The sequence below is a fragment of the Streptomyces sp. SD31 genome, from assembly GCF_052068475.1.
Classification (GTDB): domain Bacteria; phylum Actinomycetota; class Actinomycetes; order Streptomycetales; family Streptomycetaceae; genus Streptomyces.
Genome location: NZ_JBQHCX010000021.1, coordinates 114,873 through 169,214 on the forward strand (window position 1 = coordinate 114,873; position 54,342 = coordinate 169,214).

General features: G+C 71.5%; 55 protein-coding genes and 2 pseudogenes (2 of these 57 running past the window's edge). 22 read left to right on the top strand and 35 right to left on the bottom strand.

Annotated elements, in window-relative coordinates; translation table 11 throughout:
* Together ACTMVF_RS36190 and ACTMVF_RS36195 are read left to right on the top strand one after the other, a co-directional pair.
* Nucleotides 1-102: the 3' portion of a DUF4232 domain-containing protein gene (locus tag ACTMVF_RS36190; protein ID WP_441275301.1), read on the top strand. 558 nt of this gene lie to the left of the window's left edge; 102 of the gene's 660 nt are visible here — the last part of the coding sequence; its start codon lies off the left edge, out of view; it ends in the stop codon at nt 100-102.
* Between the two features lie 90 nt (nt 103-192).
* Entirely contained in the window at nt 193-1,449 is a 1,257-nt protein-coding gene (locus ACTMVF_RS36195) for an arsenic transporter (protein ID WP_441275394.1), read from the top strand.
* A 35-nt stretch (nt 1,450-1,484) separates the two neighbouring features.
* Here ACTMVF_RS36195 and ACTMVF_RS36200 read toward each other — a convergent pair whose 3' ends face one another.
* The gene (locus tag ACTMVF_RS36200) at nt 1,485-3,554 is read right to left on the bottom strand and encodes a ricin-type beta-trefoil lectin domain protein (protein ID WP_441275302.1); all 2,070 of its coding nucleotides are present in this window, start codon (nt 3,552-3,554) and stop codon (nt 1,485-1,487) included.
* Nucleotides 3,555-3,951: 397 nt separating this feature from the next.
* Complete coding sequence (locus ACTMVF_RS36205; protein ID WP_441275303.1) at nt 3,952-4,872, bottom strand: helix-turn-helix domain-containing protein; 921 nt, start codon at nt 4,870-4,872, stop codon at nt 3,952-3,954.
* A gap of 64 nt (nt 4,873-4,936) precedes the next feature.
* On the opposite strand from ACTMVF_RS36205, the gene ACTMVF_RS36210 reads away from it, so the two are divergent.
* Nucleotides 4,937-5,758, top strand: a complete 822-nt coding sequence (locus tag ACTMVF_RS36210; protein ID WP_441275304.1) for a phytanoyl-CoA dioxygenase family protein — start codon at nt 4,937-4,939, stop codon at nt 5,756-5,758.
* A gap of 15 nt (nt 5,759-5,773) precedes the next feature.
* Here the strand turns inward: ACTMVF_RS36210 and ACTMVF_RS36215 are convergent, their stop codons facing one another.
* From ACTMVF_RS36215 to ACTMVF_RS36225, 3 genes are all read right to left on the bottom strand, one after another.
* Nucleotides 5,774-6,742: an aldo/keto reductase gene (locus ACTMVF_RS36215; protein ID WP_441275305.1), complete on the bottom strand. Its 969-nt coding sequence runs from the start codon at nt 6,740-6,742 to the stop codon at nt 5,774-5,776.
* Nucleotides 6,743-6,815: 73 nt separating this feature from the next.
* A complete protein-coding gene (locus ACTMVF_RS36220; protein WP_441275306.1) occupies nt 6,816-7,349 on the bottom strand; it encodes a flavoprotein in 534 nt (177 codons plus the stop codon).
* 34 nt (nt 7,350-7,383) lie between these two features.
* A complete protein-coding gene (locus ACTMVF_RS36225) occupies nt 7,384-7,842 on the bottom strand; it encodes a nuclear transport factor 2 family protein (protein WP_441275307.1) in 459 nt (152 codons plus the stop codon).
* A gap of 108 nt (nt 7,843-7,950) precedes the next feature.
* Here ACTMVF_RS36225 and ACTMVF_RS36230 point away from each other — a divergent pair, with 108 nt between their 5' ends.
* Nucleotides 7,951-8,502, top strand: coding sequence for a TetR/AcrR family transcriptional regulator (locus ACTMVF_RS36230; RefSeq protein ID WP_441275308.1), 552 nt, complete (start codon nt 7,951-7,953; stop codon nt 8,500-8,502).
* 258 nt (nt 8,503-8,760) lie between these two features.
* The gene (locus ACTMVF_RS36235) at nt 8,761-9,030 is read left to right on the top strand and encodes a hypothetical protein (protein WP_441275309.1); all 270 of its coding nucleotides are present in this window, start codon (nt 8,761-8,763) and stop codon (nt 9,028-9,030) included.
* On the opposite strand, the gene ACTMVF_RS36240 is transcribed toward ACTMVF_RS36235, so the two are convergent.
* Together ACTMVF_RS36240 and ACTMVF_RS36245 are read right to left on the bottom strand one after the other, a co-directional pair.
* Complete coding sequence (locus ACTMVF_RS36240) at nt 9,005-9,205, bottom strand: ferredoxin (RefSeq protein WP_403330872.1); 201 nt, start codon at nt 9,203-9,205, stop codon at nt 9,005-9,007. The genes ACTMVF_RS36235 and ACTMVF_RS36240 overlap by 26 nt on opposite strands.
* 42 nt (nt 9,206-9,247) lie before the next feature.
* Nucleotides 9,248-10,456, bottom strand: coding sequence for a cytochrome P450 (locus ACTMVF_RS36245; protein ID WP_441275395.1), 1,209 nt, complete (start codon nt 10,454-10,456; stop codon nt 9,248-9,250).
* A gap of 417 nt (nt 10,457-10,873) precedes the next feature.
* Here ACTMVF_RS36245 and ACTMVF_RS36250 point away from each other — a divergent pair, with 417 nt between their 5' ends.
* Complete coding sequence (locus ACTMVF_RS36250) at nt 10,874-11,503, top strand: LysE family transporter (RefSeq protein ID WP_441275310.1); 630 nt, start codon at nt 10,874-10,876, stop codon at nt 11,501-11,503.
* An 82-nt stretch (nt 11,504-11,585) separates the two neighbouring features.
* Nucleotides 11,586-12,035 carry a nitroreductase family deazaflavin-dependent oxidoreductase gene (locus tag ACTMVF_RS36255; RefSeq protein ID WP_441275311.1) on the top strand — a complete coding sequence of 150 codons (450 nt, stop codon included), beginning with the start codon at nt 11,586-11,588 and terminating at the stop codon, nt 12,033-12,035.
* Nucleotides 12,036-12,641: 606 nt separating this feature from the next.
* On the opposite strand, the gene ACTMVF_RS36260 is transcribed toward ACTMVF_RS36255, so the two are convergent.
* The gene (locus ACTMVF_RS36260) at nt 12,642-13,613 is read right to left on the bottom strand and encodes a cation diffusion facilitator family transporter (protein WP_441275312.1); all 972 of its coding nucleotides are present in this window, start codon (nt 13,611-13,613) and stop codon (nt 12,642-12,644) included.
* Between the two features lie 188 nt (nt 13,614-13,801).
* Between ACTMVF_RS36260 and ACTMVF_RS36265 the strand changes: the two genes are divergently transcribed.
* Nucleotides 13,802-14,815: a glutathione S-transferase family protein gene (locus tag ACTMVF_RS36265; RefSeq protein ID WP_441275313.1), complete on the top strand. Its 1,014-nt coding sequence runs from the start codon at nt 13,802-13,804 to the stop codon at nt 14,813-14,815.
* 30 nt (nt 14,816-14,845) lie between these two features.
* Nucleotides 14,846-15,157, top strand: coding sequence for a DUF4235 domain-containing protein (locus tag ACTMVF_RS36270; RefSeq protein ID WP_441275314.1), 312 nt, complete (start codon nt 14,846-14,848; stop codon nt 15,155-15,157).
* A gap of 174 nt (nt 15,158-15,331) precedes the next feature.
* On the opposite strand, the gene ACTMVF_RS36275 is transcribed toward ACTMVF_RS36270, so the two are convergent.
* From ACTMVF_RS36275 to ACTMVF_RS36285, 3 genes are all read right to left on the bottom strand, one after another.
* The gene (locus ACTMVF_RS36275; protein WP_441275315.1) at nt 15,332-15,724 is read right to left on the bottom strand and encodes a VOC family protein; all 393 of its coding nucleotides are present in this window, start codon (nt 15,722-15,724) and stop codon (nt 15,332-15,334) included.
* Between the two features lie 79 nt (nt 15,725-15,803).
* Nucleotides 15,804-16,268, bottom strand: coding sequence for a pyridoxamine 5'-phosphate oxidase family protein (locus ACTMVF_RS36280; RefSeq protein WP_441275316.1), 465 nt, complete (start codon nt 16,266-16,268; stop codon nt 15,804-15,806).
* Nucleotides 16,269-16,332: 64 nt separating this feature from the next.
* The gene (locus tag ACTMVF_RS36285) at nt 16,333-17,052 is read right to left on the bottom strand and encodes a TetR/AcrR family transcriptional regulator (protein WP_441275317.1); all 720 of its coding nucleotides are present in this window, start codon (nt 17,050-17,052) and stop codon (nt 16,333-16,335) included.
* A 137-nt stretch (nt 17,053-17,189) separates the two neighbouring features.
* On the opposite strand from ACTMVF_RS36285, the gene ACTMVF_RS36290 reads away from it, so the two are divergent.
* The 3 genes from ACTMVF_RS36290 (at nt 17,190) to ACTMVF_RS36300 (ending at nt 22,729) form a co-directional block, all read left to right on the top strand.
* Nucleotides 17,190-18,692 (top strand): APC family permease, encoded by a 1,503-nt coding sequence (locus ACTMVF_RS36290; protein ID WP_441275318.1) that lies wholly within the window; start codon nt 17,190-17,192, stop codon nt 18,690-18,692.
* A 55-nt stretch (nt 18,693-18,747) separates the two neighbouring features.
* On the top strand, nt 18,748-20,382 hold the full coding sequence (locus ACTMVF_RS36295; protein WP_441275319.1) for an amidohydrolase: 1,635 nt from the start codon (nt 18,748-18,750) through the stop codon (nt 20,380-20,382).
* Nucleotides 20,383-21,046: 664 nt separating this feature from the next.
* Nucleotides 21,047-22,729 carry a hypothetical protein gene (locus ACTMVF_RS36300; protein ID WP_441275320.1) on the top strand — a complete coding sequence of 561 codons (1,683 nt, stop codon included), beginning with the start codon at nt 21,047-21,049 and terminating at the stop codon, nt 22,727-22,729.
* Nucleotides 22,730-22,803: 74 nt separating this feature from the next.
* Here ACTMVF_RS36300 and ACTMVF_RS36305 read toward each other — a convergent pair whose 3' ends face one another.
* From ACTMVF_RS36305 to ACTMVF_RS36335, 7 genes are all read right to left on the bottom strand, one after another.
* Nucleotides 22,804-24,054 carry a cytochrome P450 gene (locus tag ACTMVF_RS36305; protein WP_441275321.1) on the bottom strand — a complete coding sequence of 417 codons (1,251 nt, stop codon included), beginning with the start codon at nt 24,052-24,054 and terminating at the stop codon, nt 22,804-22,806.
* Complete coding sequence (locus ACTMVF_RS36310) at nt 24,051-24,656, bottom strand: GTP-binding protein (protein WP_441275322.1); 606 nt, start codon at nt 24,654-24,656, stop codon at nt 24,051-24,053. The genes ACTMVF_RS36305 and ACTMVF_RS36310 overlap by 4 nt, the downstream gene beginning before the upstream one ends.
* Nucleotides 24,637-25,008 carry a DUF742 domain-containing protein gene (locus ACTMVF_RS36315; protein WP_128435830.1) on the bottom strand — a complete coding sequence of 124 codons (372 nt, stop codon included), beginning with the start codon at nt 25,006-25,008 and terminating at the stop codon, nt 24,637-24,639. Before ACTMVF_RS36315 ends, ACTMVF_RS36310 begins: the two co-directional genes overlap by 20 nt.
* Nucleotides 25,005-25,415, bottom strand: coding sequence for a roadblock/LC7 domain-containing protein (locus tag ACTMVF_RS36320; protein WP_441275323.1), 411 nt, complete (start codon nt 25,413-25,415; stop codon nt 25,005-25,007). The genes ACTMVF_RS36315 and ACTMVF_RS36320 overlap by 4 nt, the downstream gene beginning before the upstream one ends.
* A 5-nt stretch (nt 25,416-25,420) precedes the next feature.
* Entirely contained in the window at nt 25,421-27,142 is a 1,722-nt protein-coding gene (locus ACTMVF_RS36325) for an ATP-binding protein (RefSeq protein WP_441275324.1), read from the bottom strand.
* Nucleotides 27,143-27,407: 265 nt separating this feature from the next.
* Nucleotides 27,408-28,253, bottom strand: a complete 846-nt coding sequence (locus tag ACTMVF_RS36330; RefSeq protein WP_441275325.1) for a hypothetical protein — start codon at nt 28,251-28,253, stop codon at nt 27,408-27,410.
* Nucleotides 28,254-28,320: 67 nt separating this feature from the next.
* Nucleotides 28,321-29,295 (bottom strand): GlxA family transcriptional regulator, encoded by a 975-nt coding sequence (locus ACTMVF_RS36335; protein ID WP_441275326.1) that lies wholly within the window; start codon nt 29,293-29,295, stop codon nt 28,321-28,323.
* Nucleotides 29,296-29,366: 71 nt separating this feature from the next.
* Between ACTMVF_RS36335 and ACTMVF_RS36340 the strand changes: the two are divergent.
* Nucleotides 29,367-30,319 (top strand): annotated as a pseudogene (locus ACTMVF_RS36340) (NADP-dependent oxidoreductase).
* A gap of 1 nt (nt 30,320) precedes the next feature.
* Here the strand turns inward: ACTMVF_RS36340 and ACTMVF_RS36345 are convergent.
* Both ACTMVF_RS36345 and ACTMVF_RS36350 read right to left on the bottom strand, forming a co-directional pair.
* Nucleotides 30,321-31,427: an NAD(P)-dependent alcohol dehydrogenase gene (locus ACTMVF_RS36345; protein ID WP_441275327.1), complete on the bottom strand. Its 1,107-nt coding sequence runs from the start codon at nt 31,425-31,427 to the stop codon at nt 30,321-30,323.
* A gap of 25 nt (nt 31,428-31,452) precedes the next feature.
* Complete coding sequence (locus ACTMVF_RS36350; RefSeq protein WP_441275328.1) at nt 31,453-32,904, bottom strand: aldehyde dehydrogenase family protein; 1,452 nt, start codon at nt 32,902-32,904, stop codon at nt 31,453-31,455.
* A gap of 103 nt (nt 32,905-33,007) precedes the next feature.
* Here ACTMVF_RS36350 and ACTMVF_RS36355 point away from each other — a divergent pair, with 103 nt between their 5' ends.
* Together ACTMVF_RS36355 and ACTMVF_RS36360 are read left to right on the top strand one after the other, a co-directional pair.
* Nucleotides 33,008-33,445 (top strand): MarR family winged helix-turn-helix transcriptional regulator, encoded by a 438-nt coding sequence (locus ACTMVF_RS36355; protein ID WP_441275329.1) that lies wholly within the window; start codon nt 33,008-33,010, stop codon nt 33,443-33,445.
* A gap of 152 nt (nt 33,446-33,597) precedes the next feature.
* On the top strand, nt 33,598-33,963 hold the full coding sequence (locus ACTMVF_RS36360; protein WP_441275330.1) for an anti-sigma factor antagonist: 366 nt from the start codon (nt 33,598-33,600) through the stop codon (nt 33,961-33,963).
* Here ACTMVF_RS36360 and ACTMVF_RS36365 read toward each other — a convergent pair.
* The 3 genes and pseudogenes from ACTMVF_RS36365 to ACTMVF_RS36375 all read right to left on the bottom strand — a co-directional run.
* Nucleotides 33,956-34,606, bottom strand: a pseudogene (locus ACTMVF_RS36365) (EF-Tu/IF-2/RF-3 family GTPase); the annotation flags it as partial. The gene ACTMVF_RS36360 and the pseudogene ACTMVF_RS36365 overlap by 8 nt on opposite strands.
* 90 nt (nt 34,607-34,696) lie before the next feature.
* Nucleotides 34,697-35,650, bottom strand: a complete 954-nt coding sequence (locus ACTMVF_RS36370) for a ribose-phosphate diphosphokinase (protein ID WP_441275331.1) — start codon at nt 35,648-35,650, stop codon at nt 34,697-34,699.
* A 101-nt stretch (nt 35,651-35,751) separates the two neighbouring features.
* Entirely contained in the window at nt 35,752-36,942 is a 1,191-nt protein-coding gene (locus ACTMVF_RS36375; protein WP_441275332.1) for a cytochrome P450, read from the bottom strand.
* Between the two features lie 143 nt (nt 36,943-37,085).
* On the opposite strand from ACTMVF_RS36375, the gene ACTMVF_RS36380 reads away from it, so the two are divergent.
* Entirely contained in the window at nt 37,086-37,748 is a 663-nt protein-coding gene (locus tag ACTMVF_RS36380; protein WP_441275333.1) for a DUF4230 domain-containing protein, read from the top strand.
* Nucleotides 37,749-37,786: 38 nt separating this feature from the next.
* Here the strand turns inward: ACTMVF_RS36380 and ACTMVF_RS36385 are convergent, their stop codons facing one another.
* Genes ACTMVF_RS36385 through ACTMVF_RS36410 form a run of 6 tightly spaced genes read right to left on the bottom strand, consistent with a single transcriptional unit; the run spans nt 37,787 to nt 41,517 of the window.
* Entirely contained in the window at nt 37,787-39,547 is a 1,761-nt protein-coding gene (locus ACTMVF_RS36385) for a complex I subunit 5 family protein (protein ID WP_441275334.1), read from the bottom strand.
* Nucleotides 39,547-39,894: a sodium:proton antiporter gene (locus ACTMVF_RS36390; protein WP_441275396.1), complete on the bottom strand. Its 348-nt coding sequence runs from the start codon at nt 39,892-39,894 to the stop codon at nt 39,547-39,549. Before ACTMVF_RS36390 ends, ACTMVF_RS36385 begins: the two co-directional genes overlap by 1 nt.
* 10 nt (nt 39,895-39,904) lie before the next feature.
* Entirely contained in the window at nt 39,905-40,645 is a 741-nt protein-coding gene (locus ACTMVF_RS36395) for an MnhB domain-containing protein (RefSeq protein ID WP_441275335.1), read from the bottom strand.
* A complete protein-coding gene (locus ACTMVF_RS36400; protein ID WP_441275336.1) occupies nt 40,642-40,893 on the bottom strand; it encodes a hydrogenase subunit MbhD domain-containing protein in 252 nt (83 codons plus the stop codon). Before ACTMVF_RS36400 ends, ACTMVF_RS36395 begins: the two co-directional genes overlap by 4 nt.
* Entirely contained in the window at nt 40,886-41,338 is a 453-nt protein-coding gene (locus ACTMVF_RS36405) for a monovalent cation/H+ antiporter complex subunit F (protein WP_441275337.1), read from the bottom strand. Before ACTMVF_RS36405 ends, ACTMVF_RS36400 begins: the two co-directional genes overlap by 8 nt.
* Entirely contained in the window at nt 41,335-41,517 is a 183-nt protein-coding gene (locus ACTMVF_RS36410; protein ID WP_441275338.1) for a hypothetical protein, read from the bottom strand. Before ACTMVF_RS36410 ends, ACTMVF_RS36405 begins: the two co-directional genes overlap by 4 nt.
* A gap of 258 nt (nt 41,518-41,775) precedes the next feature.
* Between ACTMVF_RS36410 and ACTMVF_RS36415 the strand changes: the two genes are divergently transcribed.
* Entirely contained in the window at nt 41,776-42,414 is a 639-nt protein-coding gene (locus ACTMVF_RS36415; RefSeq protein ID WP_441275339.1) for a VanZ family protein, read from the top strand.
* Nucleotides 42,415-42,420: 6 nt separating this feature from the next.
* Here the strand turns inward: ACTMVF_RS36415 and ACTMVF_RS36420 are convergent, their stop codons facing one another.
* Nucleotides 42,421-43,197: a sulfite exporter TauE/SafE family protein gene (locus tag ACTMVF_RS36420; RefSeq protein ID WP_441275340.1), complete on the bottom strand. Its 777-nt coding sequence runs from the start codon at nt 43,195-43,197 to the stop codon at nt 42,421-42,423.
* A gap of 219 nt (nt 43,198-43,416) precedes the next feature.
* Here ACTMVF_RS36420 and ACTMVF_RS36425 point away from each other — a divergent pair, with 219 nt between their 5' ends.
* Complete coding sequence (locus ACTMVF_RS36425; RefSeq protein WP_441275341.1) at nt 43,417-44,646, top strand: ricin-type beta-trefoil lectin domain protein; 1,230 nt, start codon at nt 43,417-43,419, stop codon at nt 44,644-44,646.
* Nucleotides 44,647-44,655: 9 nt separating this feature from the next.
* On the opposite strand, the gene ACTMVF_RS36430 is transcribed toward ACTMVF_RS36425, so the two are convergent.
* Nucleotides 44,656-44,892, bottom strand: a complete 237-nt coding sequence (locus ACTMVF_RS36430) for a hypothetical protein (protein WP_441275342.1) — start codon at nt 44,890-44,892, stop codon at nt 44,656-44,658.
* Between the two features lie 114 nt (nt 44,893-45,006).
* Here ACTMVF_RS36430 and ACTMVF_RS36435 point away from each other — a divergent pair, with 114 nt between their 5' ends.
* The 4 genes from ACTMVF_RS36435 to ACTMVF_RS36450 all read left to right on the top strand — a co-directional run bounded on the left by ACTMVF_RS36435 (nt 45,007) and on the right by ACTMVF_RS36450 (nt 49,362).
* The gene (locus tag ACTMVF_RS36435) at nt 45,007-46,053 is read left to right on the top strand and encodes a PHP domain-containing protein (RefSeq protein ID WP_441275343.1); all 1,047 of its coding nucleotides are present in this window, start codon (nt 45,007-45,009) and stop codon (nt 46,051-46,053) included.
* A gap of 57 nt (nt 46,054-46,110) precedes the next feature.
* On the top strand, nt 46,111-46,800 hold the full coding sequence (locus ACTMVF_RS36440; protein WP_441275397.1) for an HAD family hydrolase: 690 nt from the start codon (nt 46,111-46,113) through the stop codon (nt 46,798-46,800).
* 89 nt (nt 46,801-46,889) lie between these two features.
* Entirely contained in the window at nt 46,890-48,029 is a 1,140-nt protein-coding gene (locus ACTMVF_RS36445; protein WP_441275344.1) for an FUSC family protein, read from the top strand.
* A gap of 304 nt (nt 48,030-48,333) precedes the next feature.
* Nucleotides 48,334-49,362: an SDR family oxidoreductase gene (locus ACTMVF_RS36450; RefSeq protein WP_441275345.1), complete on the top strand. Its 1,029-nt coding sequence runs from the start codon at nt 48,334-48,336 to the stop codon at nt 49,360-49,362.
* A 27-nt stretch (nt 49,363-49,389) separates the two neighbouring features.
* Here ACTMVF_RS36450 and ACTMVF_RS36455 read toward each other — a convergent pair whose 3' ends face one another.
* From ACTMVF_RS36455 to ACTMVF_RS36470, 4 genes are all read right to left on the bottom strand, one after another.
* Nucleotides 49,390-49,629, bottom strand: a complete 240-nt coding sequence (locus ACTMVF_RS36455) for a hypothetical protein (protein WP_441275346.1) — start codon at nt 49,627-49,629, stop codon at nt 49,390-49,392.
* A 71-nt stretch (nt 49,630-49,700) separates the two neighbouring features.
* Complete coding sequence (locus ACTMVF_RS36460; RefSeq protein ID WP_441275347.1) at nt 49,701-50,990, bottom strand: ROK family protein; 1,290 nt, start codon at nt 50,988-50,990, stop codon at nt 49,701-49,703.
* 28 nt (nt 50,991-51,018) lie between these two features.
* Complete coding sequence (locus ACTMVF_RS36465) at nt 51,019-52,005, bottom strand: phosphotransferase family protein (RefSeq protein ID WP_441275348.1); 987 nt, start codon at nt 52,003-52,005, stop codon at nt 51,019-51,021.
* A 23-nt stretch (nt 52,006-52,028) separates the two neighbouring features.
* Nucleotides 52,029-54,342, bottom strand: partial view of a cytochrome P450 gene (locus tag ACTMVF_RS36470; RefSeq protein WP_441275349.1) — the 3' portion only. The gene runs 851 nt beyond the window's last position; the window shows 2,314 of its 3,165 coding nt (coding positions 852-3,165); the start codon falls outside the window, past its right edge; it ends in the stop codon at nt 52,029-52,031.

A 54,342-nucleotide genomic window follows, 5' to 3' on the forward strand; every position in this document is an offset into this window, starting at 1 on the left:
CGGGACTCGATCGAGGTGGCGTGGACGGCCGGTGAGGTGCCCGTGGCCGGAAACGAGTCCTCGGTCTTCGTGACCGTGGTCCAGCCGGGCACCGGCGGCTGATCCGTCCCGGCCGGGGGCGCTTGCAGGACTCTTACCGCAGCCTGTTTTCATGTGCGGGCACGTTTTCGATCACGTCTTGAAGGACCCGCTCTGAACGCCCCGCTCGCCGAAGTACTGTCCGTTGCCCTGCTCGTCGCCGTACTGCTCGGGGCCGTTCTGCGCCCCTTCGGCCTTCCGGAGGCCGCTGTCGCGGTACCGGCCGCGGGGGTGGCGATCGCGACCGGGGTGATCTCGCCGGCGCATGCGTGGGCGGAGGTGGAGCGGCTCGGGCCGGTGGTCGGTTTCCTTGCCGCGGTGCTGGTCCTCGCCCACTTCTGCGATGTCGAGGGGCTCTTCCGGGCGTGCGGGGCGTGGATGGCCCGCTGGGCGGCGGGGTCTCCCGGACGGCTGCTGACCGCGGTGTTCGCGCTGGGCTCGGCGATCACGGCCGTGCTCAGCCTGGACGCCACGGTGGTGCTGTTGACGCCGGTCGTGCTGGCCACCGCCGCCCGGGCCGGCGTCCGCGCCGCGCCCCACGTCTACGCCTGCGCGCACCTGTCGAACACGGCCTCGCTGCTGCTGCCGGTGTCCAACCTGACGAACCTGCTGGCGTTCGAGGCGAGCGGGCTGAGCTTCACCCGGTTCGCGGCGTTGATGACGCTGCCCTGGCTGGCCGCGATCGGCGCCGAGTACCTGGTCTTCCGGCGCTGGTTCGCCGACGAGCTGAGGGCGCCGGTCCATGCGCCCGACGCCGGGAAGGCGCCCGAGCTGCCGCTGTTCGCGCTGGTCACCGTGGGCTGCACGCTGGCCGGGTTCGTCGTGGCCTCGGCGGTGGGCGTCGAGCCGGCGTGGGTGGCGCTCGCGGGGGCACTGGTGCTGGCCGGGCGGGCGATCGTGCAGCGCCGCGCCTCCCCGCTGACGGTGGTGCGGGCCGCCTCACCGGCGTTCCTGGCGTTCGTGCTCGCGCTGGGCGTCGTCGTGCGCGCCGTGGTCGACCACGGGCTGGCCGACGCGCTGCGGCAGGTGCTGCCGGAGGGCTCGGGCCTGGCCGCGCTGCTCGGGATCGCGGCACTGGCGGCCGTGCTGGCGAACCTGATCAACAACCTGCCCGCCGTGCTGGTCCTGCTGCCGCTGACCGCTCCGGCCGGGCCCGGCGCGGTGCTCGCGGTGCTGCTCGGGGTGAACATCGGCCCGAACCTGACGTACGCCGGCTCGCTGGCCACCCTGCTGTGGCGGCGCATCGCGCACCGGCACGGGCACGAGGTCGCCGTCGGCGAGTTCACCCGGCTCGGGCTGCTCGCGGTACCGGCCGCCCTTGTCCCGGCCGTGGTGGCGCTGTGGGCGTCGCTCCAGGTCGTCGGAGGCTGAGTCGCAGGAGACCGGCCGACCGAGCCGGGCGCCGATCAGCGACGGCCGCCACCGCCCTGGCCGTAACCGCCGGAACCGCCGTACCCGTAGCCGCCGCCGTAACCGCCGTACCCCCCGGACCCGCCGTACTGGCCGTCCGACGAGCAGTAGGAGGGGTAGTAGGAGCAGTACGGGTCGGTCGGGTAAGGGCTCGTGGGGGTCGGCTGCGCGGTCGACGGGGTGGCGGACGGCGTCGGGGTGGGCGTCGGGGTCTTCGACTGCTTGGGCGTGGGGGTGGGGGTCGGCGTGGGTCTGGGAGTCGTCGGCTGCAAAGCACCGACGTCCGTGGCCCAGTTGACCGCCTCCATCTGGAGCTCGGTCTCCGAGGTGTCGACCACCCAGTGCTGGGCGTCGCCCTCGTCGTCACGGGTCTTGAGGACCAGGGCTCCCGAGCCGTCGGTGGCGGCGGGGCTGAGGGCCAGTTCCTGGTTGAAGCGGGGCACCAGGGTGCCCTGGAGGGTGAAGTCGTAGCGGACGTTCTTGGTTTCGGAATCGGAGGCCCCCGTGCACGGGGCCAGCCGGACCGAGTAGCCGAGGTGGGAGTCGAGGCAGAGACCGGGGTCGGCGCCGCTGCGCAGCAGGCCGTCCGTCTCGTACGACCACTGCTGATCCGGCGCCGAGGAGCAGGTGGCGAGCTCTGTCTCCGCGTTCTTGACGGCCTTCCCGCCTACGATGCCGACGCAGAGCCCGGATCCGATGTTGTAGAGCCGGCCCCGCAGATCGCCCTTCGCGGCCTCGGCGGCGCCCGCCCAGGACGGGTTGCTGGTGGCGGAGCCCGCGTTCGAACCGGGCGCTTCGGAGGGGCGGTCATCCGCGGTCGGCGGGGAGCCCTCGCCGGATCCGACGACGGACCAGATGACGAGCGGGAGGACCACCAGGGCGCTGACGGTGGCGACGGCCGCGGTGAGGTTGCGGCGCCGGGCGGCACGGCGGGCGGCCTTGAGGGCCGCGCGTCCGGAGCAGCTGTGGGGGGTGCCGGGACCGGGAGCTGTGGTGGCGTCTGTCGGCGGGGCGGTCCGGCGTGCGGTCCGGCGCGCCCGTCGGGGACCTGTCTGCGCCGGCGAGGCGGCCTCGTCCGCAGCGGAGAAGGGCCGGCCCGTGGGCGCGGACGCCCCCGGCGCGGGTCCGGGAGCCTCGGTCCCCGAGGCGAAGCTCTCTGCCGTGGGCGCGGGACCCGCGTCCGCGGAGGCAGCTGCGGCAGGTGCGAAGGCGCCGCCCTCGGAGAAGAAGGACTCGCCCGCGATCGCCGCTGCCGGGGCCGGTTCGGCCTCCGCCGGATTCTCGGCCCGGCTCGCTCTCGCTTCCAGATAGGCTCTCGCGCCCCAGCCGAGCACCGCCTCGGCCAGTGCGACGCCGAGCCCGGCGTTGAAGAAGCACAGCTGGCCTGCGGTGTCGCTGCAGTGTCCGCAGCGGTCCAGGTGTGCGCGCAGGTCGGGGTCGACGTCGACGCCGCCGCGCCGGTAGGTCACGTCCAGCATCCGCAGATAGCGGCGGCACTCCTGTTCCGGGGCGAGTTCGCGGTGGACCTGAAGGCACTCCTCGCGCAGCCGCTCGTGGGCCCGGCGGAGTTCGACACGGGCGTCCTCCTCGTCGAGGCCGAGCAGTCCGGCGGGTATCGCCAGGGGTTCGGCCTCTACCTCGCTGTGCCACAGCAGGCAGCGGGCGGACTGGGGCAGCCGCTGGAACGCCCCGGACAGCAGTCGGCGATCGGCCGGGGGCAGCAGCCGGGCGGCGACGCGCTCCCCGCTGCCGGGTTCGGTGCGCAGCTCGGGGTGGAGCAGCTCCCGCCGGCGGTCGTCGTCCCATTCCGCCGCGATACGGCGCACGGTGACCAGCAGTTGGGGACGCCAGGCCGCCGTCGGTCCGGTCTGCCGCAGTGTCTCGCCGAAGAGCCGCGTGAATGCCGCGGTGGTGAGCATGCCGGCGGACCGGGCGTCCGCGGTGCACAGCCGTGCGTAGGCGAAGCCTGCTTCCCAGTGCCGGTCGAGGAGTTCACCGACGGGATGGAGGGCCGGTGTCGCCCCCGTCCACTTCTTCAGTTCGGCGCTCAGCTGAGCGTCGGTCACTTCGAAGAGGCGGGCGTCTTGAGGGGAATTCGACGGGCCTGCGTCATGCACGGCGGCATTCCTCCGGAGGGCATGCGGCTTTAAAGGTTCATACCAACGAGTATGCTCCGGGCGCGGCTCTTGTGAAGCATGGGGCGTGTGGGAGCGAGGCACACCTTTGCACAGGTCAGCGACAGGGAACAAGTGATTCCAGTTTTTTGTGCATTGCGTATGCGGGGATCAGGGTTTGACGATCGGTCAACACTCGATCGCGGCCATTACGGACCGTCAAGCGGGACAATCGGAAATGGTATTCACTCAGCGATCTCCGGGAACCCGCGAAAACCATTGAACGGCCGCGCACAGACGTTTTTGCCTGGTCATACGGACGCATACACCTTCACTCCGCCTTCACAAGTCATCCGCCAACCATTGGGCCCCTTGCCCGGTACGCGCCGGGCGGCACCCCGTACCGTTCCCGGAACACCCGGTTGAAGTGAAACGGGCTGGCGAACCCGGAAGCGGCCGCCACGCGTTCCACGGGCAGGCCGGTGCTCTCCAGCAGCCGGGCGGCGTGCTGCAGACGTGCCTCACGCAGGGCGCGCATCGGTGACTGTCCGAGTTGCCGGGTGAAGAGGTGGGCGAACCGGGAGGGCGAGAGCGCGACGTGCTCGGCGAGCGAGCGCACCGTGTGCGGGGCACCCGGATCGGCGGCGATCAGCGCCTCGGCCCGGCGTACCCGGTCGTCGACGCCGGGGTGGGACGGGGGCGTCCGCGCGGTGCCGGCGGTGAGCAGGACGACCTCTTCCAGTGAGCACAGGGCGAGTTCGCGGGCCGCGGTGCCGTGCGCCACCGCGACCGGCTCCTCCCCCGGCGCCATGACGGGCGGCGCGCCCGTCCCCGTCCAGCGGGCGTCGGCGAGCATCCGGCGAAAGGCCGCCTCGACGCGGCCGTGCACCGCATCCGGCGTCGGCGTGACGACGTACATCCCCTCGCCGGTGTCGTAGGGGCGCAGCCAGGACCGCCAGGAGGAGCGGGCCTGGCAGTGCACCCACCAGAACTCCCAGTGCGCAGCGCCCGGTTCGACTCCGTAGCCGTGCGGGACGCCCGGCGCGAGCACCACCAGGTCCCCCGCCCCGGCCCGCGCCTCGATGCTCCCGTGCCGCAGCCGGCCCCGGCCGCCGGTCGTCCAGGTGAACAGCCAGCTGTCCGCGCCGCGCGGCCGGTCGACGCCGTACCCCTGCGGCCGGTCGAAGCGCCCGACCACCACCAGGCCCGGCGGCGGGGCGGGATCGCCGACCGCGGCAGTCTCGGGCAATCCGTCAGCACTCACGGTCATCCTCCTGGGGCGGGTGTCGGCCTAGCGTGGCCGGGGCGAGGACACCTGACCGAGGAGTGGACACATGACAGCCACGGACATCGGCGCCGACGGCGCTCCCATCCTGCCCGAGACCGGGCTCCGCCAGTTCCGCGACGACGGCTTCACGGTCGCACGCGGGCTGTTCGGGCACGACGAGATCGGCCTGCTCTGCGACCGGTTCGCGGCGCTGCACGCGGCCGGGCCGGTGCCCGGGCACTTCGAGCCGCGACCGTCGGACGGCGACCCGTTGGGCGCGTATCCCAGGGTGATGCAGCCGCACGAGATCGACGAACTGTCGCTGCGGGTGCTCCTCGACGCTCGGCTGCGCGGTGTGCTGGAGGTGCTGCTCGGGGAGGAGGTGCTGGCCGCGCAGAGCATGTTCTACTTCAAGCCGCCCAGGGCCCGGGGGCAGGCGCTGCACCAGGACAACTTCTATCTGCGCGTCGAGCCGGGCACGTGTGTGGCGGCGTGGATCGCCTGCGATGTGATCGACCGGGACAACGGCGGCCTGGAAGTCGTCCCCGGCACCCACGCCATGGACCTGTTCTGCCCGGAGACGGCGGACGCCGACGTGTCGTTCGCGCGTGAGTACGTCCCGCCGCCGCCCGGCCTGGAGGCCGTACCCGTCGACATGGAGCCGGGAGACGTCCTGTTCTTCAACGGCAGCCTGGTGCACGGTTCGCAGCCCAACCGTACGGAGGATCGTTTTCGCCGGTCGTTCATCGGGCACTACGTGGGGCGTTCGGCCGAGCGGATCGGCGAGTACTACCGCACGCTGACGATGAGCGGCGACCGCGTGGCGCTGCCGCACAGCGAGGGCGCGGGGCCGTGCGGCACGGAGTTCGCACCGCACGGGCCGCACTGAACACGACCGTCAGGATCAGTGACCGATGATCGGATGCGGAGCATACGGCCGCTGGAGCTCCTCCAACTCCTTCTCGGTGAGCCGGAGTTCGACTGCGGCCGTCGCGTCCTCGATGTGGGACGGCTTGGCGGCGCCGATGATCGGGGACGCCACCGTGTCCTGGTGGAGCAGCCAGGCGAGGGCGATCTGGGCGCGGGGGACGCCGCGTTCGTTCGCGACGCGGGTGACGGCCTCGACGACGATCCGGTCGCTGTCGGCGTACAGCCCGCTGCCGAAGTTGTCGTTGGCGCTGCGTTCGGTGACCGTGCCCCAGTCCCGGGTGAGTCGGCCGCGCGCGAGCGGGCTCCAGGGGAGCACGCCGACGCCCTGGTCCGCACAGAGCGGCAGCATCTCGCGCTCCTCCTCGCGGTAGAGGAGGTTGTAGTGGTTCTGCATCGAGACGAACTTGGTCCAGCCGTGCCGCTCGGCGGTGTACTGCATCTTGGAGAACTGCCAGGCGTACATCGAACTCGCCCCGATGTAGCGGACCTTGCCGGCCTTGACCAGGTCGTGCAGGGCCTCCATGGTCTCCTCGACCGGGGTGTGCGGGTCGAAGCGGTGGATCTGGTACAGGTCGACGTAGTCCGTGCCGAGGCGGCTGAGGCTGTGGTCGATCTCCGTCATGATCGCCTTGCGGGAGAGGCCGGCGCCGTTGGGTCCGGGCCGCATCCGGCCGTTCACCTTCGTCGCGAGCACGATCTCGTCGCGGCGGGCGAACTCGCGCAGCGCCTTGCCGACGATCTCCTCGCTGGTGCCGTCGGAGTAGACGTTGGCCGTGTCGAAGAAGTTGATGCCGGCGTCCAGCGCCTGCCGGATCAGCGGTCGTGAGGCCTCCTCGTCGAGCGTCCACTCGTGTACGCCGCGGTCGGGGAGCCCGTAGGTCATGCAGCCCAGACAGATCCGCGACACGTCCAGGCCCGTCGAACCGAGCTTCACGTACTGCATCGTTGCTGCTCCTGCCTTCGGGGTGGGGTATCAAGGGAGCGTACGTCGTCGGGTGCGGGCGACGCCGGTTCCGTCACCGGTCCAGCAGGTCCAGGGCGCGCTCCCACCCGAACTCCGGCCGCCCGCAGTCCTCCCCCACCTCGCCGGAGTACGGCTCCCCGAAGCGCACGCCCATCCCCCGCAGCCGTATCAGGCTGTCCTGGTAGGCGGGATGGGCGGCCAGCGCGTCGGCCACACACGGCAGGGCGGCGATGGGGACGCCGAGGCCGTACGCCTCGCACAGGGTGCCCAGGGCGAGGGTGTCGGCGATGCCGGCGGCCCACTTGTTGATCGTGTTGAAGGTGGCCGGGGCGACGACGACGGCGTCGGGTTCCGGGAAGGGCCGCGGTTCACCGGGGCGACGCCAGGCGGAACGGATCGGGCGGCCGGTCTGGGCCTCGACGGCGGCGGTGTCGAAGAAACCGTTCATGGCGAGCGGCGTCGCGATGACCCCGACGTGCCACTGGCGCTCCTGCGCGGCGGTGATCAGCTTGCCGACGTCGGCGGCGATACCGGCGGCGCTCACGACGACGTAGAGGAAGGGCGGTCGCTGGTCCTGTTCGGTCATCCGCGCACCCTACTCAAGCCGCCCGATACGGCGGCTACTCGAGCGGGAAGGACAGGCCGCGTTCGGCCTCGGGGCGCGGGCCGTGGATCCGGCGGTCCTTCTCCTCGATGGGTACGTCGTTGATGCTCGCCTCCCGCCGGGTCATCAGCCCGTGCTCGTCGAACTCCCACAGCTCGTTGCCGTACGACCGCCACCACCGGCCGTTGAGGTCCCGGCACTCGTACTGGAAGCGGACCGCGATGCGGTTGCCGTCGAAGGCCCACAGGTCCTTGCGCAGCGCGTACTCGTGCTCCCGCGCCCACTTGGCGGTGAGGAACTCGACGATCTCGGCGCGGCCGGTGACGAAGGTGTCGCGGTTGCGCCACACCGAGTCCGCCGAGTAGGCGAGCGCCACCTTCTGCGGGTCGCGGGTGTTCCAGGCGTCCTCGGCGGCCTGCACCTTCTGTGCGGCGCTCTCGCGGGTGAACGGCGGCAGGGGCGGGCGGGCGGTCATGGCGTCCTCCGGGCACGGGGTGGCGGTGCGAGCAAGGGAGAACGAGCGTTCTCCGCGTGACTGCTACCGTAGGAGAACGCTCGTTCTCGCGTCAAGGAGTGGTCGTACATGGACAGCGCAACCGCCCGGGAGCAGGCACTGGACGCCGCGGAGAGGCTGTTCTACGGGCGCGGCATCCAGTCCGTCGGCATGGACGACATCCGGGGCGCGTCCGGGGTCTCGCTGAAGCGGCTCTACCAGCTCTTCCCGGCGAAGGAGCAGCTGGTGGAGGCGTACCTGGAACGGCGCGACGTGCGCTGGCGCGGGCAGCTCGCCACCTACGTGGAGCGACGAGCCGACCCCGAGCTGCGGATCCTCGCCGTCTTCGACTGGCTGGAGGAGTGGTTCGACGAGGCGGACTTCCGCGGATGCGCGTGGATCAACTCGTACGGCGAGCTGGGCGCCCGTTCCGAGCGGGTGGCGGACCAGGTCCGGGCTCACAAGCGGGCGTTTCGCGACTATCTCGCCTCGCTGGTGGCCGGGGCAGGGCTGCCCGCCGCGCTGACCGGGCCGCTGTTCCTGCTGGCCGAGGGCGCCATGGTCACGGCCGGCATCACGGGAAGTACACGGCCGGCGACGGAGGCCCGGGAGGCGGCGCGGTCGCTGCTGGCGGCGCGGTGAGTCAGACGGCGGCGAGTTCCGTGACGGCCGCACGGGCGCGGCTGAGGGAGTCGTCCGCGAGGTGCTCCAGACCGGCCAGTCGGGGCAGGACGTCGATGCGGGTCAGCTCGGCGGCGACCAAGGGCCGAGTTCGACCGGCACCGGCAGGTCGTCGAGGCGTTTCTCGCCGCCGCGCGGGGCGGTGACCTGGGCACACTGCTCGGCCTGCCGGCGCCCGACGCGGTCCACCGGGCCGGCCCCGCGGCCCTGCCGCCGGGCGTGGCGACGGAGCTGCGGGGTGCCCGGGCGATCGCCGAGGGCACGGTGCTCATGCGCGAGCGGGCGCGCTTCGCGGTGCCGGCGCTGGTGGGCGGCGAGGTGGGCCTGGTCGTCGCCCCGCGCGGACGGCTGCTGTACGTCGTCACGGCCACCGTGCGGGGCGGGCGGAGCAGCTCCTACGAGGTGATCGCCGACCCCGCCCGGCTGTGCGCGCTCGACCTGGCCGTGCTCGACTCGCCCGGCGTCAACTCCCCGTTTCCGACACGGTGATGGCGCTGACCGGGCAGGCCCGGGCGGCCTCCCGCACCATCGGGTCGCCGCCGCCGTCCTCCCGGCCGGGCAGCAGGGTGCTGAAGCCGTCGTCGTCCTGGGTGAAGACGGACGGGGCGGCGAGGGCGCACTGGCCGGCGCCGACGCAGAGGTCGTGGTCGATGTCGATGTGCATTTCGTGCGATTCGCGCGTTTCGTTTTCCATGACCGGAGCCTCTTACCAGGTCACGGGGAGTTCCAGCATCCCCTGGATCGTGTCGCCGGGTTTGAACGGGATTGCCCCCGGGGGGACGGCCAGGCGCAGGGTCGGCAGCCGGTCGAAGAGGGTGCGCAGGGCTATCTCCATCTCGGCGCGGGCCAGGTTCTGGCCGAGGCACTGGTGGATGCCGAAGCCGAACGCGACGTGATGGCGGGTGGGGCGGTGCCAGTCCAGGGTGTCGGGGTCGGGGTAGACGGCCTCGTCGCGGTTGATGACCGAGGTCGAGAAGACGACGCCGTCGCCCGCCCGGATCGACCCGCCGTCCGTTTCGATGTCCTCGACGGCGACCCGCAGCATGCCGTCGGCGATCGACAGCATCCGCATGAGTTCCTCGACCGCGTCGGGCAGCAGCGCCGGGTCGGCCCGCAACTCGGCCAGGCGGTCGGGGTGTTGGAGGAGGGTGTAGGTGCCGAGGGAGATCATGTTGGCGGTCGTCTCGTGACCGGCGACCAACAGGATGGTCGCCAGGGCGATGAGCTCTTCGTGGTCCAGCTCCCCGTCGCGCAGCTGCTGGTGGACGAGTTCGTCCAGGACGCCGTCGCCGGGCTCCGGCTGTTTCTGTTTCCGGTCGATCAACTGGGCGAAATACGCCTCCATCCGGTCGCGGGCGTCCATGGTGTCGGCGGCCGTGGGCCCGCGCAGCAGGCGCCGGGACTGCTCCTCGAAGAAGTCGTGGTCGGCGTAGGGGACGCCCAGCAGGGCACAGATGACCATCGAGGGGACGGGCAGGGCGAAGGCGCCCACCAGCTCGGCGGGGGCGCCCTGGGCGATCATCGCGTCGAGCCGTTCGTCCACGATCCGCTGGATCTCCGGGCGCAGCTCGGCGGCGCGCCTGAGCGTGAAGCTGGGGACCATCATCCGCCGCTGGACCCGGTGTTCGGGGTCGTCGACGCCCAGCAGCGCGGTCTTCCGGTTGCGGACCGCCGCGAACCGGGCGTTGGGCGTGGGGAAGCCGGGCCGGGTGCGGTCGGAGGACAGCCGCGGATCGGCGAGCAGGGTGCGGGCGAGGGCATGCCCGGTGACCAGCCAGACCGGGCGGCCGTCGTAGAGGGTGATGCGGGCCAGCGGGCGGGCGTCGCGCAGGGGGTCGTAGGCCGTGGGTGGGTGGTACGGACAGGTGCGGTTCTGGGGGAAGGCGACGGTGTGGGACTCCGTCACATCCGTCATGTCCGTGGCATCGGTCATGCCAGTCGCATCCGTCATGCCAGTCGCATCCGTCATGTCAGTCGCATGCGTCATGTCAGTCGCATCCGTCATGTTCGTCGTGTCTGTCATGGAAGACCTCGCAGACGAAGAGTGCGTTGTGCCGATCTTCATTAGATGCCCAGGGCATCTAATGGGGCGACGTCAAGTTCGGCCAGATCAGGCGTAGGGGCAATCTGGCCGGAGATCGTCGTGCAGAGCTTCGGTCGTGGAGAGGTCGGTCCGGTCCTCCGGCCAAATTCGCTTGTGGGCGGGCATCCGCCACCCGCAGAATCCGGCCATGTCTACTACCACCGCCTTTCTGCCGCCGCCCGTCGCCGTCCGTCCGGTGCGGTTCCAGCAGCAGCCCGGCCGTCCGTGGAGGCCCACGCTTCCCACGTCGTGACCGCGGCGCTCGTCGCGGGGCTGATCGCGGGCTACGGCATCGCCGTCCCGGTCGGCGCGGTCGCGACCTACCTCGTCTCCCTCACCGCCCGTACGTCCCTGCGGACCGGGGTCTGCGCCGCGCTCGGCGTCGCGACCGCCGACGGGCTCTACGCCCTCGCAGCCGCCCTCGGCGGCTCCGCGCTGGCCGCCGCGCTGCGTCCGGTACTGGTGCCGCTGCGCTGGGCCGCCGCCCTGGTCCTGGTGATCCTCGCGGTACGCGGCGCCGTCATCGCCGTACGCCACTACCGCGGCCGGCGGCTCGCCACCGCCGGCCGCTCCACGCCCTCTCCCCCGAGCCCGGCCCGCGCCTACCTGGCGCTGCTCGGCATCACCCTGCTCAACCCGACCACGGTGATCTACTTCGCGGCTCTCGTGCTCGGGACCCGCGCCATGGCTGCCGCACCACCCCTGGAACAGGGCATGTTCGTGCTGGCCGCGTTCGCCGCGTCGGCGAGTTGGCAGTTGCTGCTCGCCGGGGGCGGGGCACTGCTGGGGCGGGTGCTGACGGGGCGGCGGGGGCGCCTGGTGACGGCGCTGGTGTCGAGCGGCGTGATCCTGACGCTGGCCGTGCGAATGCTCGTGTAGGCGCGGCAGGATGAATCACGCGTGGGCCGTTGTTGAAGAGGAACGTAAGTCAGTACCAGCACACGACGATGGGATCGAGGCCATGCCTCTTGACGGTGAGTACGAGCCGAGCCCGACCAAGTGGGTGCGCGACCAAGTGGAGTTGTACGAGAGCTCCGGCGGCACCCAGGGCACGACCCTCATGAACACGGGGATGCCGGTGATTCTGCTCACCACCCGGGGTGTCAAGAGCGGCAAGATCCGCAAGACGCCGCTGATGCGCGTCGAGCACGAGGGGCGTTATGCCGTGGTGGCCTCGCAGGGCGGGGCGCCCCAGCACCCGGTCTGGTACCACAACGTCAAGGCCGACCCCCATGTGGAGCTCCAGGACGGGCCGGTGAAGTGGGACATGCGGGCCCGCGAGGTCACCGGCGCGGAGAAGGCCGAGTGGTGGGAGCGTGCGGTCGCGGCGTATCCGCCGTACGCCGAGTACCAGGAGAAGACGGAACGGGTGATCCCGGTCTTCGTGTTGGAGCCGGTCGACGGGGAGTGACGGGGGCGGCTGGGGCTTCCGCGGGGGCCTTGGCTCGGGCTTCCGCGGGGCATCGGCTCGGGCTTCCGCGGGGGCTTCGACTCAGCTCCCGCCGGGGCTTCGGCCCGGGCATCGACTCGGCAGCCGCTCAAGCTTCAGCTGAGGCTTCTGCTCGCGCGTCAGGCCGTCGACTCACCCGGCGAGTTGGAGGGCATGAACGATGACCTCGCGGAGCTGCGGAGTCTGCTGAAGCTTCGACTCGGCTTCCGCTCAGGCTTGGGCTGAGGCTTCCGCCCGGCCATGCACTCGGCCTTCGACTCGGGCCACCGCTCGCGCTTCGGCGGAAGCTTCGACCCAGCTTCCGCCCGAGCACCCGCTGAGGCTTCCGCTCAGGCATCCACTCGGCAGCCGCTCAAGCTTCAGCTGAGGCTTCCGCTCGGCCATGCACTCGGCCTTCGACTCGGGCCACCGCTCAGGCTTCAGCTGAGCTTCCACTCGGGCACGCGTTGGGCCTTCTACCCGGGCTTCTGCTCGTGCTTCTGTTCGTGCTTCGGATGGAGCTGGTCGGGCTCGGAAAGATTTTCTCGCCCAGGACGCATGAACCCATGTTCGCCGGGCACACGTGCGTCAGGCCCCGCCGCGTTCCCCCGTCGCGGCGGGGCTTCCCTCTGCCTCGTGGGCGGAGCGTTCGGTCACGTCGAGGAAGATCTGGTCGGCCTCGGCGACGGTGCGGCCGATGGAGCGCTTGATGCGGACGGCTACCTCCTCGACCCGTTCGCTGTCGAGGCCGGGCATCAGATCGACCCGGGCCGCCACCAGGGCCGTTTCCAGGCCCGTCTGCATCGTGAACAGCGCCTCCACGCTGTCGATCTCCGGCTGCGCCTCCAACAGTGCGCGGATCCTGGCGTCGGCCTCGGGGGCGGCGGCCTGCCCGATCAGCTGGTCTCGGGCGTCGCGTCCGAGCCGGTAGGCGACGTAGACGAGAAGCGCGCCGATCGCGAGTGAGGCGGACGCCTCCCACACGACCTGCCCGGTGATCATGTGCAGCGCCATGCCGGTGAGGGCGAGGGTCACGCCCACCACCGCTGTGGCGTCCTCGGCGACGACCGTGCGCAGGGCGGGGTCGCGCAGCCCGTCCACCACGCCGCCCTGCCGGCCTACCTGGTACAGCGCCCGTACCAGCGACAGCCCCTCGGCCACGAAAGCGACGCCGAGCACGATCATGCCCGCCACATAGCCGCCGAACTTCTCCTCGGCGCCGCCACGCAGAGCCTCGACGCCCTGGAAGAAGGAGAAGCAGCCGCCCATCACGAAGATGCCGACGGCCGCGAGCAGCGACCAGAAGAAGCGCTCCTTTCCGTAGCCGAAGGGATGGCGGGCATCGGCGGGGCGGCGGCTGCGGCGCAGCGCGGCCAGCAGGAAGACCTCGTTCATGCTGTCCGCCACGGAGTGCGCGGCCTCCGACAGCAGCGCCGGCGAGTGGGCGACGAGGCCTCCGACGGCCTTGGCGACCGCGATGGCGAGGTTGGCTGCGAGGGCAATCAGGACCGTGACCCGGGTCCTGCGATCCGTCTTGGGTGCCTTGGGCGTCCTGCTCATTTTCCACTGACTCCCCCGGTCGATGCGGCTCACACCGTGCCGTCGGCGGAAATCGGGGGACTCGGTGGATCAAAGGAATCAAAGGACTCGTGAGATCGGGAATCCGGTACGCGGCCGGCGGGTATCCGCCACAAGGCCACAGGCCACAGGCCACAAGGCAGAGGCGTGCGGCAGAGAGGAGCGCGGTCATGAGCGGCGGGGGCAACACCGCCTACGGGAGGAAGTCGTTCCAGCGGTCGAAGGCCCACTTCACGGACCGGATCACCGCGGACGGCCGGGACGGCTGGCCCGTGGAGGCGGGCCGCTATCGTCTGGTGGTCAGCCGGGCCTGTCCGTGGGCGAGCCGGGCGGTGATCTCCCGACGGCTGCTCGGCCTGGAGGACGCCGTGTCCCTGGCGATCGCCGACCCGATCCAGGACGACCGCAGCTGGCGCTTCACCCTGGACCCCGACGACCGCGACCCGGTGCTCGGCATCCGCTTCCTCCACGAGGCCTTCGACAGGCGGGAGAGCGACTACCCCGGCGGCGTCAGCGTCCCCGCGATCGTGGACGTGCCCAGCGGCCGGCTCGTCACCAACGACTATCAGCGGATCACGCTCGACCTCGCCACCGAGTGGACGGCCCTGCACCGTGACGGGGCGCCCGATCTGTACCCCAGGGCGCGACGGGACGAGATCGACGACGTGATGGCGGACGTCTACGAGGACGTCAACAACGGTGTGTACCGGGCGGGCTTCGCCATCGGCCAGGACGAGTACGAGGGGGCGTGCACACGTCTCTTCCGGCGGCTGGAGCTGCTCGCCGAACGCCTGGCCGGGCAGCGCTATCTGGTCGGCGACACGATCACCGAGGCGGACATCCGGCTGTTCACCACGCTGGTCCGCTTCGACGCCGTCTACCACGGCCACTTCAAGTGCAACCGCTGGAAGTTGACGGAGAATCAGGTGCTGTGGGCGTACGCCCGCGATCTCTACCAGACGCCCGGATTCGGTGACACCGTCGACTTCGACCACATCAAGCGGCACTACTACCAGGTGCACAGCGGCATCAACCCGACCGGCATCGTGCCCCTCGGGCCGGATCTGTCGGGTTGGCTGACGCCGCACCATCGTGAGGAGCTGGGCGGCAGGCCGTTCGGCGACGGGACGCCGCCTGGGCCAGCCCCTGAGGCCGAGCGGGTACCGGCGCGGGGACGGCCCTGACCGGGGAGGACGAAGGAGGAGCAGGCACACATGGCCAGGAAGAACAAGCAGAAGAAGATGACACTTCCTCTTGCCTACAAGCCCCTGGGATTCGCGCTCGGCTGGGCGAGCGGCGCGCTGGCGGGTCTCGCCTTCCGCAAGACATGGATGGCGATACGACATGAGGAGGACGCCCCCGACGCGCTGGACCGGGACCGCGGCTGGGGCGAGATCCTGCTGGCGGCAGCGGTACAGGGTGCCCTCTTCGCGGTGGCGCGCAGCTTGGCGGACCGCACGGGCGCGAAGGCGATCGAACGCTCGACGGGTGTATGGCCGGTCAGCGAGAAGGGCGGGCGGGACTGAGAGCACTTACGGGATACCGGCCGGTCCCGACCACCTTCCGGACGACCGGCCGGTCCCCACCACCCTCCGGAAGACCCGCCGGGTCCCGACCACCCTCCAGAAGACCGCCGGTCCCGACCACCCTCCAGAAGGCCGCCCGACCCGGGCTCCCGCAAGCCCTTCCGGTGCCCAGGCTCAGCCCTGCTTCGGCGCCGTAGGAGCGACGCGGCGCAGGGTGAAGGAGTGGCCGGCCGGGTCGGCGTAGCCACGCTCCTCGTACGGCCCCGCCGCGTCCTTCGCCTCCAAGGGGCGGCCGCCGAGCCCGACGATCCTGCGCTCCGTCTCGTCCAGGTCCTCCACCACGAAGTCCAGGTGGGCCTGGAGGGAGTTCTCGGGGCGCGGCCAGCTCGGCGGCGTCGCGTTCATGTCGCGGCGGAACGCCAGCCGGGTGCCGTCGGCGCCCCTGATCTCCACGCGGTTGGCGGTCGCCTCCGTCTGCTCACCGTCCAGCAGTTCCCTGTAGAACAAGGCGAGCTTCTCCGGCTCGGCACAGTCGAGCACCACGAAGCCCGCTTTCACCAGTGGCATGAGTCCTCCGAAAGGTCCGGGGCGCGGGTCGTCCCTGTCCCGCCGCCCTATGGCCCACGGGTGTCCCGACCGGGTCATTTCAGTCCGCGACCAGCCACTCTCCGTCCCGCATGAGCTCGCGCCCGTCCAACTCGTCGGCCTCGCGCCAGGCCTGCACGCGCTGCGGCCGGACGCGGAAGTACAGGTAGGGCGTGGCGAGTTGACGCGGATCGAAGCCGGTCCTGGCCGCGAACCGGTCGGCCACCTCCTTGGGCAGTTGAGCAGGGGCGATCGTGTCGACCGTGCCCTCGATCATGACGACGTCACGGGTCGGCCCGATACCGAGGCGCGCTCTGCCGGTCGTCCTCAGGTTCCGGCCCGTCGGGCTGTTGGCCGGCGTGGCCAGCAGCAGGGTGGAGCCGTCCCAGAGGTAGGACAGCGGGACGAGATACGGCACGCCCCCGTCGACCTCGGCCGTGGCGACCCACACGTCCTCGTCGTGCTCCAGTCGGTTCAGGGTGTCCTGCTTGCGCTGTTGGGCGGGGCGTGCGGGCGGGCGGGTCATCGGGGGGCGGCCTCCTGACGGGACATGACAGAACAACTGTCGACGGACGTTTCCAGTGTGACCGTCAGGCTTCCGTCCGGTCCCGGATTTCCGTCAGCCGCACCGCCGCCGCGCTCAACAGCAGGTCCAGGGCCGTCGGATAGGAGCTGTGCCGCATGTCCGCCACGAGGTGGCGGGCGGTCGCGGCGATGTGTGGGTGGGTGTCGGCGGGCAGCCGGGCGTACGTGGCCCGCCACACGCCCGTCTCCGCCTCCCGGGCGGCCTTGGGCAGCGCCGCGCCGGCCGCGTCGAGGGCCCCGAACGACAGTGCCTGGTCGACGAAGGCGTGGTAGATCCGCACCGCCTCCGCGTCGGGGAAGCCGGCGCCTCGCAGGACGCCGAGGATGGTCTCGACGGCCTGGATCTCGTACGCCCGCCCGGTCACCCGGTACGAGCTCAGCACCGCCGCGCGGGGGTGGGCGAGCGCGCCCGCGTGCATGCGCAGGCCGAGGTCGCGCAGGTCGGCGCGCCAGTCGCCGGTGGGGCGCCAGGTGCGCAGCGTCCGGCCGATGAGCTCGTCGGCGATGGTCAGCATCAGGTCGTCGGTGTGCCGGAAGTACCGGTACAGGGAGCTGGGGTCGGCGCCGAGGGCGCGGCCGAGGCGGCGTACCGAGAGGGCGTCCGCGCCGTGCTCCTCGATGAGCCTCAGGGCCGTCTCGACGATCAGTTCCCCGGACAGGACGACGCCCTGCTTGGTGGGGCGGCGGCGCTGTCGCGCGGCGGGCGGGACGACACGGTCGGTCATGGGCGCCTCCGTGGGCTGGGAAGCCGGGCTCGATGGGCGAGACCTTATGACAACACCGTTGACCTGTTAACCCTCCGGACAGTTTCATGTCCGCTCATCGGGGCCGCCCAGGCCCCCGGTGCGAGTGGAGACCGGCCATGCCCGACCAGCCCCACAGCGTGGACCCAGCCGCGCAGCCCGCGCTGCGCAGGTCCCTCGGCGTCCTCGACGGCATCGCCATCGCCGCGTCCAGCACGGCCGCGACCACCAGCATCGGCATCGGCCTGGGGGTCACGGCCGGGGTGGTCGGCCTGCATCTGCCGGCGATCATGCTGCTGGCGTTCCTGCCGGTCCTCGGCATCGCGGGCGCCTACTCCCGCCTCAACCGCGTCGAGCCGAACGCGGGCAACGGCTATGTGTGGGTGGGCCGTTCCCTCACTCCGTGGCTCGGCTTCATGGTCGGCTGGGTGAACATCGTGGCCGTGGTGGCGTTCCTGGCGTACACCACCGCGGTCACCGGCTCGGCCCTGCTCCAGCTCGCGGGGGACGCCGGGCTGCACCGGGTGGGCACTCTGGCGCTGGACCCGGGTTCGACCGCGCAGACGACCGCGGTCGGCATCCTGGTCCTGGTGGCGGTCACGCTGACCGCCGTGACCGGCATCCGCGCCGCCGCGCGACTGCAGGCCGGGCTGCTGGTCTTCGAGTACGTCGTCCTGCTCGGCTTCTGCGGATACGGCATCGTCACCGGCCCGCACGACTTCAGCCTGAGCTGGTTCGACCCGTTCGCGATCCCGTCGGCGACGGCACTCGCGCAGGGGATGCTGCTGTCGGTGTTCTGCTACTGGGGCTTCGAGTCGGCGTTCAGCATCAACGAGGAGGTGCGCGACCCGCGCGACGCGTCCCGGGCCGGGATCACCACCCTGTTCACGATGCTGGCGCTGTTCCTGCTCGGCTCGATCGCCTTCCAACGTGTGCTGTCCGAGGAGGAGTTGGTCGGCCACGGCGCCGAGGGCCTGGCCTTCTTCGGCGAGCGGCTGGCGTCCCAGCCATGGGCGGCGCTCCCCCTGGTCGCCCTGATGTTCTCGGCGGTCGCCTCGCTGCAGGCCGGCGTGATCCCCACGGCCCGGGCGATGTTCGCGATGAGCCGGGACCGTACGCTCGGGCCGGTGTGGTCCAAGGTCAGCCCCCGGTACGGCACTCCCGCCGCCGGAACGCTGCTCATCGGCGCGCTCGCGGCGGTGGTCGCGGCGCTCGCGCTGATCATCCCGCGGCTGGCCGACATGATCATGGCGACGGTGAGTGCCGTGGGCATCGTGGTGGCCCTGTCGTACGCCCTCACGGCCGTCGCGGCCGCCGTGCGCTTCCGTTCGCTGCTGCGTGAGGACTGGCGGCAAGGCGTACGGGCGGTGGTGCTGCCCGCGCTGAGCGCGGCGACCCTGCTCGGCCTCGGCGGCTACCTCGGCTGGTCCTTCTACACCTCCGCCGACCACTTCGAAGTCAGCGCCGACAACGGCTGGTTCCTGTTGTTCACTCCCCTGGCGATGATCGCGTCGGGCTTCGTGGCCGCCGCGTGGGCCAAGTGGGTGCGCAGGTCGCCGTACTTCCGCACCGGCAAGGGCACCGACGCGGACGCGCCCAGCCTCCTCGTCCCCTCCCCGTAGTCACGCCTGTCCCTCTCATCGTCCCCGCCTCGCCGGGCCTACCAGGAAACGGACCATGCACGCAGACCTTCTCTTCACCGGCGGCCCCGTCCTCACCCCCGAGGGCCGCACCGCGACCGCCGTGGCCGTCACCGGCGACCGCATCACGGCCGTAGGACATCAGGAGGTGCACGATCTAGCCGGGCCGCGGACCGAGGTGGTGGACCTCGCCGGGCGGCTGCTGCTGCCGGGGTTCCAGGACGCGCACGTGCATCCGGTGCCGGCGGGGCTGGAGCTCACCCAGTGCGACCTGACCGGAGCGAAGACGGCGGACGACACCCTCGCCGCGGTGCGCGCGTACGCCGACGCGCACCCCGAGCGGGAGTGGATCACCGGCGGCGGCTGGTCGATGGAGGCCTTCGAGGACGGTACGCCGACGAAGGAGCTGCTGGACGCGGTGGTGCCCGACCGGCCGGTCTACCTCCCCAACCGGGATCACCACGGCGCGTGGGTCAACAGCCGTGCCCTCGCGCTCGCGGGCATCACGCGCGACACGCCCGACCCGGCCGACGGGCGCATCGAGCGGGATGCCTCGGGCGAGCCGAGCGGGACGTTGCAGGAGGGGGCGATGCAGCTGGTCGGACGGCTCACTCCGCCCGCCACCCCGGCCGACCGGCTGGCGGCCCTGCTGCACGCCCAGCGGCATCTGCACGCGCTCGGCATCACGGCCTGGCAGGACGCGCTGGTCGGCGAGTTCCTCGGCATGGACGACCCGTCGGAGGCGTATCTGGCGGCCGCTCGGGACGGTTCGCTCACCGCCCGCGTCGTCGGGGCGTTGTGGTGGGACCGCGAGCGCGGTGCCGAGCAGATTCCCGAACTGGTCGAGCGGCGGGCCGCGTCGAGCCACGGCCGCTTCCGCGCGGGGAGCGTCAAGCTGATGCTGGACGGGGTCGCCGAGACCGGAACCGCCGCCCTGCTGGATCCGTACCTCGACAAGTGTGGCTGCGCCACCGCCAACCGCGGCACCAGCTTCATCGACGCCGGTCAACTACCCCAGTACGTCACCGAGTTGGATGCGCTCGGCTTCCAGTGCCACTTCCACGCCCTCGGCGACCGTGCCGTACGCGACGCGCTGGACGCGATCGAGGCCGCGCGGGCCACGAACGGGCCCAGCGACACGCGGCCCCACCTGGCACATCTCCAGGTCGTCCAGCCGACCGACGTGCCGCGCTTCGCGCGGCTCGGGGCCACGGCGAACATCCAGCCGCTGTGGGCCGCCCACGAACCGCAGATGGACGAGCTGACCATCCCCTTCCTCGGGCCCGAACGGGCCGCGTGGCAGTACCCGTTCGGGGCGCTGCTGCGCTCCGGCGCCCGGCTCGCCGCGGGCAGCGACTGGCCGGTGAGCAGCCCCGATCCGCTCCAGGGAATCCATGTCGCCGTCAACCGTGTCGCTCCCGACGGCGGCGACACGCCGGTGTTCCTGCCCGGCGAACGCATCGGACTCGCCGAGGCGTTGACGGCGTACACGGCGGGCTCGGCCCATGTGAACCACCTCGACGACACCGGACAGGTGCGGGTGGGAGCGCTCGCGGATCTCGTGGTGCTGGACCGCGATCCGTTCGACGGGCCGACCGAGGCGATCGCGGAGACGCGGGTCGCGCGGACATACGTGGGGGGCGCGCGAGTATACGCAGCTCAGGAGGCATGAGCAGTAACACAGATCACGGACAGGTCTCGTGTTGATCGTTTAGGTTCTGGGCAGTCTCGTACCGCTTCTCGGTTCAACTTTCGGCCATAGAAGCTGAGTTCGAGTGCACGGGTGGCCATTTCGGCCCCCCGTTCGCAGGGCCGGGGGGGCTCTGTATCGCCGTCTCCCGGAAGGAAGCGCATGGCTCAGGACGTCACGTTCGACCTCCCCTTCGACACCCCCGTCACCAGACAGGTTCTCCCTGGCCTTCCTCCGCGCCGACCAGTTCGACGCCAACCAGCCGGACCGCGCAGCCGAGGTGGCGCGTGAGCTCATCGTCGCCCCGCCGCGCCCCGCGGGCAGCAGGCCGCGGGGGCTTCCTGATCAACGCAGCTGAGGCGCCGATACCGGTGCTCGTCCTGCAGCAGGAGTGCTTCGATCCGCTTCGCTTCCTCGGCTGTCAACGCAGCAGTCGTGCCCCTCGCGGTCGTTCGCGGCAGGAGCCCGAGCCGGCCGCGTGAGTCCGGTTGTTCGGCGAGGCCGGCGCGAAAAGTACAGAAGTTTCTCGGACACGACCGGCCGACGACCACGGTCGATCGATTCCGTTGCCAGGACCACAGCTCAATGGGAGACCGGTGTGCAATCTCGAGTGGTAAATGCTGTCCCGAAGGCGTCCGCCGACAGCTTGCTCCCGGCGCAGGCAAGCGCCCAGCTCCAGCCCACGGAGGCGGGGGACACCCTGGCCCGCCTCCTGGTGAAACGCATCAATGGGACCACGGAGCAGTACCGAAGGTCCCAGAACGCCGCTCAGCAGCGGCTGAACGCACTCGGATCCCCCCACTTCAGCACCACGCTGCCTGTGGAGGGAGCCCTCCATCTGGCGCGGCCCGCGTTCCTCCCGCCCGACGAGGAGGGCTACGCCAGGTTGAGGCACCTCGACGCCGGCCTGCGTGTGATCGAAGCAGCCTTCCCCCAAGTCGGCACCGACATCGAGGTCTGCCGGCTGACCTGCACGATGCTGGAAGGGGCGTGGAGGAGCCGGGCACTCACCCCGCCGCGCGAGGAGGAGCAGACGACCGTCTGCACCTGCCCTCTGTGCCGTCGAATACCCACGCCCCCCGCACGCACGCTGGATGACTACCGTTGGCGGCAGAGCGCCGGTCGGCCCCTCACCGTCAAGACCTGGCCGAACCGCCGGGAACTCGACAGCGTCCTGACCGGTGGCTGGTCTTGGACCCGGCAGATGAACGACCTCGAACGAGACCTTGGCCACCGCCACCGCTTCGAAGACGACATCCTCGTCTTCCACGAATACAAACGCGTGATCGACACCATAGATACGACACGCCTCACCCAACATGTCGAAGCCCGCCTGGCCGAGAATTTCAGCACCAACAGCGCACGGGCCCTGGTCTCCGGACTCTTCGCAGCCCATAAGCGATCCGTCGACGAGTACTGGCTCCAACAGCACGACGCGGGCAACGTCACGCTCCCCCAGAGCAACCCCCTCAGCCAGAGCACCTACTCGATCCTGCAGATGCTGGACTGCCTGTTCTGGCACGTCGCACCCGACAGCGAACTCTGGCAGGAAGAAAACCTCGCCTCGCTGCTGCTGTGCCGCGTCATCGACGACATGGCCGACGTACGGGCCGACGCCCTCACCGGCGAGATCAGCAACTTCTGGCTCGCCGACATGCCCACCCACACCAAGGCCCTCTACGCCGCCTGCGCCATAGCCCTCGTCAAGTACGGCTGCATGCCCGAGGCGCATGACGCGATGTGGAACACCTGGCTGATGACCACCACCATCGTCTGGATGGGGCTCACGGGCCGCCACGCCCTGTGGTTCGACGGCATCACCCAGGGCCTCCCCCCGACCGAGGCGTGCCCGCTCTGCGACCTGCAGCCCAACCCGTGCACCGGCATCCTCACCGACGGCACCACCCTCACCATCGCCCCGCGGCACACCGTGCCGGTACTGAGCGACCGGGCCGCCGAGCTGTCCGCCCGCTGCCGAGCCCAATACCCCAAGACATGGCCCCTGTTCGACGCCGAGCTCCATGCCTTCGAAGCGCTGCACGGCCCCTGGTACGGCAACATCGACAGCGCATGGGAGATCTTGCGCCGCACCTACATCGCCGCTGTGGAGGCATCCAGAACCGCATCGTCCCCGGCCCGCGCTCGTCAGGTCCAAGAAGACTCCGGCGTGGTCGGAGCCGAAAGGTTTCACTCCCTGCATGACCCTCAAACCGGGAGGGAGGACACCGCACTGCTCGCCTACATGTTCGGCGGCGCCCACCCGCATTTCCTCTGGAACGCCACGGGATACCGACCCACGGACGTCGCAGGCGACTGGCTCGACGGCTGACGCCTCGATCCCGTTCCAGAACGCAGTAGGAAACGGCGCTGCCCGGCCGGGGGTCCGGCCGGGCAGCGGTGGTGTCAGACGGAGAACTCGACCGGCAGGCTGTCGAGCCGGGACTCCCAGGTGGAGGCGGTCGAGGAGAGCTCCTCCGACGGCACGGCCAGGCGCAGGCCCGGCAGCCGGTGCAGCAGGACGTCCACGCCGATCTCGATGATGGACTGGCCGATGTTCTGCCCCGGGCACTCGTGCGGGCCGGAGCTGAACGCCAGGTGCGACTGGTTGCCCTGCACGGCGACGGCCGAGTCGGGCCGCACCTCCGGGTCGAGGTTCCCGGCGGCCAGGCCCAGGATGAGCAGTTCCCCCTCCTGGATGTGATGGCCGCCGAGCTCCAGGTCGGCGGCCGCGAACCGGCCCGGCAGCACGGCCAGCGGCGGGGTGTCCCACATGACCTCCTCCACCACCGAGGAGATGTTCAGCTGCCCGCTGATCAGACCGGACAGCCGGCCGGCGTCGGTGAGGACCAGTTGCAGGACCCGGGCCAGCAGGTTGCTGGTGGTGGTGTGGGCGGCGATCAGCACCAGGCGCAGATGGCTGACGACCTCGTCGTGGTCGAGGCCGGCCGGATGCTCCAGCAGGGCCGTGGCGAAGTCGGCCCCCGGCTCGGCCCGCTTGCGCTCGGCGAGTTCCGAGAGGATCTGCATGATCTGGCCGTTGGCCTCGAGGGCGCCCTCGCCGCCCTTGAAGACCTGGGCGCACGACTCGACCAGGCGCAGCCCGTCCGCCGTGGGAAGGCCCAGGATCCGGGTGAGCACGAGCATCGGCAGGTGCTCGGCGTAGTCGGCCACCAGGTCGGCGCGCCCGGCGTCGGCGAACGCGTCGATCTGCTTGTTCGCGAAGTACGTGGCATGTCGCCGCACGCCGCGGCTGGACGCCGCGAGCAGCCCGTCGGTGACCGCGCCGCGCAACCGGCGGTGCGGTTCGCCGTCCTGGGAAACGCAGTCGGGCCGCCAGCCGACCATCGGGATCAACGGTGACGTCTCGGAAACACGCCCCTCCCGCCAGTCCCGCCAGATCCGGGCGTCCCGGCTGAACTGGCGGGGGTTGTCCAGCACCCGCCGGTTGTCGCGGTAGCCGAGGACCAGCCAGGCGGGGACGTCGCCCTCCAGCAGCACCGGCGCCACGGACCCGTGCTCCTTGCGCAGCCGCTCGTAGATGCCGTACGGGTCGGTCGACGCCTCCGGCCCGAACAGCCGGGTGAGCTCGGCGGAACCGTGGGCGACGGGGCAACCGCCCGGTGCGTCGGGATCGTTTAAGGGCTGGGCGTTCATCGGGACTCCAGTGCGACGGCAGAGCGTTCCTTCAAGTGGCGTATCAGGGTGACGAGGACGTCACGGCTGGAGGCCCGGTCGCGGGCGTCGCAGGCCACGATCGGGGTGTGCGGGGAGATGTCCAGGGCGTCCCGGATCTCTTCGATCGGGTGCTCCCGGGAGTCGGGGAAGACGTTCAGCGCGATGACGAACGGCACGTCCAGCCTTTCCATCTCCTCTATGGCGCGGAAGCTGGAGGCGAGCCGTCGGGTGTCCACCAGGACGACCGCGCCGAGCGCGCCCTTGAACAGGCCGTTCCACAGGAACCAGAACCGCTCCTGGCCGGGCGTGCCGAACAGGTACAGCATCAGGCTGTCGTTGAGGCCGATCTTGCCGAAGTCCAGGCTGACGGTGGTCTGCGTCTTGTCGGCGACCCCGATGAGGTGGTCGACGTCGGCGCTGGCCTGGGTGAGCGTCTCCTCGGTGGTCAGCGGCTTGATGTCGCTGACCGAGCGGACCATGGTGGTCTTTCCGGTGCCGAAGCCGCCGGCGATCATCACCTTCACCGAGCGGGGGCCGGACCCACCGGGCCGCCCCGGATGGTCAAAGCCTTTCAAGTCCACTGAGTACCTCCTCAAGGAGCGCGAGGTCGGGCCCGCGACCGGCGTGGTGGGCCGGGATGGGGTCACGGGCTTCGACATGGCCTGCCTCCAGCAGATCCGTCAGCAGCACCGCGAGAATGTTGAAAGGCAATCCGAGATGGGCGCCGAGTTCGGCAACCGACAGCGGATCGCGGCAGCGCCGGAGGATCTCCTCGTGCTCGTGCTGCGTGCCCGGTACGGGGGCGGTGCGGGAGACGATGAGGGTTGCCACGTCGAGGCTCGACGCCGAACCGCCCGGCCCGCTACGTCCCCGGGTGAGGACGTAGTAGCGCTCGAGACCGGACGGGTTCGTGGGCCGGCGGGGAGCACTCATCCAGAGTGCTCCTCCAGGCGCGGAGTGGTGCCGAGCAGTTCGCCCATCCTGCGCGCCAGGTCCCTCATCTGATGGCCGAGCAGCCCCTGGTCGAGCCCTTCCCGGGCGAGGACGCCGAGATACGTCTCCACCCCGGCCCGCACGACGAAGAGGTGGCCGCCGTCCACCTCGATCATCGCCAGCCTGAGCTGTCCCGCGTACTTGGGGAACTGCCCGGCGACCGGCTGGGCCAGGGCCTGCAGTCCGGCCACCACGGCCGCGAACCGGTCCACGTCGTCGGGGTCTTCGGCACCGAAGGAGGTGATGGCCTTGCCGTCGCTGGAGGCCACGAGGGCGAAGCGGATCTCCGGGATGGACTCCACCAGATCGCGGAGCGCCCAGCTCACGTCTGTTCCCTGTTGCGTCATGTGGACTAGTCGCTCTCTTCAGTGCGGTGCTCGGTGGATCCGCGCCTGGCAGGTGCGGTCTCCTCCTCGGTGGACTCCTCGCCGGCCTCCCGGCCGGCCGTGGCGAAGGCAGCCAGGCCGGCGAACGAGGCGTCCGGCGGGACCGCGGAGACGACGGTCTCCTCGGTCCGTTCCCGGCGCTCGGCCGACTGAGGTGCGGCCGCCTCGTTGCGTTTGCTGCGGCGCCGGGGCAGTCCGCCGGGCGTGGTGTCCACGGCCTCGCCGGGTTCGGCCGTCCATTCGGCGGTGGCCGCCGTGCGCACCGGGGCGGGCTCGGCCGGCTGGGCCGCCGGGGTCGCGGCGGTGGCCGGGGCGGCGGGCAGCGGGCTGAAGTACTTGTGCGGAACCACCACCACCACCGAAGTACCGAGCCAGGGCGAGTCCGCGAAGGTGACGCGGATGCCGTAGCGCCGGGCGAGTGCACCGACGACGCGCAGGCCGAGGCTGGCGTCCTCGGAGATGCCGCCGATGCCCGGTCCGGCCGCGGTGCCGGTCAGGGCGTCCTCGGCCTCGCGCTTCTTCTCGTCGCTCAGGCCCTTGCCGGAGTCCTGGATCTCGATGCCGACGCCGTTGGGCACCTCCTTGCCGGAGACCAGCACGGGCTCGCTGGGCGGCGAGTAGCGGGCCGCGTTGTCCAGCAGGTGCGCGAAGATCAGCGTGAGGTGGTCCACCAGGCCGCCGTCCACGCCGAGTTCGGGCAGGTGGCGGACCTCGACGCGGTGGAAGTCCTTGATCCGGCCGATACCGCCGCGCACCACGCTGAGCAGGCGCTGCGGCTCCTGCCACTGCCGTCCCGGCCGGTCCGAGCCGCCGAGCACGCCGATGCTCGCGGCAAGCGAGTCGGCGGGGCCGAGCTCCTGGTCCAGCTCCATCAGACCGCGGGCCACGGCGGGCAGCCGTCCGTGCTCGCCCTGCATCTCGTGCAGGCGGCCGCGGAGCTTGCTGGTCAGCACGTGGATACGGTTGCCGATGCTGATGACGGCCTGTTCGGCGGAGGTCGAGCGGTTGAACTCCTCCTCCACGCCGATCAGGGCGGTGCGCAGCACCTTGCGCAGTTCGGCCTGCAGGTCGGCGCTGACCTTGGCGCACTGGTTGGCCGCGGGCAGCAGGTCGTCGATGGCCTCGCCGGCGCGCAGCTGCTTCAGGGCCTCGGGCAGCTGCTCGTTCGCCAGTCGGGCGACCGCGCCCTGCTGGTGCGCGAGCTGCTCCTGCCACACCTCGGCCTGGTCGGTGAGCTGGGACTCGTACGACGTCGCCTGGGCGGTGAGGCGCTCCTCGAAGGCGCGTGCCTGCTCGGCCAGTTGGGCCTCGTACGTCGAGCGCTGCTCCGCGAGCTGCGCCTCGTACGCGCCGGCCTGATCCGTGAGCCGTCCCTCCAGGGAGGCGCGGTCCGCGGTGAACTTCCGCTCCAGGCCCGCCACATGCTGCTGCCACTGCTGCGAGTGCTCGGCCTGCGTGGTGCGGAAGGAACCCTCGGAGCGGCTCAGCTGGGTGCGGGTGCGGATCAGCAGCCGTACGCAGACGGCGCTCGCGGCCGTCGCCGCGACACCCGCGACACCGGCGGTTATTCGCTCGGAGCTCATGAACGTGGCGGCAACCGTCCCGCCTCCTAAGGCCAGCGGCATCAGCCACCAGCTGTACCAGGCGACAGGGGCCCGCGCCGCCGGCGGCGGAGTGGCGAGTTCCATCTGCATCCTTACAAGCAACACGATCGAACAGGGGGGTGTGCAAGGGGGGAACGCACTGTTGCATACGCACCGCGAGACGACCGATCGCGACCGAGTCAACTCGCAGCGCCGAACGGGAGCTTATCGGGTTTGAACGCAAAAGGATCAACCGGGCAGGTTGGCGGAAGTGAGGGTTCCATCACTGTCAGCCAAGAGCACAAACATCGACAAATACCTTTACTGACCAGCACAGTTGGAGAAAACGACGCTCGGGTTCACGCGGGGTTCACTTGCATCCCATGCCGTCCTTCACGCGGGGCCAGGCCTCGACGCCGTCGGGGGTGCGGACGTATGCCATCGACTTTTCATCCGTGAGCCACAGCCGCCGGTCGCCGAGCCGGTATCCGGTGTCGTGCGCGTCGCCGGGCATGGATACGTCGCCGTCGTAGGGGGCGTTCAGCATGCCGGGGTCGAGTACACCGTCGGGATCGCGGGCGTACAGCTTGCGGTCCCGGTACGTGCCGAGTGCGAGGAAGTGCGCCTGCTGCCAGTCGCAGTGGGCCGATCCGGCGGAGCTGCTGATCTCGGTGATGGGCACGCGGCGGCCGTCCTCGTCGGTCCAGATCTCGTACTCCTGGGTGGCCGTGAAGCTCTCGGGGAGTTCGGCCGGGTCACAGGAGGCGCTGGTCTCCGGGCCCCAACCGGGGCGGTCCTTGCGGTCCTCGGCGACGACGACCGCCACCTTCGTCCGCCCGTCGACGTCGTAGGAGAACAGGACCCGGCCGTTCTCCTCCCGCTCCACGCGGTAGCCGGACCGCGGCACATCGGGCTGCTCGATGTCGAAGTACGCCGTCAGGCCCTCCTCGGGCGTGGATCCGCCGTCCCCCTCGCTCCACGTTTCGCCACCCCCGCCGGAATAGATCTCCCCGTCGCACTCCAGTGCCCGGCCCGCGGCGCCCGACTCGATGCGTGTCGCCCGCGGGCCGTCCTCGTCGAGGTTCCGGACGGGGACGTAGAGCGGTCCGTCGTACGGGGTGGGCGGCGGCGTGCCCTGGACGACCACGCTCTCCCCCTCGGCTCCGCATCCCACGACCGCCGCCGCCACCAGCACCACCACAAGCCCTCTGCGCATTCCTGCCCCCTCTGTGCCCCCTGCTGTCTTGATCCTTCGACGCGGCGGCGGGCAGGAACGTTCGTGCCTAGCCGGCGGCAGCCGCCTGGAACGTGCGCCGGTACGCCTGCGGCGAGACTCCGATCGCGGCGTGCAGGTGCTGGCGCAGGGAGGCCCCCGTGGCGAAGCCGACCTGGCCGGCGATCTGGTCCACGGGCAGGTCGCTGGACTCCAGCAGATGCCGGGCGCGGGCGACGCGCTGCTGGATCAGCCAGCGGCCGGGGCTGAGGCCGACCTCGTCGTTGAAGCGGCGGGCGAAGGTACGCCGGCTCATCCGGGCGTGGGCGGCGAGGTCGGCCAGGGTGAGGGGTTCGTCGAGGCGCTCCAGGGCCCACGCGCGGGTGGGGGCGGTGCTCGCCGCTCCGCTCTCCGGGACCGGCTGCTCGATGTACTGGGCCTGGCCGCCGTCCCGAAAGGGGGGCACGACGCAGCGGCGGGCCACCGCGTTGGCCAGCTCATGGCCGTGGTCGGTACGGACGATGTGCAGGCAGACGTCGACGCCGGAGGCGGCGCCTGCCGAGGTGAGGATGCGGCCGTCGTGCACAAAGAGGACGTCCGGGTCCAGGTCGACGTGCGGGTACCGGCGCCGGAACGGTTCGGTCACCTGCCAGTGCGTGGTGGCCCTCCGGCCGTCCAGGAGGCCCGCCGCGGCGAGGACGAAGGCGGCGGTGCAGATCGACACGATGCGGGCGTCCGGGCGGATCAGCGCGAGCGCGTCGGCGACCTCGGCAGGCAGCTCCAGGGGGATGTACGGGGCCGCCATGGACGCGACCACCACGGTGTCGGCCGTGGCGAGGATCTCCGGGCCGTGCCGCACGCCGATCGTGAAGTCCGCGTTGCTGCGCACCGGTCGGCCGTCGACGCTGCAGGTCAGCACCTCGTACCGGCCGTCGGCCGCGCCGAAGATCCGGCTGGGGATGCCCAGCTCGAAGGGGTAGACGCCGTCCAGAGCGAGCACCACGACCCGTTCCACACACCGTTCACCGCTTCGCTCTCCACTCATGGCACAATCCTATCGAAGGTTGGCAATCGTGCCATTTTCCTGTGCGGCGGGCCCCGGCAGGCTGTTTCCCCATGAGCACTGTGAACACGATGCGAGCCATCAGCCAGGACGTCCTCGGCGGTCCCGAGGTCCTCAAGGAAGTAGAGATCGAGCGCCCGACGCCGCGCCCCAACGAGGTGCTGGTCCGCGTCCGCGCCGCCGGCGTCAACCCGACCGACTGGAAGCACCGCGCGAACGGCGGCTTCCTGGGCGAGCCGCCCTTCGTCCTGGGCTGGGACGTCTCCGGCGTGGTCGAGGCGGTCGGCATCGGCGTCGCCAGGTTCCAGCCCGGCGACGAGGTCTTCGGCATGCTGTCCTACCCGTTCGGCCACGGCTCGCACGCCGAGTACGTCACCGCGCCGGCGCGCACCTTCGCGCACAAGCCGGCCTCGATCGACCACATTCAGGCGGGGGCGCTGCCGCTGGTCTCCCTCACCGCCTGGCAGGCCCTGGTCGAGTACGCCGACCTGAAGCCGGGGCAGCGGGTCCTGATCCACGCGGCCGCGGGCGGGGTCGGGCACGTGGCCGTGCAGATCGCCAAGGCGCGGGGCGCGTATGTGATCGGCACGGCGAGCGCGGGCAAGCACGCGTTCCTGCGGAGCCTCGGCGCCGACGAGCTGATCGACTACCGGGAGACGGACTTCGCCGAGGCCGTGCAGGACGTGGACGTCGTGCTGGACACCCTGGGCGGTGAGACGTCCGTGCGCTCGCTGAGGGTGCTGCGCCCGGGCGGCCTGGTCGTCTCGATCCTGCCGGTCGGGCCGGACGGGTTCTACGAGGAGGCCGAGCGGCTCGGCGTCCGGGGCGTGCGCATGCTCGTGGACGCGGACCGCGCTGACCTGCGGGCGATCGTGGACCTCGTCGAGAAGGGCGAGTTGCGCGCCGAGATCGCCGGTACGTTCCCGCTGGCCGATGCCGCCGAGGCGCAAATGCGCTGGGCGACACCGGCCGGACGACGGGCAAGCTGGTGCTGCTCGTCAGCTGAGTCAGAACGTCAGCACGGGCTTGATCGCCTTCCCCGCCCCCATGTCCCGCACCGCTTGGTCGATCTCCGCGAACGGATAGGTGCTGATCAGGCGGTGCAGCGGAAGCCGCCCCTCCTTCACCAGGCGGACCAGGGCGGGGATGAAGGTCTGCGTCTCGGCGTCGCCGAGGGTGAGGCCGACGACCTGCTTGCCGCCGAGCAGCCCGTTCACGTCCAGGGCGACCTCGGTGCCGAACGGCGGGGCGCCGACGACGACCAGGGTGCCGCGGGCGGCGAGCGCGTCGACGCCCTGGCGCAGGACGCCGACGTTGCCCGTGGTCTCCACGACGCCGTCCGCGCCCTGGCCGCCGGTGATCCCGGCGAGGGCCTCGGCGAGGTCGGCCTCGGCGGCGTTGACGGTGTGGGTGGCGCCCAACTCCTTTGCCAGTGACAGGCGTTCGCCGACCCGGTCGACGGCGACGATGTTGGTGGCGGGGGTGAGGGCGGCGGCCATGACGGCGGACAGGCCGACCGCTCCGGCGCCGAGGACGACGACGGTGCTGCCGGTGACCGGCTTCAGTACGTTCCAGACGGCGCCGACGCCGGTCTGCACACCGCAGCCCAGCGGGGCGATCGAGGCGAGCGGCACCTCCGGGTCGACCTTCACCAGGCTGGCCTCGTCCACCAGCGCCCGCTCGGCGAAGGAGGACTGACCGAAGAAGTGACCGCCGAGCGCCTCGCCGCCCCGGCTGATCGTGCTACTGCCGTCGGCCCGGCGCCCGCCGATCAGGTTCAGCGGCAGCCAGGTCGCGCAGTAGGCGGGGTGGCCGCCCCGGCAGTTGCGGCATTCGCCGCACGAGGTGAAGGACAGCACGACGTGGTCGCCCGGCGCGACGCCGGTGACGGCCGGGCCGACGGCCTCGACGACGCCCGCGCCCTCATGGCCGAGGACGCCGGGGAGGGGGAAGGGCAGTCCGCCGCTCGCCACGCCGAGGTCCGTGTGACACAGACCGGTCGCCACCATGCGTACGACGGCCTCGTGCGGTCCGGGCTCGTCGAGCTCGACGTCGGAGAGGGTGAAGGGTGCTCCGCCGGACTCGACGACGGCGGCACGGGTGGGGATGGACATCTGGCGAATCTCCTTGACGGTGCGCTCAGTCGAGCGAGACGACGACGGACTTGGTGGTGGTGTAGGCGTCGAGCGCCTCGGGCCCGTACTCGCGGCCGAAGCCGGAGTCCTTGACGCCGCCGAAGGGGACCGCGGGGTCGAGCATCGCCCAGTCGTTGACCCAGACGATGCCGGCCTGGAGCCGGTCGGCGACGCGGTGGGCGCGGGCCAGGTTGCCGGTCTGGACGCCGGAGGCCAGCCCGTACGGCGTGGAGTTGGCGAGCTCGACGGCCTCGTCCTCGGAGTCGAAGGGCTGGACGGTGAGGACCGGGCCGAAGATCTCCTCCTGGATCACCCGGGAGTCGTTCGGCAGGTCGGCGATCACGGTCGGCTTGTAGTAGTAGCCGCCGTCCAGGTCGAGCCGCTCACCGCCGCAGACGATGCGGCCGCCCTCCTTGCGGGCCAGGTCGACGTACTCCTCGACCTTGCGCAGGTGCCGCTCCCCCGCCATCGGGCCGACGACGGTCTCGGGCTTGCGCGGGTCGCCGAGCGGTACGCCGGGCACGGCGTCGGCGAGGATGCCGAGCAGCGTGCTGTAGACGGGGCGCGCCACCAGCAGCCGCGGTCCGCCCATGCAGAACTGGCCGGTGTTGAAGACGAAGCCCTTGATGACCGCGCCGACGGCCTTCTCCAGGTCGGCGTCCTCGAAGACGACGTGGGCCGCGTTGCCGCCCAGCTCCATGGTGACCGGCTTGAGCGCCTCACCGGCGATGGCCGCGACCTTCCGACCGACCCCGGTCGAGCCGGTGAAGGCGACCTTGTCCACCCCGGAGTGCCGCAGCAGCGCCTCACCTGCCGCCGGGCCGCCGGTGACGACGTTGACGACGCCGTCGGGGACACCGGCCCGCTTGAAGAGCTCGGCCATGTACAGCGCGCTGAGCGGGGTCTCCTCGGCCGGCTTGTGCACCACCGTGTTACCGGCCGCGAGCGCCGGGGCGATCTTCGAACCGGCCAGGATCAGCGGGAAGTTGTACGGGGTGATCGCCGCGACCACGCCGAGCGGCCGGCGCCGGACATAGGCGAGGGCGTTCATGGGGGTGTCCCGGACGGAGCCGTCCAGGGCGTGGGCGAGGGCGGCGAAGTGCTCGTAGTCGTTGGCCGCGTTGGTGACGTCGACGGCGTGGGCGAGCGTGATCGGCTTGCCGACGTCGCGGCTCTCCAGCTCGGCGATGGTGTCGGCGTTCTCCCGGATCAGCTCGGCGATGCGGTGCAGCACCCTGCCGCGCTCGCGGCCGCTCAGCCCGGACCAGGCGCCCTCGTCGAAGGCGTCCCGGGCGGCGCGTACGGCCGCGTCCACGTCGGCGGCACCGGCGTCCGCGACGGTCGTGACGACCGCGCCGCGGGACGGGTCGACCACCTCGGTGCGCGCTCCGTCGGCGGCCTCACGCCACTGGCCCCCGATGAACAACCGACCGGGTTCGATCTCGAAGGTGGTCATCACGACTCCTCAGCCTCATCGCTAAGATTTCAACCAACAGGATTCCTGTTTGTCCGCAGTCTCATTACAGACAGGTTTCCTGTCAATGCTCTAGGCTGAACTCATGCTCGACGCCCAGGCAACCAAGGCACCTCCGTCGCTTCTCTACATGGTGAAGCAAGTGGAGCTCGTCGTGCGCTCCCACCTGGACGAGCTGGTCAAGCCGTCCGGGATCACCGCGCTGCAGTACACGGCGCTCACCGTGCTGCAGCGGCACGACGGGCTGTCGGCCGCGCAGCTGGCGCGCGACTCGTTCGTCACGGCGCAGTCGATCGCCGATCTGGTACGGAGCCTGGAGAACCGTGGACTGGTCCGCCGGGAGCGCAATCCGCGCAATCGCCGGGAGCTGCTGATCCTGCTCACGGATGCGGGGCGCGAGCTGCTCGCACGGCACGAAGGCGCCGTGCGGGAGCTGGAGGAGCGGATGGTACGGGACCTCACGGCTCACCAGACCGAGCAGTTGCGCCAGGCACTCACGAAGGCCTGGCACGCGCTGTCGTAGCCGCATCCCGGACATCTCACGAAACCTCTGTCGCAATTCGAAGACATATGTCAATCGAACATGCTCAGATTCGCTCGATCGAGGGTAACTTGCCGTGCAGGGACTGGATTTGAGCAGCCACCGCAAGTGGGCAGGTTGGAGGCGATGTCGTCGTGCAGCAGGAACCTGCGCCGTTCAGTCGGCATCTGCGCGTCCACCGGCACCGGGGCCATACGGTGCTGGAGTTCCGCGGCGAGATCGACATCTCGGCGGCGGTGGAGATAGCCCCCTACCTGGACCGGGTGACGGCACACCCCGACGCCCGGATCGTGATCGACCTCAGGCAGGTCGAGTTCTTCGACTGCTCCGGGCTGCGCCTGCTGTACCGCGCCCGCAGCCGGGTTCAGGAGCACGGCGGGCAGTTACACCTGCTCTGCACCCACCCGCTCACCCTGCGCGTCCTCAGGATCACCGGCCTGTCCCGGCTGCTGCCCCCGCACCCGACACTGGAGGCGGCCCTGGGCCAGCCGGCTACTTGAGGATCCTGGTGACCTGCCCTGCCCCCACCGTCCGGCCGCCCTCGCGGATGGCGAACTTCAGCCCCTCCTCCATGGCGATGGGCTGGATCAGCTGGACGTGCATGCCGGTGTTGTCGCCCGGCATGACCATCTCGGTGCCCTTCGGCAGGGTGACCACACCCGTCACGTCCGTCGTGCGGAAGTAGAACTGGGGACGGTAGTTCTGGAAGAACGGCGTGTGCCGGCCGCCCTCGTCCTTCGACAGGATGTACGCCCGCGCCTCGAACTCCGTGTGCGGGGTGACCGATCCGGGCTTGATGACGACCTGGCCGCGCTCCACGTCCTCCCGCTTCACGCCCCGCAGCAGCAGCCCGACGTTCTCACCGGCCCGACCCTCGTCGAGGAGCTTGCGGAACATCTCGATGCCAGTGACGGTGGTCCTCGTCCTCCGGTCGTGGATTCCGATGATCTCGACCTCGCTGTTCACCAGCAGCCTGCCGCGCTCGATCCGGCCGGTGACGACCGTGCCGCGCCCGGTGATCGTGAACACGTCCTCGATCGGCATCAGGAACGGCCTGTCGACATCACGCTCCGGTTCCGGGACGGCTGTGTCGACGGCCTCCAGCAGGTCGAGCACCGACTGCGACCACTGCGGGTCCCCTTCTCGCCTTCGCCATGGCGAGCCCTCCTGAGCATCCGGTGATGGCGAGCCGTGCATCCGGGTGATGCCGAGCGTTGCTCCGCTCCTTCCTGTCTATTCGGTTCCCGGCGCGTCGAACAGGGCGCTGACGGACTCCCCGTTGTGAATGCGGCGTACGGCCTCGGCGAGCGCGGGGGCGATGGAGAGGATCCGCAGCTTCTCGGTGCGCTCCTCCGCCGGGACCGGCACGGTGTTGGTGCACACGATCTCCAGTACGTCGGGCTGCTCGCCGATCCGCTTCAGGGCGCCGGACGCGAACAGGCCGTGCGTACAGGCGACCCGGATCGACCGGGGCCCCAACTCTCGCAGCCGGTCGAGGAGTTCGAGGACGGTGCTGCCCTTGGCGATCTCGTCGTCCAGGACGATGACGTCCCGCCCGGTCACCTCGCCGATGACGGAGTTGATGCTGACCCGGTCGTCCGCGAACCGCTGCTTGGCGCCGGCCGCCACTCCGGCGCCGATCAACCGCGCGAACGCGGCCGCCTCCTTGGCGTTGCCGAGGTCCGGCGAGACGACCGTGGTGCGCGAGAGGTCGTACTGGCGGAAGTGCGCGGCGAGTTCGCGCAGCGCGTGCAGGTGGTCGACCGGCACCGTGAAGAAGCCGTGCACCTGGGGCGAGTGCAGCGTCATGGCGAGGACCCGGCTCGCGCCGGCCGCCACCATCAGGTCGGCGACGAGCCGGCCGCCGAGGGAGATGCGGGGCGCGTCCTTCTTGTCGGAGCGGGCGTAGGAGTAGTGCGGCATGACGACGGTGATCCGGCGTGCGGAGGCCCCGCGCGCGGCGTCGCACATGAGCAGCAGCTCGACCAGGTGCTCCTGGACCGGCCGGACCAGCGGCTGGATCAGGAAGACGTCCCGTTCGCGGCAGTTGGCCTGGAGCTGCACCTCCAGGCAGTCATTGGCGAACCGGCTGACCCGGGTGGGGCTGAGCGGCACCCCCAGATGAGCACAGACCTCCGCCGCCAGTTCGGGGTGGGCACTACCGCTGAACACGGCGATCTCTCGCACGATCCGCTCCTCGAATGATCATTCCGGATGGCGGACTCATGCTACTGACCTCTGCAGAAACGTTGCGGCTCACGCCGGGGCGTGGACGTGTGGTGATGGCCTCACCACGACACGGGCAACCGGAGCGGGCTCCGCGTCATCCGGCCCTCCCGCCGCTCGATGGTCTCGGGCTTGAACTCGGCGCGCAGGCGTGGGAAGCGGGCGGCGAGGCGGTGCAGGGCGAGTTCGAGTTCCAGGCGGGCGAGCCAGGCACCCAGGCAGTGGTGGGGTCCGGCGCCGAAGGCGATGCCGGGTGAGGGCAGGGGTGCGAAGAGGTCGGGTTCGCCGGGCGGGAAGACGTCCGGGTCACGCCCGGCGGAATTGGTCTGGACGGCGACCACACTGCCCGCCGGGATCAGCACGCCTCCCACCTCGGTGTCCTCGACGGCGCGACGGATCAGCCCGGGCAGGACCCGTCCCTCGCTGAGCGGGATGGTGCGCAGCAGTTGTTCGGCCGCGGTGGCCGCCGCCTCCGTGTCCTTGGCGAGGCCCGGCCAGGCGGCCTGCCCGTCGGTGAGGAGGTAGACGACGGCGTTGCCCAGCGCCGTCATGGTGGTCTCGTGCCCGGCGACGACCAGTCCGCAGACCAGGGTGACCAGGCGCCGCTCGTCGATGCCGAGCTCGTCGCCCGCCGCGACCAGCCCGCTCACCAGGTCGTCGCCGGGGGACGTCCGCCGCTCGGCCACCAGCCGACCGGCGAACTCGCCGAACTCCCGCATCACCAGGGCGACTTCCTCGGCCGTGTGCGCCCCGCCGGACAGGGCGTGGTCCGCCCAGTGCCGGATCCGCTCGCCGTCCATGTGCTCCAGCCCCATCAGTCGGCAGATCACCGAGACGGGCAGCGGCCGCGTGAACTCCTCGATGATGTCGGCGGGCCGGTTCTGTTCGGCGAGGTGGTCGAGGAGCGCCTCGACCACCGAGGCCACCCAGGGCCGCCAGTGCGCGATCGCCCGGGGCGTGAAGGCCCGCTGCACCGTGCCGCGCAGCGCCTGGTGGGCGGCACCGTCCTGGTTGAGGAGCCCGTCGGGGGCATCGAGGAGGTTCGGTACGACGAGGAGGCGCGGGGCGTCCGCCGCGTACAGCGAACTCCTGTTGAACCGAGGGTCCATGAGCACCTGCCGCACCTCGGTGTACCGGGTCACGAGCCACACCGGGGTGCCCGTGGCGAGGGTGCCGAGCCGGGGTGGTCCGGACTCGGGAAGGCGGATGCGGTGCATGGGAGGAAGCGGCCGGGAGGTGCTGTCTGCGCTCATCCGGGTCTCCAGACGCGCCGGTACGGACGGTTCCCCACGTTAGTGCGCCGCCTCGCACCGGTCAGGGGGGGCAATCGGCCAACGGACAGGTCCGGCACGGCATTTGGGGGTACTTCGTTGAATAGGGAAGGAGGACCGTCGCCATGACGACTCCCATCAAGCGCGTCAACAAGCGCATGCCCGGCTGGGCGAAGGCGGTGAGCGCCCTGATCCTGGTGCTCGTCGTCTTCTTCGCCGGGATCCGGCTGAGCGTGATCCCCGGCCTCAAGGATCTGTTCGGCACGGAGACCAACGACCGTTCGGGTCCCGCACTGCTGCAGTCCATCCAGGACATGAGCCGCTACGACGCCGCCTCCGGCAACTTCCAGATCGTCGTGGATCTGGAGAAGGACGCCAAGTTCCTGCCCGACGCGATCCGCGGCACCCGCACGCTGTACGTCGGCGCGGGCACCGTGGACGCCTATGTCGACCTCGGAAAGGTCGGTGAGGACGACGTCACGGTCAACGACGACCGTACGTCCGCCGCACTCCGTCTCCCGCACGCGGCCCTCGGCAAACCGGCCCTGGACCCCGACCGCTCCTACGCCGTCTCCAAGGAGCGCGGTCTCCTCGACCGCCTCGGCGACCTCTTCTCGGACAATCCGAACAGCGAACAGGCCGTGCAGAAGCTGGCGGTCAAGCACATCGGCGACGCGGCCAAGGAGAGCGAGCTGACCGCCCGCGCCGAGACCAACACCACCAACATGCTCGAAGGCCTGCTCCACTCCCTCGGCTTCAAGGAGGTGAAGGTGACGTACGGGGCCTGAGCCTCTGAGGCGCTGGGACGCTGGGACGCTGGGCGAACCTACGACAGCAGGCCCGGCAGGGCCAGCGCGCCGAGCACCGTGGCGCCGACCAGCACCCAGGCCACGTAGTCCCCGACGTGCCCGGACTGCAGGCGCCGCAGCGGCCGGGCCCGGTCCGGGGCGGTGAGGAGCCCCGGCCGGGTGACGGCCAGGGCCGCGAGAGCGACGGCCAGCGCGGTGGAGGCGAGGTCGAGCAGCACGCCGGCCGGGCTCCAGTGCGGTGCGGGCACCACGGCACCGCCGGACCCGGCCTCGTTGACGGCGTGCGCCACGACCTCGCCGAAGCCGGGGGCCACGCCGACGGCGAGTGAGCCGGCGAGCAGCAGGGCGGGGACCGCGGTCATGGTGTCGGGCGTGCGACTGAGCCGGTGCCGGGTCTCGGGGCGCTCGCCGGCGCCGGTCGTCTCGTACTCGGTGTCCTCCTCGGGCGGGGGGCCGAGTCCGAGGAACACCCGGGCGGCGACCCGCAGCACCGCCCCGGCGGTGACGCCGGTCGCGGCGACGTACAGCACGGTGAGCGGACCGCCCACGGCCTCCTCCGTGACGGCCTTCCCGAACGACGTCCCGAACGGCGGGAGTCCGGCGAGCGCCAGCCCGGCCACCGCGAACAGCACGGCGACACCGCGCAGCTCCCGGGCCCGCCCGTGCAGCGCGTGTTCGTCGACGGTGCCGTACCGGTCGAGGAGGATGCCCGTGCAGGCGAACAGGGCGGCTTTCACGCCGGCGTGCCCGAGGACGTACAGCGCGACTCCGTCGTCGGCCTCGGGGGTCAGTACTCCGACGCCGATCAGGAACAGCCCGGTGTGGGCGACCGTCGAGCACGCCAGCAGCCGTTTGATGTGCCGCTGGTACCAGCACATGACCGCGCCGATCACCGCCGTCACACAGCCGAGGACGACGAGCACCCGCTCCAGGTCGGCCGCCGGGATCCCACCGGGTCCGGCGAAGACGGTGCCGTACACGCGCCAGACGCCGTACACGCCGAGTTCGACCATGACGCCCGACAGCAGCATGCACACGGGGGTGGGTGCGACGGCGTGGGCGTCCGGTAGCCAGAAGTGGAAGGGCACGGCGGCTGCCTTGACCAGCAGGCCGGTCAGGACGAGGACGAAGGCGGCGAGGACCAGCGCGTCCGGCGGCCCGTGCGCGTCGAGGCCGCGGCCGATCTGGGCCATGGCGAGCTCGCCGGTGCGGGCGTAGAGCAGACCGATGCCCATCAGCATGGCGTACGCGCCGAGCGAGGTGATCACCCCGAAGCTCAGCGCGCCCTGCACGGCCCTGGCCTCCTCGACCCGGTGCCCGGTCAGCGCGTAGGCGACTACGCTCATCAGCTCGAACCACACGAACGCGTTGAACAGATCGCCCGCGATCGCGAACCCGCACATGCCCGCCTGGAACAGCAGCAGCAGCGCGGGGAAGGAGCCGGCGTGCCGCCGCGGGGGTTCCTCGAAGTAGTGCCACGAGTACGCCAGGGCCGCGAGGGTCAGCAGCGAGGCGAGGGCCGCCATGCCGAGGCCCGCGCCGTCCCCGACCAGGACGATGCCGACGCTGCGGCCCTCGACGGGCGTCCAGCCGCCGACCCATTCGGTCATCGGCGGCGAGGAGTTCAGCAGCAGCACGATCGCGAGCCCGGCCGTGCCCGCCGAGACGGCGCAGCCCACGGACTCGGCGAGGACACGGGGCAGGCGGCGTCCGCCGGCGGCCAGGAGGGCGGCCCCGAGGAGGGGTACGGCGACGAGCAGCGGCAGCAGGTCGTTCATCAGCCGCGCAGCTCGGTCAGTTCGTCGGGGTCGATCGTGCCGTGCCGCTTGGAGACCTGGATGACGAGGGCGAGGAGAAGGGCGGTGACGGTGGCGCCTACGACGACGTCCGTCAGGGCGAGGGCCTGAACCACCGGGTCGACGACCGGGCGTGAGCCGGGCTCGAGGTCGGAGAAGACGGGGGCGGTGGCGTCGTCGCGGTAGCCGACGGCCAGCAGCAGGACGTACGTGGCGGACTGGCAGACGGACAGGCAGCCGACGGCGTGGATCAGATTGCGGCTGGTGGCGAGGCCGTAGCAGCCGGCCAGGAAGATCCATACGGCGACGAGGTACGGCAGGACATCCATCACGGCGCTCTCACTTCCCGCTCTCCTCCTCGATCTCGACGGCCTGGTCCAGGAAGCGGGCGAGCAGCACGACGACCGCGCAGGCCACCTCCATGCCGATCGCCGCGTTCAGCAGCGGCACGGTCCCGCCGGAGGACAGCGTGTTGAACGTGCCGTACGGCAGCAGGGTGTTGGCGAGGAACGCGGCAGTGCCGATGAGGCCCGCGAGGCCGGTGACGAGGTAGGCGGAGGCCGAGACGGCGTCGCCGACCTCGTAGAGGCCGACCGGGCGGATGCGTTCCAGGGCGCGGTAGTCGGCGCCGAGGTAGAGCAGGTGCAGGGACGTCGCGGCGACGACGCCGCCCTGGAAGCCGCCGCCAGGGCTGAGCTGGCCGTGCGCGATGACGTACAGGCCGGTGACCAGGGCGATCGGCAGGACGATCAGGGCGTATCGGCGTACGGGCGGGGCCACGTCGGCGGGTTCGGGCCGGGCGCGGTGCTCGTCGCGGGTCTGCCGCAGCAGGACGACACAGCCGACGACGGCCGCGAACAGGATGGTCATCTCGCCGAGGGTGTCGAAGGCGCGCTGGTCGAAGTTGACGGAGGCGATGGAGTTGGCGGTGCGACGGGCTAGGGACTCGTGCACGGCGCGGTCGCCGTACGGGTGGCTGTCGCCGCCGAAGTCCGGCAGCCGCAGGCAGGCGGCGACAAGGAGCACGGCGAGGCCGGCGCCGCCGGCGAGGACGAGCCACAGCCGGGTGCGCGGGGTCATCGCTCACGCCCCTTTCGCCGCTTGACCTTGCGGACCGACAGGAGCTGCAGCAGCGGGGTGAGGGCGCCGCCGACCGCCAGCTGCGACAGGGCGACGTCGGGTGCCTGCACCGCGATGAACAGCACGGCGAGTACGACGCCGAGGACGGCCAGCACGAGGGCCTGGCGCACGGGGTCGCGGACGGCCACCGCCACGGTCGCACAGACGGCGACGAGCACCAGCGCTACGCCGATCACCGCGTCAGCCACCGCGCACCCCCGCGAAACCGCCGGACAGCGCATGGGAGGCGACGATGTTCCCGCCGATCAGGAGCGCACCCGTGAGCAGAAGCTTCACCATGGCCCGGCTCGGCCCGACCGCCACGCACAGCGCCAGGACCACCGCCGCGACAAGAGCTGCGGCCGCCCAGGTCAGGCCCCAGGCGCGCGGCGGGTCGGCGGCGAGTTCGTCGGTGAGCAGGCGGGCGAAGACGAGGGTGCCGACGGGGCCCAGCAGGGCGAGGACCAGGGCGACATCGACGTACGAGGGGCGCTCGTACCCCTGGGCGAGCAGGAGCAGTCCGGGGCAGGCCAGGGCGGTGGCCAGGTTCTGGGCCACGACCCGGCGCCGCAGCGGTCCGGTGGCGATGCCCCAGAGGGCGGCGCCCACTCCCCCGCCGAGTACGACGGTCGCCGCGAGGAGCCAGCCGTTCATCGTCCGGTCACCGCCCGGCGTGCGGCGACGGCCGCGAGCGCCGCCACGCCGGCGACGCCCGCGCCGACCGCGAGCTCCAGGGTGTCCACGGCGCTGATGAGGACCAGCCACAGCAGGGCGAGCGCGGCCCACCAGGCCAGGAACTCGGCCGCGGCGAGCAGCGTCGTACGCCGGTCCATACGCCACCTCCGCGGGCCGGATGTCCAGATGTCCGTTACTTCCGTTACTTCCGTTACTTTCGTTACTGCGGTTCCGCGTCATCCAAACACCACCCTGGGCGCCGGAGGCGGCGGACGCGCGGGTCTCCGGCCGGAGTGCCCCGACAGCATGAAGGGAAACCGCGGGCGGCCGTGCCCCGGAGCGGCCGGGGCGGCATCTCATCGGGGTACCGGGGTAATCCCCTTATTACGAAGGGAAGTTGAAGACTGGAGGACCGCATGGCCCGTGGAACCTCACGTTCGCGCGCCGCGATACGCCCCGGCACTTCCAAGACCCCAGGCGGCGCCAAGTCGGCGGGCGGCGCCAAATCCTCGGGCGGCGCGAAGCCCACAGGCGGGGCCAAGTCCAAGCGCGCCGCCAAGTCCGAGCGCACCCCGCGCTCCAGGCAAGACCCCCTGCGCTTCCTCGCCCGTCTCCTGGCGATGATGTGCGCCTTCGCGTTCATGGTCGCCTTCGCCGTCGTCCTGGCGAAGCTCACCCTGCAGCCCTCCCCCGCCTCGGAGGCCCTGACCCACACCAACCTGCGTCCGGGCCGCTCCCTGCGGGCCTATCTGGACCAGCCCGAACTACGCGACGCAGTCCGGCAGATCGGCGGGAATCTGCTGCTGGGCGTTCCGTTCGGCATCCTGGTCCCCGTCCTCGCCCCACGGACGCGCGGCGTCCTGCGCGTCCTTCTGCTGACGGCGACCGTCATGCTTCTCGTCGAGTTCGCGCAGGGCGCGCTGGTGACGGGGCGTGCCTTCGACATCGACGACGTCATCCTCAACACCACCGGAGCCCTGATCGGCTACCTCCTGCTGGGCCGGCGGCTGAGCCGCGCGGTGCACGCCCGAAGGCCCCGCTCCGGCAAGGACTAGCAAGGACTAGCGCAGCACCAACTGGACGATGGCCACCGTGCCGACCACCACGATGAGCGCGCGCAGGACCGAAGGACGCAGGCGGCGGCCTGTCCTGGCTCCGAGATGGCCGCCGACCGCGGATCCGACCGCGAGGAGAGCCACGGCCGTCCAGTCGAAGTCCGCGACGACGAGGAAGAACAGCGCGGCGACGGAGTTGACCACGGCGACGAGCACGTTCTTGACGGCGGTGAGGCGTTGCAGGCCGTCGTCGAGGAGCATGCCCATCAGGGCGACGTAGATGATCCCCTGGGCAGCGGAGAAGTAGCCGCCGTAGACGCTGGCCAGGGTCAGTCCGACGAGCAGCAGGGGGCCGCCGTCGGGACGCGCGGATCGCCCCTTGCGTGCCCGGCGACCGCTCAGCTTCCTGCTGATCAGCGGTTGGAGGACGACCAGCACGAGGGCGAGGCCCACCAGGGCCGGCACGACGCGTTCGAACGCCGAGGCGGGCAGGGCCAGCAGCAGCGCGGCGCCGGTGACCCCGCCGAGCAGGGCGCCGGCGCTCCACTTCAGGATGCGGCGGCGCTGCCCGCGCAGCTCCCGGCGATATCCGACGGCCCCAGTGATCGAGCCGGGGATCAGACCCAGCGCGTTGGAGACCGTGGCGGTGACGGGCGGCAGGCCGGTCGCGAGCAGGACGGGAAAGGTGATCAGCGTCCCCGAGCCGACGGCGGCGTTGATGGCACCGGCGGCGATGCCGGCGCCCAGGACGGCGAGGAGTTCGCCGATGTGTGCGGCGTTCATGGTGAGCAGCGTAGAAACCGAACACTTCGGCGGCGGACGAATCATGCCGGGCGGTGACGACCGCGCCACGACCTCAACTCTGGTCTGTACCAAGGTATTGACGGCCCCTTACCTCACTCCTTAAATCAAGTGGCGACACCTTTACCCCCCGCCTATCCCCTTTCACCCCCACCTCGCTCGGCGCGCCCGCCCCCGGGGCGTCGTACGGAAGGGAGCACGATGGCCACCCCACGCCTGCTCCGCACGGGTCTCCTCGCCGCTCTGTCGGCCGTCCTGGTCGCGTCCGCCGCGATCGGGCCCGCTCAGGCGGAACCACCGGCCGTCACGGCCGCCGCGGTGACGTTCTCCGACAGCTTCGACGGGCCCGCCGGTGCCGCGGTCGACTCCTCGAAGTGGCAGATCGAGACCGGCGACAACGTCAACAACCACGAGCGGCAGTACTACACCTCGGGTAACAAGAACGCGGCCCTGGACGGCCAGGGCCACCTGGTGATCACGGCCAGGCGCGAGAATCCCGCCAACTACCAGTGCTGGTACGGAACTTGCCAGTACACCTCGGCCCGGCTGAACACCGCGGGCAAGTTCACCGCCCAGTACGGGCATGTCGAGGCGCGGCTGAAAGTGCCGCGCGGGCAGGGCATGTGGCCCGCGTTCTGGATGCTCGGCACACCGGTGAACTGGCCGGACTCGGGCGAGATCGACATCATGGAGAACGTCGGTTTCGAGCCCTCCACCGTGCACGGCACGCTCCACGGCCCCGGCTACTCCGGGTCGGGCGGCATAGGGGCCGCGTACTCCCTCCCGAACGGGCAGGCCTTCGCCGACGCCTTCCACACATTCGCCATCGACTGGGCGCCCGACTCGATCACCTGGTCCGTGGACGGGAACGTCTACCAGCGGCGCACCCCCGCCGACCTGGGCGGGCGGACCTGGGTGTTCAACAAGCCGTTCTTCCTGATCCTGAACCTCGCGGTCGGCGGCTACTGGCCCGGCGACCCGGACGGATCCACGGTCTTCCCGCAGCGGCTGATCGTGGACCACGTCTCGGTGACGACCGGCGACTCGGCCTTCGGCGTCCCGATCAGGGGCCTGGCCGGCAAGTGCGTGGACGTGGCCGGTGCGAACCCCGCGGACGGCACGCCCGTGCAGCTCTACGACTGCAACGGCTCCGCGGCCCAGCAGTGGACCGCCGGCGCGGACGGCACGCTCCGCGCGCTCGGCAAGTGCCTGGACGTGACGGGCAACGGCACCGCGGACGGCTCGACCGTCCAGCTGTGGGACTGCACCGGCGGTCCGAACCAGAGATGGGCCGTTTCCACGGCGCGCGACATCGTCAATCCGCAGTCCGACAAGTGCCTGGACGCGACCGGCAACGACTCGGCCAACGGCACCCGGCTGCAGATCTGGACCTGCACGGGCGGCACCAACCAGAAGTGGACGGTCGGCTGACGCGGCCGACTAGTGGTGGTGCCAGGTGAACTTGTCTCCGCCGACCCAGCGGACCACATCCGGGTCGTCCAGGTCATGGACCGTGATGCCGAAGGCGGCGGCGGCCTCCAGGACGTCGGTGACGGTCTTCGCCTGACCGACGACCTCGCCGTCGATCTCCAGGATGCGGAACGGAGGCGTGCCCGGCTGAACCCCGAGCACGATGATCCGCGGGTGTGAAATGTGCGGGCTCGCGCTTTCGGTCATGAATAGAGCGTAGAGCGCAATCCCGGTCGGCGAATCCTCCGAGTCACCCACACGTTCCGTCACGCCGTCGTGCGGGGGCGGCGGCCCAGGGGAACCCTGGAGGGGGAGGTGGCGATGGATCCCGTCGAGGCGCTGAACCGGATCGCGTTCCTGCTGGAGCGGTCCCTGGCACCGACGTATCGCGTACGCGCCTTCCGTACGGCCGCCCGGGTCCTGGCCGAGCTGCCCGAGGACGAGGTGCGCGAGCGGGCGGCGGCCGGGTCACTGGAGTCGCTCAGGGGCGTCGGTCCGAAGACGGCCCAGGTGGTACGCGAGGCACTGGCCGGTGGGACGCCGGGCTATCTGGAGAAGCTGGAGGGCGAGGCCGAGGAGTTCGCCGGGCCTGAAGGCCGGGTCGGCGGGCGGCTGCGGGCGTTGCTGCGCGGGGACTGCCATCTGCACTCCGACTGGTCCGACGGCGGCAGTCCGATCGAGGAGATGGGCAGGGCCGCGGCGCAGCTGGGCCACGAGTGGGCGGCACTCACCGACCACTCGCCCCGGCTGACCGTGGCCCGTGGACTGTCTCCCGAGCGGCTGCGCCGGCAGCTGGACGTGGTGGCGGAGCTGAACGAGACCTGGGCGCCGTTCCGGCTGCTCACCGGCATCGAGTGCGACATCCTCGAGGACGGCTCGCTCGACCAGGAACCCGAGCTGCTGGAGCGGCTCGACGTCGTGGTGGTGTCCGTGCACTCCAAGCTGCGCATGGAGGCCCACGCGATGACGCGGCGCATGGTGGCCGCCGTACGCGATCCGCACGCGAACGTTCTGGGGCACTGCACGGGCAGGCTGGTGACCGGGCGGGGACGGCCCGAGTCGGAGTTCGACGCGGACGAGGTGTTCGCCGCGTGCGCCGAGTCGGGTACGGCAGTGGAGATCAACAGCCGTCCGGAGCGGCTGGACCCGCCGCGCAGGCTGCTGCGCCGGGCCGCCGAGGCGGGCGTGCTGTTCTCGATCGACACCGACGCGCACGCGCCCGGCCAGCTGGACTGGCAGATCCTCGGCTGCGCCCGCGCGGAGGAGTGCGGGGTGCCGGCCGAGCGGGTGGTGACCACCTGGGACCTGGCGGAACTGCTGGCCTGGACCCGCGAGGGCCAGACACCGTCCCGAGTGGCGGGCGCCTGACGTGGTACTCGTGCGGCTCCGGCTCTGGAGGAACGGCGCGTGAGGAAGGGACAGCACATGGAACGGGCGGCCGTGTTCGACGTCGACGGAACCCTCGTCGACACCAACCATCTGCACGTCACGACCTGGTGGGAAGCCTTCCGGCAGGCCGGACACCAGGTGCCGATGCACGCCGTCCACCGGGCCGTCGGTCTCGGCTCGACCGACCTGATCGCCCACCTCCTCGGCGACGACCGGGACAAGGACCAGGACGCCGGGTTGAGCGCCGCCCACAAGGCCCTGTACGGCCAGTACTTCGATCGGCTGCCCCCGCTGCGGGACGCGGGCCGGCTGCTGCGGCGCCTCGACCGCAACGGCTGGCGAGTCGTCCTCGCGACGTCGGCGGGCGGCGCCGAGCTGTCCGCGCTGCGTCGGGCGATCTCGGCGGACGACGCGATCACCGCCACCGCGAGCGCCGACGACGTCGAGGAGGGCAAGCCCGCGCCGGAGCCCGTCGAGCACGCCCTGGAACTGGCCGGGGTGCCCGCGGAGCGCGCTGTGTTCGTCGGCGACACCGTGTGGGACATGCGGGCCGGGACCCTGGCCGGAGTGCGCTGTGTGGGCGTCCTGTGCGGCGGCATCCCCCGCGCCGACCTGCTGGACGCGGGAGCGCAAGCGGTCTATGCGGATCCGGCCCACCTGTTGGCGTCCCTGGCGGACAGCCCCTTGGCCGACGTGCCGGGCGGCGCGGACCCGAACCGCGGATGACGCGTGGCACGGATGCGGCGCCCCGGCCCACGCGCCGGGGCGCCCGGACGGTGGAGTCCCTACGACAGCGGGCGCTCGGGGATGCGCGCGTGACCGACGCGCTACGGCGGGAGGCGCATGCCGTCGGCCGGGCCGCCCGCGCCGCCTGGCGCGGGCCGGGCCGGGAGCGGGACCTGGTCGTGCAGTCGCTCAAGGCGGCGGCAGCGGCACTGCTCGCCTGGCTCGTGGGGAGCGTGTGGCTGGGCGATCCGATGGCCCTGATGGCGTCCTGGGTCGCGCTGATCCTGGTGCAGGCCACCGTGTACAGCTCACTGCTGCGGGCCGCGCAGCAGTTCGGCGCGATCTGTGCCGGGACCGTACTGGCGTCGGCGGCGCTGGCGGTCACCGGGAGCACCATGGGCGCGCTGGCCCTGTCGATACCTCTGCTGATGCTGCTGGCCAACTGGCCGCGCTTCGGTGACCAGGGCGTCTTCGGCGCGACCACGGCGCTGTTCACCCTCGCGTCGGGCGTCGCCGGAGCGTCCGCGGTCGGACACCGGGTCGGGCAGGCCGCTCTCGGCGCGGTGATCGGGGTCGCCGTCAACGCGCTCGTCCTGCCGCCGATCCATCTGCGGGACGTACGGGAGAACCTCGCGGCGCTGGCCCGGGAAGCGGGAGACCTCCTGCACACCGTGGCCGTGGATCTGCGGGAGACCGAATGGAACGCGCAGAGCGCGGCCGGCTGGTCGAGCGCCTCGGCGCGCCTGGAGCGTCGGCTGGAGGCGCTGCGGTCCGCGCGTGGCTGGAGCCGGGAGAGCCTGCGGCTGACCGCAGGACCGCTGCGTGGCCTTCGGCGCCCTCCCGCGCCGGCACCGCCGGAGGAGGAGGACGAACGCTGGAGCCGTGTCACCGGGCACATCAGGGCGCTCACCCGGACGCTGGCCGTCGCGGCCGACGAGGACCGCACGCCCCTGCCACCCGACGGGCCCGCGCTGCGGACGTACGCCAGGCTGCTGGAGCTGATCGGCGAGGTCTGCCACACGGAGAGCCGTCGACTGCTCGGGGCCGGAGGTGACGCCTGCCCGGACGGCCGGACCGAGGCCGCGATGCTGCGGCTGCACCAGGAGTTGCAGGACTTGCTGCGGGATCACGCCGGGCAGGGCGCGGCCCGGGCGACGGTTCTCGGGACCCTGCTGCTGCAGGCCGAGAACGTGTGGAGCGAGACCGTTCCGGCAGGTCGGCGGGGGTGACGCGGATCACCTCACATCGCCCCTCGCGCTGGAACACCGAAAGGTCGTTGCCCGTTGAACGACACGTGGGTGCGGATGGGACAGTGTCCCCGGGCCTCACCTTTTGCCCACAGGGACGATCGTTCGGCTGAAGCCCTGTGGAGCCTTTCGCCGAGAGGCGACCGCCATCCGCACCCACCACTGACCGCCCCGACCGGCACTCCCCCGTCCGGTCGGGGCTTTCCCCTGTCCGGGTGCGGGGCGTGCGGGCGGCTCGGACGGGGTACTCGGACGCTCCCGCCCCCACTCCCGTGAGGAGCCTCAGGTGAGCAGCGAACCGGCCCGCAGGATCGTGGTCACCGGTGCCACGGGCAATGTCGGTACGAGCGTGGTACGGCTCCTCTCGGAGGATCCGCAGGTCGGCTCCGTGCTGGGGCTGGCCCGCAGGATGCCCGAGTGGTCGCCGCCGAAGACGGACTGGGCGGCGGTCGACCTGGCGTCCGAGCAGACCGACCTGGTGCCCCTGTTCGAGGGCGTCGATGCCGTCATCCATCTGGCCTGGGCGTTCCAGCCCACGCACGATCCGGCCGTGACCTGGCGGACGAACGTGCTGGGCAGCATCCGGGTCTTCGACGCGGCGGCCGCGGCGGGGGTCCCGACGCTGGTGCACGCGTCGTCGGTCGGCGCGTACTCGCCCGGACCGAAGGACCAGGCCGTGGACGAGTCGTGGCCGACACACGGCTGGCCCGACGCCGCGTACTGCCGGGAGAAGGCCTATCTGGAGCGGATGCTGGACACGTTCGACCGGGCCCACCCGAGGATGCGGGTGGTGCGGATGCGGCCGGCGTTCCTGTTCAAGCGGGAGTCGGCGAGCGAGCAGCGTCGTATCTTCGGCGGCCGCTTCCTGCCGGGGCCGCTGGCGCGCCCGGAGCTGCTGCCGTTCCTGCCCGACATTCCGGGACTGCGGGTGCAGGCCCTGCACACGGACGACGCGGCCGAGGCGTATCTGCTCGCCGTGAAGTCCGACGTCCGTGGCGCGTTCAACCTCGCGGCCGAACCCCCCGTCGACGCGGCCCTGCTGGGCGAAATGCTCGGCGCCCGCCCGGTCCGCCTCCCGCCCACGGCGGCCCGCTCGGCGATCGCCGCGGCGTGGGGGCTGCATCTGCTGCCCGCCTCCCCGCACCTCTTCGACGCGGTGCTCAGGCTGCCGCTGATGGACTGCACACGCGCCCGCACGGAACTGGGCTGGCGCCCGGAGCGCACGGCGCCCGAGGTGCTGGAGGAGTTCCTGCACGGCATGCAGCGCGGTGAGGGGGCGCCGACCGAGCCGATGCGGGGCCGCAAGGTGGGCTGACCAGCGCCCCGCCCAGGGCAGGACGTCTCAGCCGGACGGCTCCTCGGGCTCCGGGTGTTCCGGGTGGACCGTGTCGGACCGGGCTGCACCCTGCCGGCCCGTGCCCGCCTCGTCCGTGTCGGGTACGTCGTCCCCTTCGGTGCTGGCGTCCGCGGGCTCGACGGACACCTCCCACGGGTCCTGCGCCGGGTTCGCCTGCTGGTCCGGCAGATCCCGCGGCACGGGCTCGTCGGTCTTGTCCTGCGTCGTGCGGCGTTCGTCGGTCATGGTGCACCTCCCTCGCATCGTCCAAGGTCGTCGTGAGCCCCGCGAGTACCGTTCCCACCAGCGGCGAAACCTCAGGGCGCCACCCGCTCCGCCAGGGCCGTGCGCCAGGCGGGCGACGGTCCCTCGGGCACGGGCTCGGGGCGGCGGCCGCCGCGGGCGAAGAAGTCGGCGAGCGGCAGGAGCGCGGCACCGACGGTGACCGCGTCCGGGCCGAGCCTGCCCAGGTCGACGGTGACCTTCCCGGCCGGATGCCGCAGGGCGTACGACGCCGCGTGCCGGCGTACGGCGGGCAGGAGGTGGGCGCCGAGCCGGAGACCCGCCCAGCCGCCGATCAGGATGCGCTCGGGCTGGAAGAGGTTGATCAGGTCGGACAGGCCCGCGCCCACGTACTCGGCCGTCTCCTCCAGTACGGCGACCGCCACCGGGTCGGCCGCACCGCCCTCGGGTGGAAAGGCGCCGGCCAGCATCGCCGCCAATGCGGTCTCCTCGTCGGCGCCCTCCGGCACGCTCCCGCCCTCCTCGCGCCAGCGTTCCAGCAGCGACTCGGCGCCCGCGTACGCCTCCAGGCAGCCGAGCGCACCGCACCGGCAGCGGCGCCCCCTGACCCGTACCGTCAGATGCCCCCACTCCACCGCCCGCCCGCGCTCCGCCTCCGGAGTGACCAGACAGGCGCCGACGCCGGAGCCGAAGAGCACGACGACCGCGCTGTGGGCGCCGCGTCCGCCGCCGAACCACATCTCTGCCTGGCCGAGGGTTCTGGCCCCGTTGTCGATGAAGTACGGGACGCTGTCCGGGAGTTCGGAACCCTCACGCAGGAGCCGCTCCAGCGGTACCGCGTCCCAGCCGATCGTCTGCCCGTGCACCACGGCACCTTGCCGCGGCGTGTGTTCGACGATGCCGGGGACGCCGATCCCGACGCCGAGGAGCCGTTCGGGCCCGGCGCCGGCGCCCGCGAGCACCTCGGCGATGCCGTCGCGCACATGGCCGACGATGCCTTCGACCTCGTACCGCTGCCGTGCCAAAGGCCGTTCGGCGCGGGCGAGTTCGGTGAGGGTAAGGTCGAACAGTCCGATCCGCACCCGGGTCTCGCCGACATCGACGCCGATCATGTGACCGCTGCCGGGAGCCACGCGCAGGAGGATGCGGGGGCGGCCGCCGTCGGAGTCGACGCTGCCGGCCTCCTCGACCAGGCCGTCGGCGATCAGCTCGGCGACTACATTGCTGACGGAGCCGGAGCTGAGCCCGGTCGCCGGGCCGAGTTCGAAGCGGCTGAGGGGGCCGTCGAAGTAGAGGCGCTGCAGTACGGCCGTGCGGTTGCCCCGTCTGAGGTCGCGTACCGTGCGCCCGTTCCGCCCCGCCATGCGGCTCCCTTCCTCGAGCCCTCAAGATCTAAGCAGTCTGGGCGAGTTGCTCGATCTCGTCCAGCGCTGCCACGAGTTCCGGCGCGACCACCGCCTGGACCCAGCGTTCCTTGTCGGCGTCGACCGCTCGCGGGACCGTCTCGGTGAGCATGATCAGGTAGAGGTAGGCGCGGTAAAGGGCCAGCCGCAGACGGGCCGGGACGTCGAACTCGGCCCGGCCGCCCGCCTCCCGGTAGCCCGCGAGGAACGCCTCGTCCTTCCTGATGTCCCCGAGCAGCGCCAGGGAGACGAAGTCGGCGAGGGGGTCGCCCCAGAACATCCGCTCGCCGTCGATGAGCCCGCCGATGCGGGGCTCCTGCTCTGCCGTGCGGTCCAGCAGGATGTTCCCGTCCCACAGGTCGAAGTGGACCAGTGCGGGGACCGTGACCTCGTCGAGCGCGGGGTAGGCGGGCCGGAGCAGGCGGGCCACCTGGTCGGCGGAGCGGGGCAGCCGGGCCTCGTAGTCCCGGGCGTCGTGCAGGACGGCCTCGATCATGGCTGTGAACGCGGTCCGCCAGTCGGGCGCGAGCGGGCCGAGGGCGCCGGAGGGGTAGCCGAAACCCGGCCCGGTCACCGTGTGCAGACGGGCCACCTGGCGGCCCAGCTCCCGGCGCAGCGGGGCCCTTTCGGCTTCGGGGAGCGAGCCGTCCCAGGGCTCGCCGGGGCAGGCCGTCATCAGCAGATACGGTACGGCGGCCTTCTCGTCGACGACCACGACGTGCGGCGCCTGGACCTCTGCCCCGGCGGCCCCGCGGTAGAACTCCGCCTCGGAGGTCAGCAGGCCGCGCTCGTGGCGCAGGCCCGGGACGGTGGACGCGGGCGGGACCTTGAGGATGTATCGACTGCCGTCTATGAGGAGGAGTTCCTCGACGGTGTTGTACGTGCCGCCGCTCAGGGGCCGGACCCCGGCAAGCAGGCCGGGGTCGAGGCGTGCGCTCTTCAGTACGCGCCGAGCCCAGTTCCAGGAGTCCGTCAACGCCCCGCCCCATTCCCGCTGTGTCAGCCCACGGCGTACACGTCCTCCACGTAACGCCCCTCCCGCACCAGTACGTCGAGCCACTGCTCGGCGGCCTCCTCGCCGGAGCCCGGCGCGCGGTCCCGGAACAGGGTACGGAACACTTCTCGCACTCCGGGTGCCATTTTCGAACCGTCGCCGCAGACATACACCCGGGCGCCCGCTTCGAGGAGGTCCCAGACCTCGTCCGCCTCGGCGGCGATGCGGTGCTGCACGAACGTCCCGGCGGTGCTGAAGGCCGGGCGCAGCGACACGGCACCGGCGGTCTCGGCGGCACGCAACTCCTCGGCGTGCAGGAAGTCGGCGTCCGGGGCGTCACAGCCGAAGTAGCACAGCGCGGACGGGAGTTGGGTGCCCTCGGCCAGGGCCACGGCCCGGTCGGCGACGGCGCCGCGGAACGGGGCGAGGCCGGTGCCCGCAGCGATCAACACGACCGGGGCGGAGTGGTCGACCCGGAAGGCCTCCCGGCACGGCTGCACGCGGGCGTACACGGTGTCGCCGGGCTGGACGGTCGTGAGGTGTCCGGATCCGGTGCCTCGGTAGAGGCCCTTGCCCGAGCGGGCCGGAGCCTCCAGCAGGGACACCATCAGGTCCGCGTGGCCGGGGTCGACGGCGGGCGAGGAGGAGATGGAGTAGTGGCGGGGGCGCAGCGGGGTGAGGAGGTCGAGCAGCGTCGGCCAGTCCAGGGCGCCCCGCAGGGCGGGGAAGTCCTCGATCACCTCGACCAGGGTGCGCGGGGCATCGGTCAGGTTCGCCAGCGCCATGCGCTCCGGCGGGCACGGGTTGGCGGCGGCGAGCGCGGACAACTGGGCGGCGGTCGGACGCTCCTGCAACTCGACGTGGTGGGTGAGGAGTTGGCGTACGGACAGGGGCCGGTCGATGGCGAGGCCGTCCCGGCGGGGGCGGGTGGCCCGGATGTCCAGGACCGTGTCGAGGTCGACGCCGAACGCGGCGGCGGCTCGCTCGACCAGCGCCGGCGCGTTGACGGGGAGCACGGTGAGGTGGTCGGCGGTGCGGTAGGTGACGCCGTCCGGCAGGGCGAGGCGGACGAAGCGCTTGCGGCGGGGGTGTCCGGGGGCGGTGAGGTCGTGGGCCTCGGTGACCGTCATGGGCAGGAGGCCGTGGCGTTCGGCGAGGGCGTCGAGGGGGCCGCCGGTCAGGGTGCGGACCTCGTACGCCGTCGTGGGCTCGTCGTCGGCCGGGGCGGTGGCGTCCGGGTCGCCGTACCGCTCCAGCAGAGCCCTGCGGAGCCCGGCCGTGAAGTCCCGTACCGCACCCGTCAGATCGCCGGAGGCGTCGGCGGCGGCGCGGTCGATCAGACGGGTGGCGCCGAGTTCGGCGAGGCGGTCGTCGAAGCGGGCCGGGACGTGCTGGTAGGTGGCGGCCCAGTTGCGGTCGCCGACGCCCAGGACGGCGTAGGTGACGTCACCGGCGTCGGAGGCCTCCTCCAGCCAGGCGGCGAAGGTGGTGGCGTCGTCGGTGGGGCGGCCGTTGTAGGAGGCGGCGGTGATCACGACCGGGCGGTCGGTGGGCAGGCCACCGGCGTAGTCGTCGAGGGGCGCGGTCTGCGTCTCGCAGCCGAGGGCGGCGGCTTCGTCGGCGAGTTGGGCGGCGAAGTCGCGGCAGGTGCCGTAGTTGCTGCCGTGCAGGAACAGGGCGCTGGTGCCGGGGCGGACGCGGGCGGGCAGGGCGGCCGTGTCGGACACGGCTTCGGTGGTCGCGGGGGCGGTGCCGGGCAGCGGGGTGTGCACGCGGTCGGCGGGCGTGCGCCGGGTCAGGGTGAGGGTGAAGCCGTCGGGCTTGAGGGTGAGGGTCTCCTTGACGGTGAGGCGGTAGTCGGCGTGGTCGTGCAGCCGGTAACGGTGGACCAGCATCGCCAGCAGCATGGTCGCCTCGTGCAGCGCGAACTGCCGCCCGATGCAGGCGCGTTCACCGGTACCGAAGGGCTTGAAGGCGTGCACCGAGCGCGCCGCCTCGGCCTCGGGCGTGAAGCGGGTGGGGTCGAACAGCTCGGGGTTGTCGCCCCAGACCGGCTGTCGGTGCAGCATCGGGGCGAGGACGGTGACGAACTGCCCGGCGCGCAGCGGGATGCGCCCGCCCAGCATCGTGTCCTGCAGCGCGTGGCGGCTGAAGGCGGCGGCCGTGGGCCACAGCCGCAGCGCCTCGTTGAGGACCTGGCGGGTGTACGTCAGTTTGCCGACCTCGTCGTACGTCGGCTCGGGGTCGGTCCGGTCGCCCCACAGCTCGTCGACCTCGCGCTGCACGAGCTGGAGCGCCGTCGGGTGCTTGGCGAGGTAG

Coding starts and splice junctions, on each gene's coding strand:
- ACTMVF_RS36230 (WP_441275308.1), top strand. CDS start 7,951: ATGGACAGCGCAACCGCCCGGGAGCAGGCACTGGACGCCGCGGAGAGG.
- ACTMVF_RS36390 (WP_441275396.1), bottom strand. CDS start 39,894: ATGGATGTCCTGCCGTACCTCGTCGCCGTATGGATCTTCCTGGCCGGC.
- ACTMVF_RS36320 (WP_441275323.1), bottom strand. CDS start 25,415: ATGACGCAACAGGGAACAGACGTGAGCTGGGCGCTCCGCGATCTGGTG.
- ACTMVF_RS36395 (WP_441275335.1), bottom strand. CDS start 40,645: ATGACCCCGCGCACCCGGCTGTGGCTCGTCCTCGCCGGCGGCGCCGGC.
- ACTMVF_RS36420 (WP_441275340.1), bottom strand. CDS start 43,197: ATGAACGCCGCACACATCGGCGAACTCCTCGCCGTCCTGGGCGCCGGC.
- ACTMVF_RS36375 (WP_441275332.1), bottom strand. CDS start 36,942: ATGAGCGCAGACAGCACCTCCCGGCCGCTTCCTCCCATGCACCGCATC.
- ACTMVF_RS36260 (WP_441275312.1), bottom strand. CDS start 13,613: ATGAGCAGGACGCCCAAGGCACCCAAGACGGATCGCAGGACCCGGGTC.
- ACTMVF_RS36350 (WP_441275328.1), bottom strand. CDS start 32,904: ATGACCACCTTCGAGATCGAACCCGGTCGGTTGTTCATCGGGGGCCAG.
- ACTMVF_RS36245 (WP_441275395.1), bottom strand. CDS start 10,456: ATGACGGATGTGACGGAGTCCCACACCGTCGCCTTCCCCCAGAACCGC.
- ACTMVF_RS36345 (WP_441275327.1), bottom strand. CDS start 31,427: ATGTCCATCCCCACCCGTGCCGCCGTCGTCGAGTCCGGCGGAGCACCC.
- ACTMVF_RS36330 (WP_441275325.1), bottom strand. CDS start 28,253: ATGCGCAGAGGGCTTGTGGTGGTGCTGGTGGCGGCGGCGGTCGTGGGA.
- ACTMVF_RS36405 (WP_441275337.1), bottom strand. CDS start 41,338: ATGAACGGCTGGCTCCTCGCGGCGACCGTCGTACTCGGCGGGGGAGTG.
- ACTMVF_RS36355 (WP_441275329.1), top strand. CDS start 33,008: ATGCTCGACGCCCAGGCAACCAAGGCACCTCCGTCGCTTCTCTACATG.
- ACTMVF_RS36275 (WP_441275315.1), bottom strand. CDS start 15,724: ATGCCACTGGTGAAAGCGGGCTTCGTGGTGCTCGACTGTGCCGAGCCG.
- ACTMVF_RS36255 (WP_441275311.1), top strand. CDS start 11,586: ATGCCTCTTGACGGTGAGTACGAGCCGAGCCCGACCAAGTGGGTGCGC.
- ACTMVF_RS36455 (WP_441275346.1), bottom strand. CDS start 49,629: ATGACCGACGAACGCCGCACGACGCAGGACAAGACCGACGAGCCCGTG.
- ACTMVF_RS36430 (WP_441275342.1), bottom strand. CDS start 44,892: ATGACCGAAAGCGCGAGCCCGCACATTTCACACCCGCGGATCATCGTG.
- ACTMVF_RS36290 (WP_441275318.1), top strand. CDS start 17,190: ATGCCCGACCAGCCCCACAGCGTGGACCCAGCCGCGCAGCCCGCGCTG.
- ACTMVF_RS36205 (WP_441275303.1), bottom strand. CDS start 4,872: ATGACCGTGAGTGCTGACGGATTGCCCGAGACTGCCGCGGTCGGCGAT.
- ACTMVF_RS36325 (WP_441275324.1), bottom strand. CDS start 27,142: ATGGAACTCGCCACTCCGCCGCCGGCGGCGCGGGCCCCTGTCGCCTGG.
- ACTMVF_RS36440 (WP_441275397.1), top strand. CDS start 46,111: ATGGAACGGGCGGCCGTGTTCGACGTCGACGGAACCCTCGTCGACACC.
- ACTMVF_RS36240 (WP_403330872.1), bottom strand. CDS start 9,205: ATGCACATCGACATCGACCACGACCTCTGCGTCGGCGCCGGCCAGTGC.
- ACTMVF_RS36385 (WP_441275334.1), bottom strand. CDS start 39,547: ATGAACGACCTGCTGCCGCTGCTCGTCGCCGTACCCCTCCTCGGGGCC.
- ACTMVF_RS36215 (WP_441275305.1), bottom strand. CDS start 6,742: ATGCAGTACGTGAAGCTCGGTTCGACGGGCCTGGACGTGTCGCGGATC.
- ACTMVF_RS36285 (WP_441275317.1), bottom strand. CDS start 17,052: ATGACCGACCGTGTCGTCCCGCCCGCCGCGCGACAGCGCCGCCGCCCC.
- ACTMVF_RS36305 (WP_441275321.1), bottom strand. CDS start 24,054: ATGAACGCCCAGCCCTTAAACGATCCCGACGCACCGGGCGGTTGCCCC.
- ACTMVF_RS36335 (WP_441275326.1), bottom strand. CDS start 29,295: ATGAGTGGAGAGCGAAGCGGTGAACGGTGTGTGGAACGGGTCGTGGTG.
- ACTMVF_RS36265 (WP_441275313.1), top strand. CDS start 13,802: ATGAGCGGCGGGGGCAACACCGCCTACGGGAGGAAGTCGTTCCAGCGG.
- ACTMVF_RS36280 (WP_441275316.1), bottom strand. CDS start 16,268: ATGACCCGCCCGCCCGCACGCCCCGCCCAACAGCGCAAGCAGGACACC.
- ACTMVF_RS36270 (WP_441275314.1), top strand. CDS start 14,846: ATGGCCAGGAAGAACAAGCAGAAGAAGATGACACTTCCTCTTGCCTAC.
- ACTMVF_RS36295 (WP_441275319.1), top strand. CDS start 18,748: ATGCACGCAGACCTTCTCTTCACCGGCGGCCCCGTCCTCACCCCCGAG.
- ACTMVF_RS36210 (WP_441275304.1), top strand. CDS start 4,937: ATGACAGCCACGGACATCGGCGCCGACGGCGCTCCCATCCTGCCCGAG.
- ACTMVF_RS36425 (WP_441275341.1), top strand. CDS start 43,417: ATGGCCACCCCACGCCTGCTCCGCACGGGTCTCCTCGCCGCTCTGTCG.
- ACTMVF_RS36460 (WP_441275347.1), bottom strand. CDS start 50,990: ATGGCGGGGCGGAACGGGCGCACGGTACGCGACCTCAGACGGGGCAAC.
- ACTMVF_RS36415 (WP_441275339.1), top strand. CDS start 41,776: ATGGCCCGTGGAACCTCACGTTCGCGCGCCGCGATACGCCCCGGCACT.
- ACTMVF_RS36380 (WP_441275333.1), top strand. CDS start 37,086: ATGACGACTCCCATCAAGCGCGTCAACAAGCGCATGCCCGGCTGGGCG.
- ACTMVF_RS36315 (WP_128435830.1), bottom strand. CDS start 25,008: ATGAGTGCTCCCCGCCGGCCCACGAACCCGTCCGGTCTCGAGCGCTAC.
- ACTMVF_RS36435 (WP_441275343.1), top strand. CDS start 45,007: ATGGATCCCGTCGAGGCGCTGAACCGGATCGCGTTCCTGCTGGAGCGG.
- ACTMVF_RS36225 (WP_441275307.1), bottom strand. CDS start 7,842: ATGACCGCCCGCCCGCCCCTGCCGCCGTTCACCCGCGAGAGCGCCGCA.
- ACTMVF_RS36220 (WP_441275306.1), bottom strand. CDS start 7,349: ATGACCGAACAGGACCAGCGACCGCCCTTCCTCTACGTCGTCGTGAGC.
- ACTMVF_RS36410 (WP_441275338.1), bottom strand. CDS start 41,517: ATGGACCGGCGTACGACGCTGCTCGCCGCGGCCGAGTTCCTGGCCTGG.